Genomic DNA, 52,514 nt, shown 5'->3' on the forward strand with positions numbered 1-52,514 from the left:
ACGGCGAAACGAGGCCTTCGATGCTATGGCGATCTGGGGCGGCTTGGGGGCGAGATTTCGAGCCAGGCAACAAGCCCCCAGGGAGTTACATGAGCAACTTTCCAAGGCGGGCCCAACCCTTAGGCGCTTGTTCTATCTTGCTTTCTACCTTGTAGACTAAATCGGCCAAGTCCCAAGGTTCGGAGAGAATCCGCTGTCCGGAGAGAGAATTCCGGCCCGCTCCGCCCCCGGCACTCCCAAGGTCCCTGCGCCAACCCTGGCGCAACCTGCGGTTCCAGGCACCGGCCACCCAACCGGAGAGCGGGTTTGCAGGACGGAATGGTGTGGCGAGAAGAACCGGGCGCTAACATTCTCTGGACCGGCAGCCGGCGCGCGAATCGTTAGGCACTCCGATGGCGGTTGGTCGGCCAGTGCGGTCCCTGCGCGGGGATGAAGTGGATTGCCGCCTGGAAACCGGCTGGCTCGAAGTGCCGCTCGACGCTGCTGCCGGGTCCGAGGTCCATTGCCAGGCCGCGCTCCAGCAGCCGGGTGCCAAAGCCCCGCCGGTCCGGCGGCCCTACCACCGGCGGGCCCTCCGCCTCTGCCCAATGGATCGCCATAGCTCCGTCCGCTCCCGCCTCGCACCGGATCTCGACCCGCCCCTCGGAAACGGAGAGCGCACCGTACTTGGTGGCGTTGGTGGCCAGCTCGTGAAAGGCGAGTACCAGGGCCTGCGCCTGCCGCGGCGATACCGTCACGCCGAGGCAACTGCTCGAGATGTTGAGCTGAACGGCCCGGCCGGTCCCCAGCCACGGCGCCAGCGCATTCCGCGCGGTGTCCTCGATGCCGGCCGGCTCCCACCCGCGCGCCGCCAACATGTCGTGCGCCCGCGCCAAGGTCCGCAGCCGCGCTCCGAAGTGCTGGGCGAAGCGCCGAGGATCACCACCGACCCCCTTCAGCGTCTGCGCGGCGAGCCCCTGAACGGTGGCAAGGATATTCTTGACGCGGTGGTTCAGTTCGGCCAACAGCAGGTCCCGATGCCGCTCGCTCTCCGCCAGTTCGGCGTTTGCCCGGCGAAGCTCCGCGTTCAGCGCCTCGGAACTGGCAAGATCAGTGCGCGTGTCGGCGAGCTCGTATGTTCGCACCTCGGCATTCTTTGCGGCACGGCTCTCAGCGGCGGCAAGCTCAGCCCGCAGGCGTGCGTTCTCCGCTTCCAGCTCTGCCTCGTGCCGGCTTGATCTCGCGGTCATGCCCGCTCAAGGCCCTGGGGATGCCGCCGGCACGGCACCTCATCGCGGCCCGGTATGAAGGTGCGTTTCCCCGGCGGCCCGCACGGACGGGGTGATCCTCGCTGCCCCCGAGACAGTGCACATGCCACCGCGACTGGCCCTGTCCGGGATGCGCTCAATCCAAAGCGGTCCGATCAACACGTCTTCCCTGGTCATCGATAACAGGCGCGCCATTTTCCTTGCGGAAGGCGCCCTCCTGTGGAGCGGGCAGGATGTTCAGGACCGTCTCCGATGGCCGGCACAGCCGCACGCCAAGCGGGCTGACCACGATCGGGCGATCCATCAAAACGGGGTGCCGCAGCATCAGGTCGATCAGCGCGTCGTCAGCCCACTTGGCGTCATCGAGACCGAACTCCTCGTACGATGGCACTTCCTGGCGCAGCAGGTCACGCACGGGAATGTCCATGCGCCGGAGCAAGCCTACGAGCGTCTCGCGCGAGGGCGGTGCCTTCAGGTACTCGATGGTCTCCGGCTCCTCGCCACTGTTGCGAATGAGCGCCAGAACGTCGCGTGACGTGGCGCAGTTCGGGTCATGGTATATTGTGATCGTCACAGTGTTCCCCCGATCTGGACTGCCTCAGGGCAAGGACCCTGGCCCCACCGTGAGCCATCATCCGCCCGATGTCATGTCGCGCTGTTCCCCTCGGTCGCGCTGGTCTGCCTTAGAGTCGGCGGTACGTCCGGCAGGGCGGCGCGGGCCCCGCTCAGGGCCAGGCGTCGTCGGAACCGGCCAGCGTGAGGGGCCGCCGCCGAGGCTGCGCTTCGGCTGAGCAAGCCTTGCCCGCCGCGAAGACCATCAAGCCCTCTATTGGGCAGCGCCTCCTCGGCCTGTTTGAAGGTCACCATGCGGCCGGCCTCCTCGTCCCACAGCAGGTGGCCGGGCGCCGAGAAAGCCTCACGCAGCGTGACCACCCGCGCAGTGGCGAAGGCGGGGTGCGCGTCGTGGCAGGCCTCCAGCAGGTAATTCGGGATGCGCGGCGCGAAGTGGTGCACGTGATGGAAGCCGAGGCTCGCCGTCAACCACCGCAAAACCGCCGGCAATTGCAGGTAGGAGCTGCCCGCGAGTGACGCGGTCACTCGATCCCAGGCCGCGTGGCGCGCCCAATGCACCCCCTCAAAGCGGTGCTGCACCGAGAAGAGCCAGACGCCGGCGATGCTGGCCGGCACCATCACGGCGAGGACGCCGGCTGTCACCGGCCAGATGCCGAGCAGCGTCGAGAAGCTACCGTAAAAGGCGAGCAACGAAAGGTTCGTCAGGTGCACGCTGCGGTGCTCCCGGCCCCAGCCGACCGGTGCGTCATACGGGACACGGTAGAGCACGAGGAACACCAGGGGCGGGAATACCAGAAGCATGAGCAGCGGATGACGCAGGATGCGGTAGGCACGGCGCCGCCCGCGACCCATGGCCCGGTACTCGGCAGCAGTCTCGCAGGTCGAGTAGATGTCGGTGCCGCGGTCGCGGCGGTCGAGGTCGTTCCAGACCGCGTGGTGCCCGGCGTGCTGCCGTCGCCAGTGCCCGTAGGGCGTGAAAGTGAACAGCGAGCAGAGCCGCCCAACAAGGTCGTTGGCGCGCGGTGCGCGGAACAGCGAGCCGTGCCCGCAATCATGCTGCAGGGCGAAGACGCGCACCGTCAACCCTGCCGCCGGCAGGCCTAGCGCCAGCACCCACCACCAGCCCAAGGCGAGGCCGGCCTGCATCGCCGCGAGCAGCGCCAGCAAGGGCAGGAAGGTCGTGGCGAGTTGCCACGCAGCGGTGCGCGGTACTGCTGTCTGGAAGCGGAGGGCGACCGTTCTCAACTCATGCCGATCGGCACGGGTCTGCTCCGCAGGGGGACGGTTGGCGTCGGTGCCGGCGACCCCCGGCATCAGCCCCTGCCTTCGGGCCAGGTGACGAAGAGGCCGACGTCGCCGAGCACGCCGCCCGGGAAGTTCAGGATCCGGGCACCGAGCCCGAAGCCGCCCGGTCGCAGGGCGTCGTGCCAAAACTCGAGGAACACCCGCGCGCCGGCCGGCAGCGTGTCCTGCCAGCCGGGAAGGCGGTTGTTGATCCGCCGCCCGCCGTCCGTGCAGTAGTCGGAGGGGAACGACACCAGCATCACCTCCCGCTGACCGCCCTCGAACGCCGCCTTGACCTTCGAGATCGTGTCCACGCGGTCGGCGTCGGTCAGGCCGCGGGCCTCGAAGCGGCCGCGGTTGCCGGCCCGATGCTCGTCCTCCCGCCGCGCGGCCTCCACCGCCGCGGCCTCACTGCGCCGCTCCCGCTCATCCCGCGCCGCGTACATCGCGTCGAGGGACAGGGAGAAGAGTGGCCGGGAACCCTCGGCCGCGGGCCGGGCTCGCCGCCCGTTGCCCCGGGCACCGCCGGCATCGCTCGGCTGATCGGCATTCATCGGATGCGTCCTCGTCGGCTTGGGTTCCAGGCGGAGGCGCCCGCCGACATTACGCGCCACCGCCACCAGTTGCTGGGACCGGCCATTCGGTCTTCCGCCGTCCGACAGCGCTGGGTTCGGGGCCAGCCACCGGCAGACTGCTGAGGGAGTACCGCCTACGGCGACGCAGGAACGGCGTGGACGGCCCAGACCGGGGCAAAGCCCACGGTGCCGTAGACAGCCGTCAACATGACGGCGAGCGTCAGCGCGCAGGCCAGCATCATCAGGCGAAAGCGGCGCTCGGACACATGGCCGACAAGTCCGGCGGGGTTCGGTTGCATTCTGACCTCCTTGGCCGCGTGCTGCGGCGTTCACTCTCCACCTGACTGCTCCCCCCGGCGCCCTACCGAGCCGGCTTCACGACCCCACCGTGATGCGGTCCAGCACCTCGGTGACGCCGGGGGCCGCCCAGGCGATGCGCTCGGCCAGGTCGCGCTCGCGCCAGCTGGATACGCGCCCGCTCAGGACGACCTTGCCGCCGACCGCGCTGATCACGACTTCGGTCGCTCCCAGCGCGGCCTCGCGCACGAAGAGCGCCTCGATCCGGCCAGCGACGTCGCCGCTCTCCGCGTCGCCGCCGTAGGCCTCGGCGACACCGCGGGTGGCCTCGGTGGTCCGCCCATGCCGCTCCACCGCGACCAGGTTGGTGACCTCCACCACGCCCTCGATGCCGGCGGCCAGCCGCTCGGCGGCGGAGCGCTCCGCCTCGGTGCCGACCGAGCCACTCAGCGTGATCCGCCCCCGCGCGATCTTCATCAGGATGCACTCGCGTCGCAGCGGGGCGGCCGAGAAGAGGGCCGGAAGCGCCCGTTCGGCGATTGCCTCGTCCGACCCGTCGGCCTCCGGCGGGAGGCGGACCTCGATCCGTGGTGCGACGGCACCGGCCTGGGCCTGCATCCGCCCGCGGCCGGGTTCGGTTTGGGCCGCCGGCGGCTGGGCCGCGACCCCATGTGTGGCAGTGGCGTTGCCCGCCCGCTGCGCTGGCGTGCCCTGCGTTCCGGGCCGTGCGGGCGTCTCGTCCATGTTCGGCCTGATCCTGTCCTCGCCCATAACGGCCTCTCCCGCCGAACTGCGTTCCGCCGCTAGCGCTTCTTCGCAGGCGCGGGCGCGGTGGCCTGCGCCCGCGCGGTCGCGAAGGGGGACGCGGCGGCGATGACCTTCGCCTTCGGCTGCTTGGGCTTCTTCGCCTCCCGGCTGCTCCGCTTCTGACCCTTGGCCATGGCTCTCTCCTGTGATCGGGGCGCACGGCGGCGCCGGCCGTCCCTGGGGCATGGTGGATACGCGGCCAGCGCCAGTGGCCTCGTTCGGGCCGCTCAGCGGGGAAGCCTCAGGGCGCTGCCCTTGTGCCGCATCCAACGGACCGCACCGCGGGCGGACGCGAGCGCGGCCAGCGCGGCACACGACATCAAGGCGATGCCGGATATACCGATGTGGCCAGAGGGGCGTTCCGACCTGAGCTGACTCGCCCTCGCGTGACGATCCGCGGCCCATCGCACCGGGTCGCGGGCCTTGGCGGCATGCTCCGGCATGCCCTCGTTCTCGCTCCGCTCCTCGGCGGTGCGGTCGGCGATCTCGTCGTTGAGCTTCGCGTTCATGACGGCTGTCTTTCCAAACGGCACATTCGGCCGCGTTGATCGCGGCCCGGCGCATGCTCGCGGTACGCAACGGTCCGAGCGGTCGCGGGTAAAGTGCCTGTCCACATGAGATCGTGATTCGGGCCCGGGAATCACAGTATGCGAGGAAGCACCATCGCGTGCTCTCCGGCGGCCTCCGCGCCGGGCGAGGACATTGAGGAGGCATCCGTGCCGCCGTGCTCCCTTCCCGCTGGCCCCTGCCGGGACCGGGCACGAGGTCCCCCGGACTTGCCGCATAGGAGGCCGCACTGCGCCCCGTGATGCTCTCCGCCCTCATGGTCCTGGCGGTTCCGGGCACCAGCACCGCGGCGGCCGTTCCGGCCGGTGTGTGGCTCATCGACGAGAAGGCGGCCGTGCAGATCTTCGACTGCAGCAGTCAGTTGTGCGGCCGGATCCTTTGGATGCTGACGCCGCGTGATCCCCAGGGCCAGATCAATCGAGACCGGCACAATCCCGACCCGGCGCTGCGGCAGCGCCCGCTGTGCGGGCTGACCGTCCTCTGGGGCCTGCGCCCCGCCGGCCCCGACCGCTGGGGAGGCGGCTGGTTCTATAACCCGGACGACGGGAAGACGTACCGGGTCTCGGCAGAACTCCGATCCGCCGACCTGATCGTGGCGCGGATCTATGTGGGGATCCCGCTCTTCGGCGAGACGAAGACCCTGGTCCGGGTCGCGCACGGCACATCGGAGGGATGGTGCTGAGCAGGAGAGGCGGGCCCGCGGCACGACCGGCGCCACCGGACCGGCCCCGCCCCGGTTCAGCCCATGTCCCCGCCGTCGGAGGCCGTCGGCGACGACGGGATCGCCAGGGCTCCGGGCCTGATAGCCGCCGGCGCGCGGCTGCGCCGCTTCGGGGAGGCACCACGCCGCCCGGAGGGCGGCGAAGGACGGAAGGATGATGGTAGGCACCCCGGCCGGACCTGCATCCGTCCGGCGGCCTTTCGCGGCGACGAAGCGGCAGCACCGTTACAGCGCCAGTGCCTCGGCCTCCCAGGGGCCGCGGGCGAAGTGGACCACCTCGAAAGTCTCGTCGTCAGCCCAGAGGACGCTCAGCACCTGCGTCCCGGCGCGCCACACATCGAGGCCGTAGGGCAGGTCCGGTCTCGTGCGCTGCCGCTCAAGGGCATGCCGGTAGCCCGGCGACGACGCCTCGCCCGGCGACAGGTCGTTGAACGGGGTCCAGTGCTCGACGGTCCAGGCTTCCGTCCGCAGCGCGACCAGCCTGACCGCGCCGCTCTGGACCTCCAGGGTGCCGCAGTCGCGGACGAGCGGCAGGAGGTGGTCGCGGATCGCCAACGCCGGGCCGTCGCCGGAAGACACGAGCCTCAGGGTCATGCACCCCTCCACCAGAGTGTTGTCATCGGATCGGCTGACCATGCCGGAGCCAACGCCCGGGCACCCCACCTGCTTCCTTCACCCCTTCGCAAGCGGAATCTGCCCCTGTCCGCGGCCATCCTGCCTGGCCCCGGCCGTCCGATGCCCTCACCGGCCGTCCGCGACGGCGAGACGATCGCCGCCGCCGCGGGCCAGCCAGGCCAGCAGCGCGAGGCCGCCCGCCGCCGAGAGGACGGACGCGCCCAGGATGCCCAGCTTGGCGGCGTCGAGCAGCGCGCCCTGGAACGCCAGGCCGGCGATGAACAGTGCCATGGTGAAGCCGATGCCGGCGAGCATGCCGCCCCCGGCCAGCGCGCCCCAGCCGAGCTCCGCCGGCCGCGCCGCGAGGCCCGAGCGCACCGCCAGCCAGGCGAAGGCTACCACACCGATGGGCTTGCCGAGCACGAAGCCCGCCACCACGGCCAGGACGACGGAGTCCGTGAGCGCGTCGAGGGAGAGCGGCACCCCGGCGTTGGCCAGGGCGAAGAGCGGCATGACGCCGAAGGCGACCCAGGGGTGCAGCGCGGCCTCGAACCGCTCGACCGGGGACAGCGCCTCCCGCGCCGCCTTCCCGGCCGAGCGTAGCGCCCGGCGGTCCTCGGCGTCGCCGCTCCAGGGGCCGCCGCCGCCCGGCGGATGGGCAAGGACCCGCCCCAGAATGGCGCGCAAGCGCCGGTCGCTCACCCAGCCGCGGGTCGGAGTCATCAGCCCGAGCGCCACGCCGGTGACGGTGGGGTGAATCCCCGACGCGTCGATGGCGAGCCAGACCAGGACGCCAGCGAGCACGTAGACCGGGACGCTCCGCACGCCGAGCAGCGCCATGCCGCGGACCACGGCAAGGCCGACACTGCCGACCGCGAGCGCGGCCCAGTCAAGCGCGCCGCTGTAGCCGATCGCGACGACCAGGATGGCGCCGAGGTCATCCACCACCGCGAGCGAGAGCAGGAAGACGCGCAGCCCTTGCGGGGCGCGTCGCCCCAGGAGCGCCAAGCAGCCGATGACGAAGGCGGTGTCCGTCGCCATCACCGTGCCCCAGCCACGCTCGCCAGGCTGGCCCAGCTGCAGCGCAAGGTAGAGCGCCGCGGGCGCCAGCATGCCGCCCAGCGCGGCTGCGACGGACAGCGCGGCGACGCGAGGGTTCCTGAGCTCGCCCAGGACCAGCTCGCGCTTGAGCTCCAGCGAGACGACGAAGAAGAACAGCGTCATCAGGCCGTCGTTGATCCAGTCCCTCGTCGGGTGCACGAGCGCCAGCGGGCCGAGCTGGACGCCGATGGGCGTCTCCCAGGCGGCGAGGAAGCCGGCGGCCAAGGGCGAGTTGGAGAGCGCCAGCGCCGCGGCGACAGCCAGGAGGAGGACCAGGCCGCCGGCGGTCTCGATGCGCAGGAACCGTGCCAGCGGCCCGGTGACCCGGTCGATGGGCTCCCTGGGCAGCCGGCTGAGCCGCGGGTCGCCTTTCTGGTCTCGACCCATCCCTGCCACCCCCGACGACGATCTTCGGGATATGGTGACGCCATCGGACCGCCGCAGCGCGCGGACGGCAGGCGCGGAATTAAGGCGCGCGTGTCGTGGACCGGAGCGCGCATGTCTGCGACCCGATGGGGAGAGGTTGGTCCGTTGCGGCCGCGGGCATGTATGCTCCGACCCGAGATGCTGGCGCGCAGGCCCACTTCCGCCGTGCTGGACGAGCTGCTCGGCGAGGCGCCGACCGCGCAGGTGACGCTGGACTGGCTGATGGCGAGGCTGGGCGACCGTTCCTTCGGCCTTGTCCTGCTCCTCCTGGCGCTCCTCGGCCTGCTCCCCGGGGTGTCCGCGGTCGCCGGCGTGCTGCTCATGGTCCCCGCGGCACAGATGATCCTGGCGCGCCCCGGCCCGGTGTTCCCCCGCCGCATCGCTGCCCGACGCTTCGAGGCACGGCGGCTGGCCCGAACGGTCCGCCGGATCGTGCCGGCGCTGCGCTGGCTGGAGCGATTCATCCGCCCGCGCTGGACCACGCCCTTCGAGGCGACGAAGCGCGTGGTCGGCGCCGTCGTCCTGCTGCTGGGTGGTGCCCTCCTCGCCCCGGTGCCGCTGAGCAATGTCCCGCCCGCCTTGGCCATCACCCTGATCGCCTTCGCCTACCTGGAGGAGGACGGGATCCTGCTCTGCGCCGGGCTGGCGGCAGGCCTTGCCATGCTCGCGGTCGCCGCAGCCGTCGCCTGGGAGACGTTGAGCACAACCGGTTGGGTGCCGAGTATGCTGTAAGGGCTCATCGGAAGCCCACTCGGGGTCGAATTGCCCTTCAGGGCCTTCGACCAGTGTTGCCTGGGACGTGCTGCCGGACAGGAGGAGCTGCACCGTGACCATCATCGTCTCCGTGAAGATCAACGACGGCATCGTCATGGCGGCGGACAGCGCCGGAACCATGGGCAGCGGGCAAATTTACACCCATGCCAACAAGATCACGAATCTCTGCGCGGGCCTGCCCGTCGGCGCGATGTCCACCGGTGCGGGCGGCATCGGCAACGAGTCCGTCGAGACCCTGCTGAAGGATCTGCGGCGGCGCTTCGATGGGCGTGACCCTGCATATCCGGAGTGGCGGCTGGACCCGGCGAGTTACACTATGGAGCGAGTCGCCGGGCGGCTGCGCAGCTTTCTGTTCGAAGAGAAGGCGGCGCCCTGCCCGGAACCGGCCAACCTCCAGCTTCGTCTCTGCGGCTATTCCGCCGGCCGGCCGCTCGCCGAGGTTTGGGAGGTGAGCATGACCGGGCAGGACTGCCCGCCGCCGCGGCGGATCATGGAGGAGACCGGCTTCGGCGTGATGTGGGACGGGCAGTATGAGGCGCTCAACCGGCTGATCCTCGGCCTTGGCTTCGATATCGGCCACGCTCTGGTGAAGCACGGTGTGCAGCCACAGGAGGCCGGCCGGCTGCAGGAGGAGTTGGTCCGCGACCTCTACGCGACGCTGTCGGTTCCCGCCATGCCCATTCAGGACGCGATCGACCTGGCACGCTTCCTGGTCGAGACCACGATCGGCTTCGTCCGCTTCGCCGTCTTCCTGCCGAAGAGCGTGGGCGGCGCGGTCGAGATCGCCGCCATTACCAAGCACGAAGGCTTCCGCTGGGTGCAGAGGAAGGGCTTCTACCCCACAGGAATCCTCCAGGAAGACTGAGTCCGCACCAACGCGGGGACGCGGGCGCCGCACACGGCCTCGCCGCGCGCCCTCCGGCACGGCTCGCCCAGCGCCCCGCAGCGCGTTGCCCACCGAGGCCGACGCACCCCACATGCAGGCCGCCGCCCACCACGGCGGTTCATCCGCGGAGCCCCGATGCTCGATCTCGCCGTCGTCCTGGTCCTGATAGTGCTGAACGGGGTCTTCGCCCTCTCGGAACTCGCAGTCGTCTCCGCCCGACGGAGTCGCCTACACGCCATGGCCGAAGCGGGCCGCCCTGGGGCCAGCGCCGCCCTGGCCTTGGCCGAGGAGCCCGGACGCTTCCTCTCCACCGTCCAGATCGGAATCACGCTGGTCGGCATCCTCGCCGGCGCCTTCTCCGGTTCCGCCCTCGGCGGCCGCCTCGCCACCTGGCTGACGGGCCTCGGCCTGCCTGTGGCGGTGGCGGAGCCGCTGGGCTTCGGTCTCGTCGTCGCCCTCGTCACCTATCTCTCGATCGTGGTGGGGGAGCTGGCGCCCAAGCGCCTGGCGCTCCGCCACGCCGAGGGGCTGGCCTGCGCCGTCGCCCCAGCCATGACGATCATTTCGCGCATCGCCGCGCCGGTCGGCTGGCTGCTCGATGCCTCGACCGACCTGGTCTTCCGCCTGCTCGGCCGCGCCGAGGCGCCGGAGGAGAGAGTCACGGAGGACGACCTGCGCGCGCTTGTCGCCGAGGCCGAGCGGACCGGGGCGATCGAGACTGCCGAGCGGCGCATGATCGCGGGCGTCCTCAGGCTCGGCAACCGGCCGGTGCGCGGCGTGATGACACCCCGCGGCGAGGTGGACTGGCTCGATGCGACCGCCGGCGAGGCGGCGGCGCACGCCGTGCTGACGCGGACCGCGCATTCCCGCCTGCCGGTCGGCGAGGGCTCGACCGAGGCCATGCTGGGTGTCGTGCAGTCGCGCGAGCTGCTCGCGGCGCTGCTGGTCGGGCGGCCGCTCGACCTGCGGGCCGCAGCGCGGCGGGCGCCGGTGGTGCCGGACACGGCGGACGCGCTCGACGTGCTCGCCACCCTCCGCGCGGCCGAGGTGCCGATGGCGCTGGTGCACGACGAGCACGGCCATTTCGAAGGCATCGTGACGCCGACCGACTTGACCGAAGCCATCGTCGGCGCGTTCCGCTCGGACGCAGAGCCAGGCGACGGGCCGGTGGCTGTGCGGCGTGAGGACGGTTCCTGGCTGCTGGCTGGGTGGATGCCGGTGGACGAGATGGCCGAGCTGATCGGGCTCGCCCTGCCGGAAGAGCGCAGCTACCACACCGCCGCCGGCTTCGTGCTGACCGCCGCGGGCCGCCTGCCACCGGTCGGTGAGGCGGTGGAGGTGCAGGGCTGGCGCTTCGAGGTGGTAGATATAGATGGCCGGCGGATCGACAAGCTGCTGGTGGGGCCGATGCGCGCGGCAATCGCACCCGCTGCGAGGCGGCCCGGAAGCGGCCTGCTGGCCGGGTGAAGAGTTGGGCTGCGGGGCAATCCGTGTCCATCCGCGGTAGCCACCTGGGTGATGTCCGGGCCGGGGCGTTCAGCCCCAGGTCCAGCAAGTCACCACGCAGTGGGGAACAATTGACATGATCGGAACCAGGGAACTTTATGCGAGTGCCAACGGCGACCGGTGGCTCCTCGCACGTGATTCCAGCTCCGGGCGGGTGTTCGTGCGGCACGAGCCCAGTGTCGCGTCGGGAGGGCAAAGGGCGGAGTTCGAGATCGGCGATTTCCTGGTCCGAGGCGGCCAGGGACCCGAGCACCAGGCTTTGCTGCGCCTGATCGGGACCCTGGTCGAAGACGGCGCGAGCAACTGAGGCGCGCGCCGCAATACGGCCGCCGGTGACATGGCGCGAGTTGGCCGCGTAGCTGGATTGCGGCAACTAGTACGAGGCGGCGGCACCCTGCGAATGCTCCAGGAAGAAGCGGAGCATCTCGCGTGAGGCATCGGGCCCGCGCGGATCGGTGTAGGAGCCGGCGGGGCTCCCGCCCGACCAGGCATGGCCGCCGCCATGGATGAGCCACTGCTCGAGTACGGTCAGCCCTGCGGCATTGGCGTACACGGTGCGGCTGTAGGCATGCCCGCCCACCACTTGGCCGCGCTGGATCTCGGTCCGGAGCTCGCTGGCCGCCGCGGCGCCCGACTGCGCGATGACCTGGTCGCCATTGCGGGGGTGCACGGTGGTGTCCCGGTCGGCGTGGAAAACGATGGTCGGGATCACCCGCTGCGCCTCAGCGGACTGGAGAGGCGCGGCAGCCGCGCCCTTCCGCATGGCAGCGAAAGCGGAGGGGAGATCGCGTGCCGCCCCGCAGGCCAGGCCGGAATGCACCCCGGCCGCGGCGTAGAGCTCGGGATAGGCCTGCCCCAGGATGGCGGCCGCCGCCCCGCCGGCCGACAGCCCGGCGACGTAGACCCGTTGCGGGTCGACCGCGTGCTCGCGCATGACCTGCCGGGTCATGCCCGCGATCAGCGAGGGCTCCCCCTGGTCGCGCCGCTGGTCGCCCGGGCTGAACCAGTTCCAGCACTTCTGGGCGTTGGCGGAGCTCGGCTGCGCCGGGTAGAGGACGAGGAGGTCATGTTCCTCGGCGAGGGCGTTCATGCGTGTGCCGGCGGCAAAGTCGTCGGGCGACTGGGTGCAGCCGTGCAGCATGACGACCAGCGGCACCGGTCTGCCGCGATGGGTGCTGGGGATGTACAGCTTGTAAGCGCGGCTCCCGGCTTCGGCGGCGAAGGACCCCGCCCCGAATCGGGCCCCCTCGGGCATCGGTTCGGGCGTGGCCGCCGGTGCATGCCGTACCAACCCGTCCAGCCCCTGCCCCAGGGCGTCCTGGCTCACCTGGTCGAGGAAACCGCGCAGGGCCTCCGGCATCTGCGGCAGGGCGGCCTTGCCCATGCCGGCGGCCGACCACGGGCCGGCAGTCGGGGCTGGCTTGGCATCCGACACTTCACCGGTCTCGGGGTGCACGTCGATGATGCGCGGCAACCATGCGGTCGGGGTGCCGACGATGCCATGGGGTGTGGTCGCGGCAGGGCCAGTCGCCGCATTGCCCTGCACGAGACGCTGCAGCAGTGCGGACGCTTCGGCGAGCCGGCCTTCGCGGGTGAGGCGGGTTGCCTCGAGCATGTCCTTCGGGAGAATCGCGTTCATGTCTGATGCTTTCAATGCGCGGAGCCAGGTCAGCCTTCCTCGCAGGGAGGCTCGCTCTGCACTCCGTCGTGGAATGCCGATGGTGGAAACTGTCAGCCGCCGTCCTGCTACTGGGCGGCAGTCAGCGGCGTGCCGTGCGTCCCGGGATGATCAGCGGGTGCGGTCGGCCAGGGCGGCCTTCACCGCGGCGCTGGCCTGGAGTGCGCCCAGGACGGAGACTGAGGCAATCGTGGCCCGGGCCAGTTCAGGCGTGACATCCGCCGCGATGGTGGCAAGGCCCAGCACGCGGATGTGGAGCATCTGCCCGGCCTCTTGCGCCGCCTCGAGGTCCTCGCGGCTGTAGTGCCGCAAGCCGAGGTCCAGGTTTTTCCGTACGACCGACTGCTTGGCCGCATCGGCGTGCCGCTCGATCTGGTTGCGGATGGCGGTGCGGATGAAGTCGGTACGATTGGAGTAGAAGCCGTCCTGCACCAGCAGGTCGATATGGCCGAGGTCGACATAGCCGAGGTTAATGGTGATCTTTTCGGTGTCACCGCCAGCTTTGGGTCGCAGCTCGTGCACGTTGCCTGTCATCCAAGCGCCATCCCTTCACCATCCATGTGGATGGTAAATAGTGAACGGATCTAATGCATTCAAGCCCTCTCACAGAGGGGCGTCCTGCTTCACGGGGGCGGGAAGCGGCAGCGTCGCAGAACGCCCTCACTTTCCACGCCTCCCGTCCATCCCTGCGTGCCGCGACGACGTCGCAATCACGGCCGCACCGCTCACCATCAAGCAGTTCGCCGCTTTGTGGTCCGGACCGAGAGCGTAGCCGGACCGCGGTCGAGATCGCCGGCGGTGGGATGTTTACCGCCCTCACCCGGACTCTGTCGGTGGTCCAGGCCGCGGCGTCGAGCTCGATCCGCCCGTCGAAGCCGACGGTTCCGATACGTGACAGCCGCGGTCGCGAAGGCATTCCGAGGACAGCGCTTGGTCCGCAGCATGCCTGCTGTCATGCTGATTCCTGCACCGATGCGGAGGACGCCGGCGATGGCCCGCAGGACAACGGCTGCTGAACCGAAACGCCTTCCAGGCCGCAAGCCTGGCCCGGACCAGCGCGAAGAGCTGCTGCGCATCTGGGGTCACGTTGATGACGATGGCCGCAAGCTGATCCTGTTCGTCGCCAGGCAGGTGGCGCGCGAGCAGGGTCTGGTGTCGCCGAACACGCCGCTGCTGATGACGGATCGCGTGTTCTGAAGCCCTACGGCACCCGCCGCTTCGTCACCGCCACGGACAGCGTGGCCGGGCCTAGATCGAAGCTGGCCGAGGGCGAGATGTTCCTTGCCATCACCCGGACCGTGTTGTTGGTCCAGGCCGCGGCGTCGAGTTCCATGAAGCGGGTCGAGGAGGCCAGGGACGCATCGGCCAGGTCGCCCTGCCGGCAGCCAGTAATCGTCACATCGAGCAGGCTGGTCGCCCCCGGGGCCAGGTTGGGCAGGTTCAAGGACACCTCCGCGGCGAACTCCCACTGACCCACCGGCAGGGTAGGCGTGCAGCAGAGCAGCGTCGGGGCGTGCTCCGGCAGACCGTAGAGGCGCAGCGCCTCGAGCTCGACTTGGTCGTCGAAGCCGACGATGCCGATCTGCTAGAGTGGTGGTCTCGATGGCATTCCGCGGAGGGCGCTGGCGATGGCTCGCAGGACGACGGTCGCTGAACCGAAGCGCCTTCCAGGCCGCAAGCCTGGCCCGGACCAGCGCGAAGAGCTACTGCGCATCTGGGGCCACGTCGACGATGATGGCCGTAAGCTGATGCTGTTCATCGCACGTGCGGTGGCGCGTGAGCAGGGGCTGGTGCCACCAAATACGCCGCTGCTGATGACGGATCGCGTGTTCTGAAGCGCTACGGCACCCGCCGCTTCGTCACCGCCACCGATAACGTAGCCGGGCTGAGGTCGAAGGTGGCGCTGGGTGAGATGTTCCTTGCCATCACCCGGACCGTGTTGTTGGTCCAGGCTGCGGCATCGAGTTCGATGAAGCGGGTGGAGGAGGCCAGGGCCGCGTCGGCCAGGTCGCCCTGCCGGCAGCCGGTCACTGTCACATCGAGCAGGCTGGTCGCGCCCGGGGCCAGGTTCGGCAGATCCCAGGAGACCTCCGCGACGAATTCCCGCTGGCCCACCGGCAGGGCCGGCGTGCCGCATAGCAACGAAGGCGCCGCCTCTGGCAGGCCGTAGAGCCGCAACGCCTCAAGCTCGATCTGCCCGTCGAAGCCGACGATGCCGATCTGCGCGAAGGCCACCGCCTCCGCCAGCCGCACCGTCATCCGGCGGTTCAGCGAGGCGTCCGCCATCACCGCGCCGCCGGTCCAGGCCTTGGACGGGATGTTCCACTGCATGGTGGTCAGCGAAGCGAGCACGTCGCCAGCGATGTTCTCCCGGATGACCATGCCAGCGTCGAAGCAGCGGACGAACAGCCGCCCGCCATCGGCACCGCCGACCAGCCAGTGGGCGAGCGCGAACTCCTTGGCCGCGCGGGTATCCACCACAAAGGCGAAGCCCTTCTGCGCATCGAGCAGCAGCCCGCGGGAGGTGGCCGCGATGCCGTCCAGGCCGTTGAAGGACAGGGCCGCCAGGCTGGTGGCGGCGGTGGTCGAGGTGGCGACCGCGGCCAGGCCCTCCACCCCGACCTCAGTGGCGCTGTGCCGGAAGGCGGCCGTGCGCAGGTTCGGCACCGCCCCGAGCAGCCGCAGATGGCGCGAGGCCGGGGCACGGTGGCGGTTGAGGACGGCGTTGCCGCAGCGGGTGGCGGTCGCGGTGTAGTCGATCCCAACCTGATAGGTGTTCGCCCAGGCCACCTCATACTCGCAGTCCTGCGCCGCCCCGGTGTGCCGGGCCACAATCGGCGAGCAGGCCTCCATCCGCAGCGCCCGGCCGATGATGGCCGAGCCGTTGGTCTCATTCAGGAAGGGGATCGCCACGTTCGGGTCGAGCTGGCGCAGTTCGAAGTTTGGCGCGTCGAAGACGTGCCGGTTGTGGTTGGTGTAGGCCCCCGGCTCGGCCGAGAGGCGGATGCCGAAGCGGTCGAGCGTGGGGTTGATGCCGGTCGCCACGGCGAAGTGGCCGCCGTAGTAGCGGACCGAGGTGTTCCAGGCGGTCGCGGTGGCACAGCGGATGTCGAGGCCGATGCGGTTGTTGAGGAAGCGGTGCAGGTAGAGCGTGCTGTCCTCGAAGCCGCGGCCGTCCCCGAGGGTCCGCAGGCCGATGGTGAAGCCCTGCACCAGGCGGACATCGAGCACGCTGGCATCGAGGTTGCGGGCCAGGATGCCGATATCGGCCTCGCTGCTCCAGTCGGACTGGGTCTGCCGCACCACCTGCAGGTTGGCATACAGCTTCTCGCCGTTGCGGACCGTCCCGCCATCGCCGAGGGTCAGCACCGTCGCGGGTGCCGTGCCGGTGTAGCGGAGCACTCCGCGCATGATCAGGCCGCGGGCGCCACCCCCGAGCACCACGCCGGCGGAGACGTTCCAGGTGCCGGGCGGGATCATCGCCATCTTGCCGTCGGCGGCGGCGCGGTCGAAGGCGGCCTGAATGGCGTCACGGTCGTCGGCCACGCCGTCCCCGAGCCCGCCGAAGTCGCTCGGCAGCACCGCCTCGCGGTCGCGGAGATACTTGGCGAAGTCGGTCTTGCTGAGGTTGGCGTTGAGGACCAGCAGGTCGTCGATGCGGGCGGGCATGCCGTCTGTCCTCGTGGGGAGAGCTGGTCTGGCGCTTGCCAGGGGACGGCTCGCCGCGGGTATGCTGCGCGCCGGAGGAGCGGGACATGGATCAGCCCGAGGACGCCCTCGCCCAGTCCGAGCGCCATGTCCGCGAGGCCGAGGGGCACGTTGCCCACCAGCTCAGGGTCATCGCGGAGTTGGACCGGGACAATCATCCGCGGGCTGCCGCCCTGGCCCGGGAGGTGCTGGGCACCCTCCAGAGGAGCCTCGAACTGGCGCGCGAGCATCTGCGGTTGGAGCAGGAGGCGCGCGACCTCAGGCCGTGAGCTACCGAACGCCCCCCTTCTTCCTGCTCAGGGGAGGCGTGGCGGTGTCGGCCAGCTCACTACAGGGCGGTGGCAGAGACGGGCCCGGCCAGGGCCGACACGTTCCCCTCGGCCGAGACGGCGCGCAGCCAGTACCAGCGGGTCTGGCCGGCGGTGAGGCCGGTGCGGTCGAAGAATAGGCTGGTCGGCTCGGCCGCAAGCTTACTGGCCGCGGCCAGGCTGTTCGAGGTGGCCTCGAACAGCTGGAGCCGGACCGCATCGGGTGGAAAGCCACCGCTAATGCGGATCCCGCCGGCAATGCCGGTCGCGGTGGGCGCGGAGACGGCAGCCGGCACCAGGGCCTCGCGCCAGCCCGAGACGGCGCCGCTGCGGGCCACAGCGCGGGCCCGGAAGGCGGTCGGCTCGGCGGTGGGGATGGCGGCCGCGGTGGCGCCCAGCCCCGCCCCGTAGCCCTGCCAGGCAGCGACCGTGGCCGGCAGGAACTCGACCTCGTAGCCGGCCAGATGCGCGCTCGGGACCGCCGACCAGGACACCGCCAGGGCGGCAAAGGAGGTCATGGTCGGGGTAGCGACGGCGATGCTGGCCGGCGCGGCGATGACGCCGGGGTTGGGCAGCACCACGGAGGGGCTCTCGCCGGTGGCGCGCTCGTCGGTGGCCGGATCCCAGTCCCAGACGGCGGCGTCCTCCTCGGCCAGGGTCAGGTTCACCCCACCGTCCGGCGACAGCGACCAGCCAGTGACGCGCGCCGGGAAGGGCACCAGGCGATCAAGCGCGACCATCGCCCCCTCCCAGGGGCGCAGCCGCAGGGCAGAGAGGTTGGCCGGGAAGGCCACCTCGCGCTGGCGGCGATTGCGCTCGAGCTCGGCCTTCATGATCCGCTGCACCGTGCTGACCGAGGTGGTGAGCGGGAACTCCATGTCGCGGTAGATCGCCTCGCCGCCGTCCTCGGCGACGTAGTTGCTCGCCAAGAGCGGCGGCGCGTCCGTTGGCTGCCAGTTGGCGGCCGGCTCGACATAGACCGCGCGCACGCCGTTGAAGAGGTCGCGCCGCGGCCGGCTGCCCTGGATGGTCACGTCGCCGCGCAGGTCATCGCTGGTCAGCGTCGCCGCGGGCAGCGCGGGGGCGCCGGCGTGGATGAAGAAGCGCCCGCCCGAGACCACCAGGGCGCCGGCCATGGCCGAGACCAGCTTGCGGGTGATGGCGAGCTTGCCCTCGCCGAGCGAGACGCGGCCGTTGCAGGTGTAGCGGCGCTCGTAGACGCCGCGCCGGGTGCCGACCAGCTCGTCGCAGACATTGGCCGCGGCGATCAGGGCGGGGATGTCGATGTCGGCCCAGGACGCTCGCCAGCCGAAGGGCGCGGTCAGGTACCAGGCGAGGCAGAGCGCCGGGTTGTCCGACCACCCAACCTGGCCGGTGCGCGGGTCGAGGATGGTGTCGGCCCCTTCCACCAGGGCCGCGATGTTGGGCGGGCCGGAGGGGAAGGCCTCGGCGGTGAGCTTCAGCCGGATCGCGATGTAAGCCCGACCGCGGCCGCGGTGCTCGGTCGTCCACTTGCCGCCGGTCTCGGCGATCAGGTTCGCATTGGCCGCCTGGTCGGGGGCGCCGAGATGGCGGTCGATGCGCACCAGCCCGGCATAGGAGGCATCGGTCTCCGACTTGTCGCCGAGGAACACCTCGCCGATCGCGCGCACGCTGTGCCCGGCCAGCACCACCACGGCGTAGAAGTGGCCGTCCTCCCGCCCCTGGTCGTCGGGCGCCGAGTGCAGGAAGACGATCGGCCCCGAGACCTTGCAGCGGCCGAAGACGATCTGGTGCTCGGTGATGGGCTGGCGGAAGGACTGCGTCCGGCCGGCGCCGGGGGCGCTGGCGTCGAAGCCGGGTGCGGCCGGGATGGACGGGGCGCTCGGCCTCTTGGCGGGGAAGATCGCCTGGCCCGCCGCGGTGACGACCAGGGCGGCGCCGGCGCCGACGAGCGCGCCGATGACGCCGCCGCCCACCGCGGCGGAGGCGACGCCGGAGGCCACGACGGCGATCAGCGGGACGGCGGCGGGCATCAGCCGATCCTCCAGGCGGTGGTGCAGTCGGTGAGCGGCGCGCGCAGCAGGCCGCGGGGGCCGACGAAGGCGGCGCGGCCACCGTCCACCGCCACGCCGAGGCGCGGCGGATCGGCGGCCAGCACCACGTCGCCGGGTCGGGCGAAGGCGGGCGGGACCCGCGGAAAGCCGGCGCTGTCGGCCGTGGCTTCGAGCGAGGGCCGCACCCGCATGACGGGTCGGATCCCGGTGACCGCCTCCACCGCGGCCAGGGCGAAGCGGCCGCAGTTCCAGCGGTGAGCGTCGAACGGGCGCGCCTCGGCAGCCGACAGCAGGGCCGCCAGCCGGGCCGGCCAGTCCGGGCGGCGACTCATCGTGCCGGCAGCTTGATCTCGGCCTCCTGCAGCGCCGGGACGAACTCGAAAAAGCGGTCGCCCGGGTACTCGGCCTGCTGGTCGGCGTCGGTGTAGCGGCGCACCTCGGCGCGCTCGAGGTCGACCAGGCGGCTCTCGCAGGTGAGCGAGACCCGCGGTTCGGCCCCGTCCACCACCTCCATGGTGTCCATCAGCCCCGCCCAGAGCGGGAACGGGTCGGCGACAAAAGCGCCCCCCTCGTCCAGCAGCGCGCCCCAGAGCCGGGCCGGGCGGAGGCGGAAGCTGCGCTCGGCGAGCGCGATGTCGACCACCTCCTGCGGCACCGGCGAGAGCACCAGGGTCAGGCGCACGGCGCGCAGCTCGACCGTCTCCTCCACCTCGGAGATGGCGCCGATCGAACCCACGCCCTCGAAGACCATGCCGGCCCAGTGCAGCGGGCCGAGCCCGGTCCAGGCGCGGAAGGGGCCGGAGGCGAAGTCGAGCTCGACCAGCACCACCGGCGCGGCGGTCTTGGCGGTGGCGGCCGCGGCTGCCTGCGGGTGTAGCCGCGGCGTGGCAGTGATGCCGTCCATCTACAGGGCTTCCTCGAGGCGGAGGGAGATGCTGGTGAAGCGGCCGGGCCGGGTGGGATTGGCGGCCTCGTCGTCGGAGACCAGCCGCATGGCGACGGTCGGCCGGCTCAGCACCAGCGGCTCGGCCAGGGCGGCCGCGGTGCGCAGCGGCGGGGCGATCGGGATGGTGGCGGTGCCGGCGCCGGAGGCGGTCACCGCCTCGGTCGCCATGTAGAGCCGGCCACCGAGGCCGAGGTAGTCGCCCGCCCCGACCGCCACCGCACCGGGCCACCAGCCCGCGGTCTGGATCGACAGCGCCCCGCGCGGCGCCCCGGCCGCCAGCGCCGGCGTGCCGGATCCGACCACCAGCCCGGTGCCGTCGGTGAACAGCGTGGCGTCCGAGAATGAATAGGGTCCCGAGGGGACCTGGCCCTGGCTGCGCGGATCGCCGGTGCGGTACTCGCGCCGCCAGTCCCAGATCCGCACCGTGTTCAGCGAGCCGGCCAGCGCCGCCAGCAGGCCCTCCAGCAGCCCGGCGCGGGTCGGGCTCAGCGGGTCGAAGCTCGCCTCCGCCACCCAGCGTGCCCCTTCCCTGCGCATCACCTGCGTCGCACGGGTGACCGGCGAGACGAAGCGGGTGGTGTTGTGCTGCAGGTAGAAGGTCAGGCGCGTCGGGCGCAGCGCCTCCGGCCAGGCGTACTCGACCATCGCCGCTACCCCCGCACCGTCTCGTAGGCCGACCCGCCGCGGCGGATCGCGTCCAGCGTCATGGCCGAGGCCTGCCGGGCGATCTGCCCGGCCAGCAGCCGCAGCCGGGCCTCGACGCCGGCGTCCGCCCCGCGCGCGTCGATGTTGATGGTCTGGTGCACCACCGGGCCACCCGGCGCCGTGCCGTTCGGCAGCACCGTCCCGCTCTGGCGTGGCACGAACCACTCGGGCCCGCGCTCGCCGACGACGTAGGGCTGCCCCGCCGTGACCGGCCCGCCCTCGGCGCGGAACAGCCCGCCGAGCCAGGAGCCGATGCCGCTGAACATGCTGTCGAATGAGAAACCCGACAGCGCCGAGGACACCGCGTTGCCGAGCGGCTCGGTGATGGTGCGGCGGGCGATCACGCGGGCGATGTCCTGCAGCAGGCCCTGCATGACCTTTGACAGCTTCTCGCCGCGCACGATCGCGTCCTCGAAGGCGCTGCTGAAGGTCAGGCCGAGCTCGCGCACCGTGTCGCTGGTGCGCTCCGCGGCCGCCTCGACCCGGTTCTCCGCGCGCTCCAGCTCCTCCAGCGCGCGCTCCGCCTCGCGCTGCACCGTCGCGTCCGGGACCGGTCGGCCGGCGCGTTCGGCGCGCTGCACCAGATCGGACAGCCGCTCCATCCGCCTCTGGTAACGCTCGTAGGCGGTCTCGTTGGCCTGGATCAGCCGCTCGCGCTCGCGCAGCAGGTCGTTCAGCTGGCGCTCGGCCTCGCGCGCCTCCCGCGCGCCCTCGTTGCTGGCGCGGCGGACCGCGGCCACGCGGGGCTCAAGCCGGCGCAGCGCCTCGTCGCGCTCCTGCAGGGCCAGGGTCTCGAGGCGGGTGCGCTCGGCGGCGGTGACCGCCCCGGCTGCCTCCGCCTCGCGCAGCCGGCGGACCCGCTCCTCGTACTCGCGGTTGATCCGGAAGCGGTCGTCGAGGTCGCGGGTGAGCTCCTGGACCTCCTGCGTCGCGCGGCGGCGGCGGGCATCGGCCGCGGCCTGGCCGGCGCGCTCCTGCTCCTCCAGGCGACGGGCCAGCGACTCCCGCTCGGCGGTGTCGATCTCGGCGAGGGTGGCGAAGTAGTCGCGGCGCAGCTCCTCCAGCCGCGCCCGGCTGTCGACGCCGGCCTGTCGCTCGGCGGCGCCGACCAGGCCGGGGCGGATGCTGCCGCGGCGGACCGGGGTGCGCAGGCTGTCGCGGCCGTCCTGCTCGCTCTCCAGCCGGCCGATCTGCGCCGAGAGCGCCTCGGCCTGGCGGCGCAGGCCGGCCAGCCGCTCGCCCTCGCTGAGCAGACCGGCACCCTGGCGGACGCTGTCCATCGCGCGCGCCGCGGCCGAGAGCGCCCGAGCGAGCGCGTTGGACAGGCCGATGGCGCGATCGAGCTGGCCGAGGAAGTTCTCGGTCGCCGCCGTCAGCTGGCCGAAGGCGCGGCCGAGCGACAGCGGCGCCCTGTCGAGCTCGGCCCCGAGCCGCTCGGTCGCCCGCAGCAGGGCGGGGAAGACCCGTTCGGCGGTGAGCCGGCCCTCCGAGCCCATCTGCCGGAGCTGGCCGATGGAGACGCCGAGCTCGCGCGCGAGACCCTCGGCCAGCAGCGGCATGGCCTCGAGGATGGAGCGGAGCTCGTCGCCCTGCAGCACGCCGGAGGCCAGCGCCTGGGCGAGCTGCAGGGTGGCGGAGGAGATCTCCCCCGTCGAGGCGCCGGAGACGATGGCGACGCGCTGCAGGCCGCCGACGAGGCGCACCACCTGGTCGGAGGTGGCGCCGATCTCGCGCGCGGCGATCGCGAAGCGCTGAAAGGCATCGACGCTCTCCGACACCGCGACGCCGGTCGAGAGCGCGTTGCGGTACAGCGCCTCGTAGACCTGGCTCGCCCGCTCGACCGAGCCGGTGGCGTTCTGCAGGCGCGAGAGGCTCTGGGTGAGCGCGTCGCCGGCCTGGACCAGGGCGCGGGCCGCGGCGGCGACGCCGGCCACCTGGATGCCGCGCACGGCGAGGTCCAGCAGTTCGAGCGAGCGGGAGGCGCGCTCGGCGCCGCCCTTGATCCGGTCGAGCGAGCGCTGGCCGGTCTCGCCGACCTCGCGCAGCCCGGCCTTGACCCGGGCGGCGTCGTCCAGCGAGAGCCGGACGGAGACGCGGCGCGTGGCGTCGGCCATGCAGCCCCCTCTGGCTAGCGGTTTCGTTAGTTGCGTTTAATGCGTCTGCTGCGTATAAGGGCGGGCAACCAGGAGGCACTGGAGGGGCCCATGCTCGCTCTGCTCGACCAGGCCGAGCCCATCGTCGCCGACGAGGCCGAGGCCGCCATCGCCAAGACCGCCGCCGCCAGCCTGGCCCCCGCCGCCCGGGCCGGCCAGGGCGTCCAGCTCGTGCTGCGCGAGCAGCCGAACGTGGTCGTCCCGCTGCCGGCCCGCGCGGTCGAGGTCGTGCTCACCGTGCTCGGCGCGATGGCCGAGCGGCGGCCCATCTCGGTCATCCCGCACGAGGCCGAGCTCACCACGCAGCAGGCCGCCGACTACCTCAACGTGTCGCGGCCCTTCCTCATCGGCCTGATCGACCGCGGCGAGATCCCGCACCGGATGGTGGGGCGGCACCGGCGCGTGCGCTTCGCCGACCTGCTGGCCTACGAGCGCGCCTCCGCCGAGAAGCGGAAGCAGGCGCTGGCGGAGATGGCTGCGGAGGCTCGCCGGCTGGGGCTCGACTGAGGCGTGATCTCGACCTTCACGGCGTTCTTCGACGCGAACGTCTTCTACGGGGCGCGCCTGCGCAGCCTGATCCTCTTCCTCGCCCAGACGAAGCTGTTCCGGGCGAGGTGGAGCGACAGGGTGCACGAGGAGTGGATCCGCAACCTGCTGGAGAAGCGGCCGGACCTGAAACCGGCCGACCTCGAGCGGACGCGCCGGCTGATGGACGCGTCGGTGCTCGACGCGCTCGTGACGGGCTACGAGCCGCTCATCGACGCCATGGCCTTGCCGGATCCGGACGATCGGCACGTGCTCGCCGCGGCGGTGGTCTGCAAGGCGAGCTGCATCGTGACGTTCAACGTCGCCGACTTCCCGCCGGACCGCCTGGCGCCCTACGGCCTGCACGCCGTGCACCCGGACGACTTCCTGCTCGACGTCGAGAGCATCGATCCGCCGGCCTTCGCCGACGCAGTGCGGGAGGACCTCGACCACTACCGCGCACCACCCCTCGACCTGCCGGAGTACGTCGTCGCGCTCCGCAAGGCAGGGGTGCCGCGCATCGCCGAGCAGATCGGCAAGCTCGCCCCGATCCTGGAGCTGCGGCCGAGCGACCGGCCCGAGGATTAGGCCGCGGGCGCCGACGCGCTCCGCTCAGCACCGCCCTCGGCCATGCCGATGCGGATGGCGAGCAGCAGGTCGGCGGCCATCCATCCGGTCGCGCCGAGCTCGCGCGCGGCGGACAGCGCGCCGGCGGTGTCGAGCGTCAGGCCGGCCATGCGTCCGACGCAGTGCGTCGGACCGGCGCAGGCCGTACCGGCGGCCCAGCAGGCGTGGCCCTCGACGCTGGTCGGGGCGTGTGCCGTGTAGGGGCAGGCCTCGGCGCAGTCGCGGCCGAGGGCGGCGCAGCCGCGGCAGTATTCGGGCCCGCGGCCGAAGTGCCAGGCGGCGCGGGCCCTCAGCCGTTTCCCTCGGCGGCCACCGCGGCGACCGGCGCGGTAGCGCGGTCCCAGAAGGCGGCGGCGATGTCGTCGAGGTCCATCAGGCGCTCGACCGCCTCGGGCGAGAGCGGCAGCGGCTCGCCCGCGGCGTCGCCGACGCCCTCCCAGGCGGTGACCGCGTGCCGGGCCAGCGCCTTGACCAGGAAGGCGAAGGACAGGCCGCGGGACATGTCGGGGTCGAGGTCCGGATCAGCGAGGCGGATCGCGGCGAGGCGGCGCGCCGCGGCGGCCTGCGCCGCGGCCATGACGGCGGTCGTCACGGGCCGGATCTCCACGCGGACGCCGCGTGGCAGATCGAGCCAATACGGCTCGGCCGGAAGGTCGAGGGTGAGCATCGCTTTCTCCAGAGGGAATCGTGACGGATCGGACGGGTCCCGATTGATCGGGCCTCATTCTCGACGCAAACTTGCAACCACGATGGGAAGCTACTGTGAGATCCAGTTCGACGAACTCAGCGTCTGCAGCGTCAAGTGGTATGTCCCTGACGAGTGGGCTGCGCTATTCCAGGAGAGCGATCGGCGCTGTCGATTTTGTTCAGACGAGGACACCGACTTAGAAGGTTCGGCTCGCCCCGTAGTCGACTATTGCACAGATCGGCCAACCTTTCTTTGGCGCCTGGCGCTGCTCGGAGCGACCGACACTACGGTGCGAAGCGCGTTCGAGAAGTGGCTGGAGAGCGCGCGCGCGACTTGGCGCGAATATCGGGATTCGTGGACGGGCGAGGAGCAAATGGGCGCTGCTCGCATATGCACGGCGCTCGACACGCTGGACTTCAATGAATGGAAGCATCAAGCTAACAAAGCGATCCATGCTCGGTATGGCTCTGATGCCGCGAAGCCCACAGACCCTTTCGAGCAGCGCTTTCATGACTATGACGATAGCTTCCTGCACTTTGCGGGCTATGGATCGCTAGTCGGACTGCGTGCCCTGCTTGAGGCGTGCCCAGAGGCCAAAGAAGTCAGCCTCGATGTTGGCGACCTCGTGGATGCCGGCCACTACGAGGAAGACGAGCGGATTTGCGACCAGGCGCGGAGCAGGCTTCCCTTCATCGCGAATCCGCTCGAACCGACAATCATCCTTGGCGAAGGCAGCACCGACCTCCTGGTGCTGCAGCATGCACTTGCCGCGATGTACCCTGAACTCGTCGACTATTTCTCCTTCTTTGACCATGCCGAGTTCAGTGTCGATGGCGGAACCACATATCTAGTTAAATTTCTTCGTGCATTCGCTGGCGCCAGAATGACAGCTCGTATGGTAGCGGTGTTCGACAACGACACCGCAGGTGTTCAGGCTTATACGCAAGCCCTGGCGCTGAACCTACCGACAAACTTCATCATCACTCGCCTGCCTGACATCGAACTTGCGCGCCGCTATCCGACGATCGGCCCATCCGGCCCAGCAGAGGTTGATGTCAACGGCAGCGCAGCGGGAATTGAGCTCTACTTGGGAGAAAATGCGCTCCGTCGGCACGGTGTTCTCAGGCCGGTGCGATGGACCGGCTACGTGCCTAGCGCAGCAAAGTATCAGGGTGAAGTCGAAGGAAAAAGCGAGGTTCTGCGCGCCTTCCTCGACGGCATTACCAGAATGGCGAGCAAAGAGGCGGCGCGAGCACAATTTCCAGAACTCGCCGCGGTCTGGCAACGGATCTTCGGTCTCGTCGAGCAGAATGCTGGCGATCAGTGCCAGCGTTCGTATCTGCGCGTGATCAACCGTTCTCACGATTAGCTTGAGATCAGGTATAGTCGCTTGCCTGCTGCTGGTTCTTCAACACCGCCGTCATCATACGTGTTGCTGTCGCGTTGAAGGCTGCGCGAAACTCGAAGCTCGCCTCGACCCCTGCCGGGCCTTCGACCGGCGTCTTCGCGAGGGCCAGGTAGACCTCGTGCAGCGTGAAGGTCAGGCTGCGGTTGGCGTCGATCATGTATGCGAAGGCGAACTCCGCCGGCTCGTTGTTCTGCGCCTGGGTCAGCAGCGTGGTGTCCGCGAAGCGCGCGGTGATCTGCCCGGTGGCGCGCGCGATGCCGGGATCGACGCCCTCCACCTTCCGGTCGGCGCGGATGGTGCGCACCATCTCCATGCCGTTCGCGTAGGTAAGCCGCGCGCCGGTCACCTGTGCGAGCGCGGCGCCGTTCCGGCTGATCGCCCCCTGCGCCTTGTGGAAGGCGGTGTAGGCGGCGCTGGTCGGCGTGCCGCCGGCGCTCGTGCCACCGCGCGTCGAGCCCTGGCCCATCAGCCCGAAGGTCGCGGTGGCAGGCCCCGAGGGCGAGAAGTCGATCTCCAGCGTGTCGGCCCGCACGCCGGTGCAGAGGTCGTAGTTCGGCACATCCGGATAGCCGATCTCGATGCTGTTGGACGGCAGCGCCGCGGCGCCCGAGCCGAAGCTGTGGATGAAGTTCGGACTGGTGCCGGTGCTGGTCGGCGGTCCGAGCAGCAGGCGCAGCCAATGGCCGATGTTGATGAGGTCCACCGGCACCACCGCCTGGCCCTGCACGGTGACGGTGTCGAGGAAGGGTGCCGCCGGGTCGCGACTGCTGCCGACGCCGATGACGTCGGCATCGAGCAGCGGCTGCTCGGCGCCGAGATCGCAGGACAGGAACGGCATTCGCATCCAGTCGCCCGAGGGCGCGGTGCCATAGGTCGCCTCGGGGATCATGAGCAGACGGCAATTGGCGCCGATGGCACGGGGCATCGGAGATCTCCGGGATCAGCGGGAGGGAGAAGCGTCAGGCCAGCGGTGAGCCGGCAACGGTGAAGAACAGCGTAACGGGGACGGCAGCAGCGCGGGCTGCGGCGGCTCCCTCGAAGTCGACATCCTCGAAGTCGGGCGCACCGGGCTGCGCCCATTCCACCGCGCCACCGAGGGTGCGGTCGGCAGTGATGGCGGCAGCGATGTCCACCAGCAGAGCATCGAGGAGGGCGGTGCGGACCGCCGGCGTCGCGCCACCAGCGGTGACCTCGACCACGGCGCGGTGCTCGACGGCCCAGGCGAGCGGCGAGAGGATCGCGGTCTCCTCGACCGTCTCGCCATCGCGGATGACGACCAGCCCGCCCGGCGGCAGGCGCTGCGGCACGGTCTCGCCGCGCAGCACCAGCGGCGCCGGGTTCCTGCCGGCCAAGGCTGTGCCGAGCCGACTTTGCAGTGCCGCGATGGCGGCCTCCCGCACGCTCATGGCGCCGCCCTCCCGCTCTCCCGCTCCCAGGCGGCGACGAAGCGTCCGGGCAGCCGGCGCAGCCCGCGTTCGGCGGCACCCTTCACGTCCAGCCGCTTGGCCAGCTTCACCTGCGGCAGCAGCAGGAACATCGGTACCATCCCGCGGGCGAGCATCCCGCGCGCCCAGGCCTCGCGGCCCTTGCGGTTGCCGGTGCCGATCTCGGCGAGGCCGCCAGCAATGAGCCGGGTGCGCCGCCGCCGGCCGGTCTGCTCGCCCTGACTCAGCGGCAGGCACCACACGAAGCCGCGCCCCGACTGGAACGGCCGCAGAAAGCCCCGGCCGGAGGCGACCATCTGCGCCGGCGTGACCCGCATGCCTTTCTCGCCCCGGCCCCTGCGCCCCCTTGCTGCATTGAACCCGGTCGGGATCGCCAGGAACTTTCGGCCACCCTTGGCGCGGATCAGTGCCCCCCGCTCGAAGGCGTCGATGACATTCGGCACCTTGGTCCAGACCAGCCCGGCAGGACGCAGCGACTGCCCTGAGCGCGGGAAGACCTGCGAGCGCCAGGCATTGGCGATCCCCCGCGCGTTGCCGCCCAAGCTGCTGGTCACCTGCCGCCGTAACTCGGCCTTGACCTGCTCGGTCTCGGCGCGGATCGCCGTCATCGCTGCGCGCTCGCCGGCACGCACCTCGGCCGCCAGCACCTGGCGCAGGTCGCCGACGATGTGGGCGGCCAGCCTCACGCCGTGCCGCCGCCCGGCGGCAAGCCGGTGCGGTGGCGGATGATCGCCACCGCCAGGTCATGCAGTGCCGCCTGGCCGAGGTAGCCGAACACGAAGGCGAAGAGGAATCGGCCGTACTCGTTGAACTCGAGGAAGCCGCCGAGCGCATAGCCGGCGCTGCCGACCAGCGCGGCCGAGGGCACCTCCCAGGCGAGGCACCAGCCGAAGCGGCGGCGCTCGGGGTTGTTCCAGCGGACGAAGCCCCCGGCGAGCCCGGCCGCGGCGCCGAGCAGCAGGTCGCGCAGCATCTCCAGCAGGGTGAGGGTGGTCTGCGGCATGGCGGGCGGGCTCCTATCGCTGGCAGAGGACGCGCCAGGCGGTGCCGGAGGCGTCGCGCTCGGCGTGGGTGACGGTGAGCAGGTCGGGGCCGAGGGCGAAGCTGTCGCCGGCGGCGAGACCGGGCAGCGCCGCGACGGCGACCGAGAGGATGTCGGTCGCCTGCAGGATCCCGGTGCCGAAGGCGTCGGCCACGCGGTCGGGGGAGGCGCGCAGGACCCGCAGCGCGACCGGCGCGCCGGTGCCGCCCGCCCGATAGACCGCGTCGGTGCCGAGGTTCGGATCGGCGGCGAGCGCCGCCATCGCGGCGTCGAAGGCGTTCACCGTTCGCCTCCATCGGCCGGGTTGAGCCGCCGCACCGCGGCCAGCCGCCCGGCGCAGTCGGAGTGCGCGGCGTCATAGGCCAGCAGCAGCTCCGCCGCTTGCCCCTGGGTCAGGCGGTCCGAGGCCGGCAGCGCCGGCGCGGCGGCGCAGACCAGCAGCGCGTCAGGGAGGCGCAGCGGCAGCAGCCGGATCTCCGGCGCCGCGGTTGGCGCGCAGGCGCTCGACAGCGTCGCGCAGCACAGGGGCAGCGCCCGTCGCGTGGCTCGGGTCACGGCGGAGGGCCTCCAGATCGGCGCCGAGGCGCGCGGCCCGGGCGCGGGCGCGCTCGGCCTCGCCGGTGAGGGCGGCGATGTGGCGCGCGTGCTCGGCGGTGGCGCGGGCGAGCGCCGCCGCATTGGCCTCCGCCGCGCGGCTGGCCGTCGCCGCGTCGAGGCGGGCCGCGTCGCGCTGGGAGCGGAAGTGCCAGGCCGCGGTGGCGGAGAGCACCACCGCCGCGACGAGCGCCAGCGGCAGAACGTGGCGGGACAGCAGCCCGAGGAGCGCCGCGCCGGTCACGGATAGGCCTCGCGGTCGAGCTCGAAATGCGGCCCGTCGCGGAAGGAGGGCCAGTCGCCGCCCCAGGCGATCGGCACGCCGACCTCCTTGGCCGCGGCCTTCATCGCGGCGCCGAGCTGCTCATACAGCGGCCAGTCCCAGCGAATCTCGCCCTGCTCGACGGAGCCGTCGCCGTCGTCCAGCCAGTAGGCCAAATCGACGGCATGGCCGGTGAGGTGCCGGCTGTGCAGCGTGCGCGAGGCACCGATCGCGATGAGGCGGGCCTGGCGCTCGCGCGAGCGCAGCCCCTCCGTGACGATGAAGGGCACCGCCTGGCGAGCCCGTTCGACGACGCGCACCAGGTCGCGGTGCACGCCCGCGAGGCGCGCGCGGTCGCGCGGCAGCAGCGCGGCCATCACGCCCCCGAGGCCGGCACGCGGGCCAGCATCACCCGGACCGTGGCATCGGCAGCGAGTGCTGCGACGGTGCAGAGCCCGACCTGGTAGTTGCCGGTCGCGGTGGTGGTGATGCGGCGGTTGGTATTGTCCCAGAACACCCGCGCGCCCTGGGTGATGGCGAGCGCGGGCTCCTTGGTGAGCTCGAACTCACCGCGGGTCTCGCACTCGACGCTGGCGTTCTGCGCGGCGTCGGACGCCGCCACCCCGAAGAAGGCGCCCACCAGCATGCCCTGGCCGGAGAGGATCCCGCCGGCATAGGGCACCAGCATCGGGATCGAGCGCGCGTCGGGGCGGATGCAGTTGCGCATGGAAGGGTCTCCTGAAAGCGCGCAGGGCGCCGACCGGCTCTCCGGCGGCGCCCTGGCGCGATACGGATGGGAAAGACGGGAGCGGGGGGATCAGGTGCCCGGGTTGAACCAGGCGCCGCGCCAGTCGATGGCGCCGACGCCGAAGTCGAAGATCACGCTGACCTCGACTCCGTCTGCGCCCTGCACCGGACCGGTGGTGACCTGCGGCCCCTCCGCCCCGTTCAGGTAGCCGTAGACATAGACGGGCGCGGCGACCGGGTCGGAGAACAGGTACCAGCGGTTCGCCTGGATCAGCGGCTCGATCACCGGCTGCACGAAGCCGGCGAACACGTTCGCCTTGCCGATCTCGCTCGCCTGCACGACCACCGTCGCCTGCCGCGCGGCGAGCTCAAGGTTCGGCCCGACCAAAAGGCGCATGGTCTGGCCCATGGAGATCGGCAGGCCGTCCAGCGTGCGCTGCTTCATGATGGCGGTGCGGCCGGCGCCGATAGTCGAGGTGTCGAGCACGGTGCCGGTGCTGGCTTTGTTGGCGCGCGCCGCACCGGTGGCAAACACGGGGGCGCTGCCGGTGGTCAGCGTCGGGCCATCGCCATTGGCGCTGTTCAGCAGGTTGTAGGCGGTGGCGTTCTCGAACTCGGCGACGCGGCGACCGATGGCGGCGGCGAAGTCGGTGAAGGCGCCGAGATCGTCATTGACCAGCATCGGCCGCGTGACGCGGATGCGCCGCGCGAAGGTCTGGAGCAGGACGGTCTCCTGGCTCTCGGACATGGTGCCGACCTGGATCTCGCCGTTCTCGGCGAGCGGCAGCAGGGTCGGGAAGTCGCCGATGCGCAGGTGCCGGTGCGGCTTGAAGTCGCGGAAGTCGCGGCGGAGGAAGACCTGCCGGTAGGTCGGCTGCGCCGGCGCGTAGGCCGCGAGCAGCATCTTGTTGGCCGCCGCCGCGAGCAGCAGCGGAAAGTCGGAGCTGGTGTGGAAGGCGCGCTCGGCGAGCAGGGTCGGGTTGCGCGGCACGCTGCGTTCGCCGCGGGCGCGCAACAGCTCTCCGATCATGTCGGACGGGCGCCAGCCCATGAACTCGGCATGCCGTCCCGCCCCCTGCGGCTGGTAGCCCGGCATGGCGCGGGCGGCGAGCGCCTCGGCCATGGCGTCGAGCGTCTGCGCCGGGTCGTCGTGGCCGGGGCCGGTCTCGGGGCGGGCGGGAATGGACGGGCGCGGCCCCTGCGCCACCAGGGCGTCGAACAGGGCGCGCCGGGCCTGGTCGCCGGTCCAGCCCTGGGCGATGGCCTCGGCACGGATCGGGGTGATGCGTTCCGCCGGCAGCAAGGCGCGGGCGGCCTCGACGGCGGTGTCGATGCCGGCGATGCGCTCGCGCTCGGCGCGCTGCGCCTCGGCGCGGACCGCGTCGAGGTCCGGTGCGGCGCGGATCGGCTCGGGCGGCGTGGCGGGCGCGATCGGGGCGGCCGGTGCGGGGCTGGTGGTCACGGTGGTCTCCTGGGGCGGATGGGTCGGCGGCGCCGGCGGGGCGGCCGGCTCGGCCTGCGGGGCCGGCGTCGTCTCGGGCATGGGTGGGTCCTCGTCGGGCAGGGCAGGCTCGATCGCGATGGCGGGCGCGCCCTGCGCCGCCTCACCGCGCACCGCCGCATCGCGGTCCACCGGGACCGGCACGACGGAGATCTCGAAGGGCTCCCAGTCCACCGCGCGGTGGACGGTCTCGCCGGTGGCGGCATCGGGCCGAGGCTCGTAGCGGTGCACGCGGTAGCCGACGCTGACCGCCCGCAGCGTGCCGTCGGCGACCCGCTGCCAGACCGGCTCGACGTCCGCCGCGGAGGAGAATTGCAGCGTGGCGTAGCCCCGGCCGGCGTCGAGGCGGGCGGCGGTCACCCGACCGAGCACGTCGCGCGCGCCGCCGCGGCGGTGGGTGTCGAGCACCGGGGCGCGGCCGGAGCGCAGCGCCTCCATGCGCACCGCGCTCGGCGACATCTCCAGCTCCTCGGTGATGAGGCCGAGGGCGGGGACGAAGTTGCGGGCGCGGGCGCCGGTGGACCACACCACCTCGACGGTGCGGGCGGCGCGGTCGACGGTGGCAGGCGCGGTGATGGCGCGCTGCGCGACCAGGGGAAGGTCCCCGGCCGTCGGCCCAGCAGCAAGCTCGGGCGCGAGGTCTCCCCCGCCCGGTTCGATCGGTTCGGTCATGCTCAGCCTTGGGGTGCCGTGTCTCGGGGCGGCGCCGCGGCACCGGTGGCAGCGATCTCCACCGCGGCCATCTGCGCGGCGTCCTGTGCCGCGCCGGACTTCGCGACCCGGCGCGGGTCGGTGTCGAGCGCGAGGCCGGCCTCGTCGAGCAGCGCGTTGGCCTCGCGGATCAGCTCGACCGCCTGGCGGAAGTCGTAGCCGAAGGCGCCGGCCGCCTCGGGCTGCGGCACGAAGCCGGCCCGCACCTGGGCGATCAGCGCCGTGGTGTCCTTCAGCGGGTCGATCATCTCGTGCGCCGGCGGGACGTGGCTGACGCCGTCCGGCATCTCGGCCGGCCAGAGGCCGAGCAGCGCGCCCTGGGCGTGGAAGCGCTCGGCGATGGGCCGGACCAGCATCGGGATCAGCATGCCGTACTGGACCTGCTCGCAGAGCCGGCGGAACTCGATCTTGCCGGCGCGCAGCGAGGAGTAATTCGCCTGGGTCAGGTCGCCCGAAACCTGGTCGTAGGTCAGCCCGGTGCCGACCGCTACGGCCTCCAGCGCCCGGCGGGCGAAGGCGGCGTGGCTGCCGCCCCCGGAGGGGTTCACCACCTCCACGCTGCCCATGCCGCGGCGGTACAGGATCATCCCCGGCTCGAAGCTCTCGACCGCCCGGCCCTGGGCGTCGCGCAGCAGGCCGGAAGCGGCGCCGGTGAGCGCCTCCTCGCCCTCCTCCGAGACCACCGCGGCGAGGCAGGCCTCGATCTTGGCCTTCATCAGCAGCGCGGCCTCGTAATCGCCGAGATCGCGCAGCCGGAGCAGCACCGGCGCCAGCCAGGAGACGTCGCGCAGCTGGCCGGGGCGGCGCTTGCGGTAGACGTGCAGCACGTCGCTGGCCGGGATGCGCTGGCTGTTCTGCCAAGTCGCGCCCGGCAGGATCCAGGCGGCGCCCGGATGCACGCTGTGCAGCCAGTAGCCGATCGGCGCGCAGGTCTCGCCGAGGGCGATGCCCTGGATGGTCGGCACGCCGTCCACCAAACCGTTGCGCGCGGTGTCGAGGTGGTCCGCCTCCAGCACCTGCAGGCGTAGGCCGATCGGGTTGGCAGGCGACGGCGGCGCCAGCAGGAAGCGGACGAAGCACTCGCCGCTCTCGACCACCGCCCGCATCACCAGCGCCTGCAGCCCGTAGAGATCGAGGCGCCCCTCGGCGTCGCAGGCGGTGCCCTCCGCCCAGCGCCGCCAGGTGTCGGCATGGCGCTGGTCCGGCCAGCGGGTGGTGATGCCGGCGCCGACGGCATTGCCGGTCCAGAGATCGACGATGCGGCTGGCGTAGGGGTCGTTGCGCACGGCGTCGCGGGCACGGCGGGCGACCGTCGCGGCAGCCAGACCGATCTCGGCATTGGCGCTGCCGCCGGAGGGCGCCCAGGCGGAAGCGCGGTGGTCCTGCGCCGCGGCGTAGCCGCGCAAGACCTGCCATGCGTCGCGAAGGCGTCGGATCACCCGGTTCTCTCCCGCGAGAATCTGGCCAGCGTCACCGAGGGCCGACGGGCGGCGCTGTTCTCCGCGCCGCGCAACATGGCCAGCGCCCGGCCGAGTTCGTCGAGGCTCCGATACTCGACGGTGCGGCCTTCGAAGCTCACGCGCGTGGTGCCGCCGGTGTAGGCCGCGGCCAGCGCCGCCGCACGGCTGCCCGCCGGCTGCGCCAGCGCCCAGGCCAGGACGGAGGGATCCATCACGCCGCCCGCAGCGTCGGCAGCGGCGCCGCCGCGTTGACGAGATAGGACAGCCCGCTCGGCGGACTCGGCATGATCGGCGCGCCGGCCTGGTGCGTCAGCGGCGCGAAGAACCCGTTCTCGCTGCCGGCGGCGCCCCCGCCGGCGCCGCCATCCGCCGCGGCCGAGCCGAGCAGCAGCGTGTTGCCGCCGCTGAAGGCCTGGGTGCTGGTGCCGCGCACCGAGGGCGTGCCCGAGAAGCACAGCAGCAGCCACCAGATCCCGGCCGGGATCCAGCGCGGCCGCGCGAAGGGGCAGACCGCGCCGCCGGCGGCGGCGGTGTCGGCGTCCGCCAGCGGCTCCTCGATCAGCGCGCCGGGCCGGCCGGCGCTGTTGTCGGCGGCCAATGCCATGCGCAGGACGCCCGCCGCGCCGGTGGTCACGCTGACCGCCATGGCCGCGAACAGCCCGGGCCGGGCGAGGACATAGGGCACGGCATACAGCCGGTTCGCCGTCATCGCGACGGCGCCGCCGACCGCGCGCGCATGCTGCGAGGCGTAAAAGCGCCCCGAGACGTAGGGCAGCATCGCCGGCGCGGGCGGTAGGTGGTGCTGGAACAGAGCGGTCATGCGAGGGGCCGGATGCCGAGGGTGAGGAGGCGCTCCGCCGCCTGGTCCACCGGCGCGGCGGCGAGGCCGGAGCGCAGCCGGAGCCAGCGCCAGCCGAGCAGCTGGGTCGGCGGCAGGGTGAGCGCGCGGCCGGCGGCGACCGTCAGCACCACCTCGTTGCCGAGGTGGTCGTGGAGGTCGGCCCAGCCGGCGGGCTCCCCCTCGTCGAGCGAGCCCTGCAGGGTGAGCGGGGCGTCGGTCCAGGCGGCGGGCAGCAGCAGCAGGCAGACGCCGTAGCCGACGCTGGCGACGGGTCCGCTCAGCGCCTGGCCGGCGGCGATGCTGGTGCGCACCGGGACGATGGCGGCCATGTCTTTCTCCAGGTCAGCGCAGCCAGCCGCTGCGCGGCGCGAGCCAGCCACGCGGGCGATGAGTGTCGGTCGCGACCGGTGGCGGTGATGGGGGAGCGACATTCCCGCCGGTGGGAAGCTCGCTCGGTTGGAGTGGGGCGTTGGCGACCTGCTCGCGCAGCTGCGCCCAAAAACGCTCGCCGTAGCGGTCGGCGCCGAGCAGCCAGAGCGCGGCACGCGCCAGTACGGCGCAGTCCAGCGCTTCATTCCTCTCGCGCAGCTTCGCCCATTCCTGCCGGGCGAAGCCGCGGCGGTCCTTCACCGTGCGCAGCTGCTCGGCGACCAGCTGCTTCACCCACTCGGCCTCGATGCCCTGCGGCAGATGCACCCAGCCGGGCGGGAACTCCTCTGCGTCGCCGCGGCCGAGCCAGAGCCGGCGGTAGAGGTCGGCCTTCCAGGTCGAGACCGACACCGTCCACAGCTTGAGGCCGCGGCGGAGCTTGCGGCCATCGACCAGCGCATCGACCGGTGTCGGACCCTGCACCGGCTGCGCCCGGTTCCAGCCCTCGACGCCCTTGGTCGGCGCGATGCGCGGGTCCCGCAGCCGGCGGAGATGGCCGTAGACGGCGGCGGTGTCGCGCCCGCCGGTGTCGACGCAGGCCTTGGCTATGCGGATGGTGCCGCCGCCTTCGCGCGGCCAGTCCCTGGCGAGCAGCTTCGCCAGCGCATCCCACGGCTCCCGCTCGCGCGGGCTGCCGGGGATGACCAGGTGGTCCACCAGCCAGGAGGAGAACCCCTCCGCCCAGCCCCAGACGTCGCACTCGAGCCGGTCGTCCTGCACGTCCACGCCCGCCGTCAGCACCAGCGCGCCTGGCGGGACGATGCCCATCCGGAAGTCCTCGCGCCGCTCGACCAAGCGCTCCCAGTCCGGCGCCTCGCCCTGCTCCTGCCAGGTCTCGCCGAGCACCGTGTTCTTGAAGGTCTTCAGGTCCTCGGGCTTCCCTTGCGCCGCATCCCAGTCGCGGGCGATCTGCTCCCAGGAGAGCCAGCCCACCGGCGAGTAGAGTGCGGAGATGTGGAAGCCGACCGTGTGCGGGTCCTGCGCTTCCGCCGTGGGGCGCCACTCGCCGCCGGCCAGCATCGCGGTCTTGTGGTGCTCCTCGATCCCTTCGTCGCAGGCTTCGCAGTGGTAGCGGACCGAGCGCGGGTCGCCCTTCTCCCAGCGCAGGCGCTCGAACTTGAGCCACTGCATCTCCTGGCAGTGGGGACAGGGCACGAAATAGCGCCGCTGGTCGGAGGCAGCGTATTCGCGCTCGATCCGGCTGCGGCCGGCGATGGTCGGGGTCGAGACCAGGAAGGCCTTGCGCCGCCAGCCGAAGGTCCGCGCCCGCGCCTCGGCCAGCGCGATCGGGTCGCCTTCGCCCTCGACGTCGCCGGGATAGGCGTCCACCTCGTCGAGGAAGAGGAACCGCGCGGTCATCGAGCGCAGCCCGACCGCACTGTTCGCGCCGGTCAGCACCAGGATGCCGCCCGGGAATTCCTTCGACAGCAGCGTATTGCCGCTGTCCCGGGCGCGGGCGGGCGCGACGCGCTCCTTGAGCGCCGGCGTCTCCTCCAGCAAGGGGTCGATGCGCTGGCGCGAGAAGCGCTTGGCCAGCTCGACGGTGGGCTGCACCGCGAGCACCGGGGCCGGCACATGGTGGAGGATGTAGCCGAGCCAGCAGTTGCCGCTCTCGGTGGCGCCGACCTGGGCGCCCTTCATGAACACCACGCGCCGGGCGGGGTGCACCGCCGAGAGCGCGTCCATCACCTCGCGCAGGTACGGGGTCCGGCTGGTGCGCCAAGGGCCGGGTTCCGAGGAGGCACGGCTGCCGAGGATGCGGTGCCGTTCCGCCCATTCCGAGACCCTGAGCTGCGGCGGCGGACGGAGCATGGAGCCCGCCCGGCGCCGGACATGGTCACGGGTCCTGGGCCCGATCTCCGAGGCCTGGGGGATCGAAGCGATCGGCCGCCTCCGAAAGCAGGTCGGTGATGTGCCCCTGCAGGACCGTCTGCAGCAGGTGCGGGTCGACGCCGAGCTCGGCGGCAATCAGCCCGGAGACGCGGGCCGGCCAGTTCAGCAGCGCGTCGCGCATGGCGCCCGCGATCTCGTCGATCGTGGCGTTGACCTCCGCCACATCGAGCAGCCGGCGCTTGTTCTCATCGAGGGCAAGCCGCTGCGCCTCGACCTTGAGGGCGAGCTGCGCGACCTTCAGTCGGGCATAGGGCGTGCCCTCGGCACCCGAACCGCCAGCGAGCGGGGAGCGGTGCGGATCCGCGGTCTCCACCAGGCGGCGGCGGGTCTTGTCGATATCCCACTGGCCATCCGGCTCGCGGACGATGCGGCCGCTGCCCTCGGCCTTGCGCAGCGCCGTCTCGCTGATGCCGATGCGGCGGGCCGCCTCGCGGTTCGATGGGGTCATCTCGGGCATGGCGGCGACCTCCCGCCGCGCGCGACGATGATGCAGGCCTCGTCAGGTTGGATTGACGGCGCGCCGGGAGGATCGCCGGCGCATGTGATCGCGCGGCACCGCGCATTCTGCGTGCGCCTCACGGGGCACGCAGCGCATCATCGCCGCGACATCAGCGGAGAAGCGGGATGTCGCCGAAGGATCCCGAGAAGATGGTGATGGCGACCGCTTACGCGATGGCCATGGCGGACGGTGGCGTTGGCACGCCGCGGGTGGTTCGACTCTACGTGGATGACGCGCGGAAGGTGCTGGTCGATGTACTGAAAGCGGCGAAGCGCCAGCAATGGGAGCTGTCGGAGATGCTGCTGGCGCTCGATCCGCCGAAGCCCAAACCGAAGCCCTGGGAGAAGTATCAGGGCCCGCTGCCGTCGCGCCGCGAGCCCTGAGCCGTTCTGCGGGGCGTCACCCGGCGATGCGGTACACCGTGTAGGAGCCGCGGGCGCCCTCCTTGTTCGGCCCGACCTGGCGCACCCGCTCCAGCACCTCGACCGCGATCCCCTGGCGCTTCTTCAGCCCGGCGAAGAAGCCGCGGACCGTGTGCGGCGCCCAGCCGGTCGCCTCGGCGATCTGCGCCACCGTCGCGCCCTCGGGCCGACGCAGCATGGCCAGCACCTGCTCCTGCTTCGTGCCCTCGCGCGGCTTGCGCGGCGCTCCGGGCTCGCGCGGCATGCGTGCCGGCTTGCCGGCCAGGGCGGCGCGGAGACGCGCCATCGGGCCTTCGAGGGCGCCGATCATGTCGGTGTCGCGGTTGGTCGCGTCCTCCCAGGCGGTGAGCACCGCCGCGGCGGCATCGCGCAGGCTGCCCCGCGGCGCGGGGCCTGGCGCCGCGAGGGCCTGGTCGAGCAGGGCAAGGTCCTCCGCGCGGGTGGCGTCGTCCGGCGCCGCAGGCGCGGCCTGGGTGGGTTCGGTGGCGCCGGCGGGGTTGGCCTGCGGTGGCGCCTCCGGTGCGCCCTTGGGCGCCGCGTCCGGGGCCGGTGCGGCGCCCTGCGGGTCGATGCCGATGGCGCGCAGTCCCTCGTCCGTGATCTTCAGCAAGACGCTGTCGCCATCCACCATCCAGAGGGCCTGCGCATCGTAGGCGGGGCGGTGCACCGCGATCACCAGGTCGTTCTTCAGCAGCGCCTTCGCCACCGCCTGCCGCGCCGCGGCCGGCAGGCGCTCGGGCGGGTAGGCCAGGTGCTCGGGGTGCCGCCCGGCGGCGGCCAGGATCGCCATCTGCGTCTCGGTGAGCTTCATCCTCGGGGTCCTCGGTCCGGCACCCGACCAGCCGGGTGCTACCGCCCCGAGCCCCGCCGGGCGCCACCCGGTCGGGGCCATGCGGGTGGCGACCGCATCAGCCGGCGTATTCGCCGCGCTTGAAGTGCTGGTCCGCGATGTCCTTCAGCTTCGCGGCGGCGTCCGCGAGCCAGGCGGTCTCGCCCCAGAGCACCGCCTCGGGATCGGCGCCGAAGTGATCCGCGCTGGCCTGCTGCAACTCCGCGAGCAGCGCATCGAACTCGGCCTTCTTGGCCAGGAAGGCCTCGAGGCTCCGCTGCTGGTTGGCTTCGCGCTTGGTCATCGGGCTCTCCGTCCTGCTCATCGCGTGACGGACCATTCGCGCTGCGGCGCGCCCGAGCCAAGCAACATGCAGCGTCAGATGATTGCTCTTATTGGGCTTTCTCGGTCATCCCAGCTTCGCCGACGCCGCGGACCGCGGCGATGTCGCCGAAGGTGCGGTCCTCGCCGTCCAGGACGGCGGCCTCCCCGGTGGCCTCCTGCCAGCGCCGGACGATGACGTCGGCGTAGGCGGGATCGAGCTCGAGCAGCACGGCGCGCCGCCCGGTGCGCTCCGCCGCGATCATGGTCGTCCCGGAGCCGCCGAAGGGATCGAGCACGGTGTCGCGCTGCTTGCTGCTGTTGCGGATCGCGCGCTCCACCAGCGCCACCGGCTTCATGGTGGGGTGCAGGTCGTTCCGCGCCGGCTTGTCGAAGTGCCAGACGTTGCCCTGGTCGCGGGCGCCGCACCAGTAGTGCTGGGCGCCTGCCTTCCAGCCGTAGAGCATCGCCTCGAACTGCTGGTGGTAGTCGGCGCGGCCGAGCGCGAAGGTGTTCTTCGCCCAGATGATGGTGCTCGACCACTTGCCGCCGGCCTCCTGCCAGGCGCGATGCAGCGTCGGCCACTCGGACGAGGACATGCAGACGTAGCAGGCGCCCTTCGTCACCGAGAGCAGGTTCGCCAGGGCCGGGCGCAGGAAGTTGAGGAAGCCGGTGCCCAGCGCGTCGTTGGCGATGGTCATCTTCGCCGCGGTGCCGCCTTGGTAGGCGACGTTGTAGGGCGGGTCCGTGAAGGCCATGTCGGCGAGGCGATCGGCACCGAGCGCCCGCTGCACGTCATCTAACCTGGTCGCGTCGCCGCAGAGCAGGCGGTGCTCGCCGCAGCGCCAGAGGTCGCCCGCGCGGGTGACCGGGACGGCGGGCGGCGGCGGGGCGTCGTCGGCGCCGTCTTCGCCGAGCCCGGCGTCGGCCGCGGCCAGCAGCCGGTCGAGCTCCATCCCTGAGAAGCCGAGGACGTCGAGGTCCACCGCCGCCTCGTCGCGGATGCGGGCGATCTCGGCCGCCAGGAGCGCCTCGTCCCAGCCGGAGTTGAGCGCGATCTGGTTGTCCGCCAGCCGCAGGGCCCGGGCTTGCGCCTCGGTCAGGTGGGCAAGGCGGATCGCCGGCACCGCCGCCATGCCGAGGCGCTTGGCCGCCATGACCCGGCCGTGGCCGGCGACCAGCACGCCGGCGGCGTCGACCAGCACCGGGTTCACGAAGCCGAATTCGGCGATGGAGGCGGCGATCTGCGCCACCTGCGCCTCGGAATGGGTGCGGGCGTTCTCGGCGTAGGGGACCAGCGCACCCACCGCCACGGTGGTGACCTGGAGCTCAGGCTGCATCGGCCAGGGCCTCCGCCCGCGCCGCGGCGACTGCGTCGTAGTCCCGCCCGTCCTCCGCCAGGGTCACCGGCAGGTCGGGGTGGAGCATCCGCCAGCGGGCGATCGCCAGGTCCACGTAGGCCGGGGCGAGCTCGATGGCCCGCACCCGCCGCCCGGTGCGCTGGCCGGCGAGGAGCGTGGTGCCGGAGCCGGCGAAGGGCTCGAACACCGCCTCGCCCTCGTCCGTGTAGGCCCGCATCAGGAACTCCGGCAGCGCGACCGGGAACACCGCCGGGTGCTCGGTCTCGATGCCGCGGCCCTTGTGGCGGGTGATCCGCAGCACGCTGTCCGGGATCCGGCTCTCCTGCACCGGCAGGCCGATATGGGTGTAGGCCTTCACCTCGCCGTCGGCGGCGCGCAGCCCGCTGCCCTTGTTCGGGGTGCCGGCCCACTTGCAGGGCACGATCTTGTTCGGCTGGCGCGCCTCGCGGTTGAGGTGGAACACCAGCTCGAAGGCCGGCGCGAGGCGGCCATTCCAATCCCCCGGCAGGCCCGGGCCCTGATCCCAGGCATAGAGGCCGAACCGCCGCCAGCCCTGGGCACGCATCCAGTCGAGCCAGCCGGACCAGTACGGCAGCCACTCCCCGTCGCGGTGGATCAGGCCGAGGTTCACCAGCGCCTGGCCGTCGTCCCGCAGGATCAGCGGCAGATGCTGGAACACGCCCCGCATCAGGGCATCCCAGTCGGAGACGCCACCGGTGGTGTAGTCGCGCTGGTTGCCGTAGGGCGGGCTGGTGAACAGCAGCGCCGCGCGGTCCTCGCCCATGACGCGGGCGACGGTGGCGGCGTCGGTGCTGTCGCCGCAGAGCAGGCGATGCTCGCCGAGCAGCCAGAGATCGCCGGGGCGGGTGACGGCCTGGCGCGGGGCGTCGGGTTCGGCGTCGGCGGGATCATCCGCCGGCGCCTCGTCCATCTCCGCCGCGCCGGGCGCGCCACCGCCGCCGGCCTCCGGCTGATCCGCCTCCTCGGGCGCTTCGCCATCAACGACGGCCGCATCCGCCGCCGCGAGGATTGCGGTCAGCTCGTCCGCCGAGAAGCCGAGCATGGCCACGTCGATCTCCGCGGCGGCCTGCACACCGGCCAGGGCCTCTCGCAGCAGCGCCTGGTCCCAGGTGGCGTTCTCCGCAATGCGGTTGTCTGCGAGCCGGAGCGCGTCCTTCTGCGCCGGCGAGAGGTGGCGCAGTACGATCACCGGCACCCGTTCGATGCCGAGCGCCATGGCCGCCTCGAGCCGGCCATGGCCGGCGATCAGCACGCCGGCCTCATCCACCAGCAGCGGGTTGGTGAAGCCGAAGGCCAGCATGCTGGCCTTGATCTGCTCGAGCTGCGCCGCACCATGCACCCGGGCATTGCCGCGGTGGGCGCGCAGATCCGCCACCGGGCGCAGCAGGATCTTCGCCGCCATCCAGGGGAGCGTCATCGGGCCATCCGGGATCAGGGTGGGTGCGAACCGTGCGCGCGGCCGGTGCGAGCCTCACGCCGCCACAGTTCGCAGCTAAACGATTGAGATCAGGGCCGTGTGGTGCGAACCGCGCACCATGTTTTCGGCCTGGCGCTAGCGAAGTCGCGCGCTTCCGCCCCCCGCATACGCCGGGCCCAGGAAGGACCCTGCGGCTCGCGAGCCACTGTCTCGATCGAGCGACGCTGTGGCTCGTTCGCCACCGCCGCGTCGAGCTACACGATCTCGACGTAGCCTCAACCTAGCCCCATCGATTTGCGCGCCGCCACGGGGCGAATTGTAACAGAGCGATCGGGCACGGCCCGCCCTGCCGCTCCGCCACGGCCCCTGCGCCCCCTTCAGCCAACAGCCCGACGAGGTGGCTCGCATTGACCGCTTCTCGCCCTCTTGCTCATTCTGATGCCAAATAAGAAAGCTCCGCTCCGCATCCGATGGCTCCTACCACCCACTTGGGCCGCTTCTCGCCCATCCTCCGAGACTGCGGTGCCGCCGCGGTTCGCCGCCCCGACACGCTGCTCGCGACCCAGCTGCCCTACGAGATCTTCTACATCCCCTTCGAGCACGTGAATCCGCAGGCTCGCCTGGTGATCGTCGGCATTACACCCGGCATGAACCAGCTGGAGCTGGCCTACGCCGAGGCCCAGCGCCTGCTGCGCCTCGGGGCGAGCGAGGCGGCGATCCTGGAGGCGGTGAAGTCCGTCGCCGCGTTCGGCGGCGACGCGATGCGGCCGAACCTCTTGCGCATGCTCCGGCACTTCGGCTTCGCCGCCATCCTGGGAGTCGACGACGAGGCGGACCTCTGGGGCACGGCGGCGGGTCTGCTGCACTCGACGTCCGTCGTCCCGCATGCGGCCTTCAAGGACGGCAAGATGTTCAGCGGCAGCTTCGAGGAAGTCCTCAGGGTGGGCGCCCTCCGGGAGAGGTTCGAGGCGGACTTCGTCGGGTCGCTGCGGGGCTTGAGCCCGGAGGCGCTGTACGTCGCGCTGGGCAAGACGCCCTTCGACGCGCTCCTGCACTGCGTCAAACTTGGCGTCATCGAGGAGCACCAGCTGCTCGGCGCGCTCGCCCACCCGTCGCGGAGTGGCGGGAGCCAGGTGGCGGTCTACCTCGGCGAGAAGTCGCCAGACGATCTCGATCCCGCGGATCCCGTGCGAGGGCGCGTGGCCTGGCTCCGCGACGCCTACTTCCGGATGCGATCGGCCACGGACCGCTTGCGTGGAACGAGGGGGGCAATCGCACCGCCGCCGCCGAGGCCGGCGCCGAGTCGGCCTGCCACCGTGGTCAGGGCGCCGAGGCCGAGGGGCGCCACCTCGGCTACGCCGGCGGCACCGGCCCCGTCGAACGCCGACCTGCACTACGTCGTCAGCCGCGGCAAGGCGGCCGGCACGGTGCTTCGGCCGCACGTGCAGGACGGCCACTACATCGTCAGCCCGACGAGGTTCGAGGCCGACTACGTGCGCGTGCCGATCGGCGAGGCCCTCGAGCCCTATCTCAGGCAGGGGCTGAGCCTGCGCATGAGTGCGCCGGGCGTCGCCCCCAGCCTGATCTCGCCCGGCTCGATCCTCGGGAGGGATCGGTCGTCACGCTAGGCGAGGTCACGCCGCCCGCGACCGCGGCGTCAGCCCGAAGTGCATCGCCAGCGTGCCGAGGGCCGCGACCAGGATGCCCTGCCCGACGGGGCCGTGCACCGTCCGTCCCGCCCAGCCCTGGCGCATTGCCCACTCGCGGACCGAGAACTCCAGGCCGATGACGAACCACGCGCAGGAGCCGCCGGGGCTGTCGTGCCCGCCGAGCGCGTCGAGCGCTGCCGCGACCCGCCGGCGTGATTCGACCTGCTGCATCGAGATCGTGTCGACGCGCGTGCCCGGGATGCGCAGGAGCTGCGACGTCGCCATCCCGTCGAAGGCGGCGCTGCGGAACAGGCCGCGGAAGATCTCGCCCGCCTCGTGCATCTCCGGCGTGATCGTGCCGTTGGCGAGCATCAGCCCGAGCGTGTCCACCGCCCGCCGGTGCTGCACCGGGGTGCCCGTCTCCGGGTCCGCCTCCCGCACCGGCGCGCCGAAGCCGCCGTGCTGCAGCCGCCACGGTGAGGGCTTCGACAGGTCCTCGCGCTCCGGCGCGGTCCGCTTCGCCCTGCGCCTACCGGCCATGCCGCGTGCCTCCGTCGCGCCGGCCCCAGCGCCGGTTGGCCTCGTTGGCGATGGCCTGGCGCAGCCAGGGATCGGCGATGTCCTCCACCGACAGGGCGACGACGCCGTGCCGGTGCCATGCGGCGGCGCGCATGGCATCGAGGTCCAGCGCGGAGGTCGGGCTGCGTGCCAAGTCCAGACACGACCGTGGCGGACGCGGTGCATCGGGGAGCCTCATCGGACGTGCCTCCAGCGCCGGCCATTGACGATGTCGTCGACCGCTTGCCGACACAGGCCGAAGCCTTCGGCAGCCACAGCGCGTGGCACGTGCATGGCGATCATCCTCCTGATCGCCACAGCGCAGACCTCGTCGATTTTGGCTTGACGATTACGGCTTCCACGGTTGTGCGTGCCGTGCGTCACGGTGTCGGCCATGTTGTCCCGCTGAGTTGCCCAGCGCAGGTTCGTCCAGTGGTTGTTGTCCCGACTGCCATCTCGGTGGGCTACCACGTGCTGCGCCGAGGGCGGCTCGCCCAGGAACGCGAGGGCCACCAGGCGATGCACGGTGGTCCGGCAGTCCTGGTTCCCGCGCCAAAGGGAAACCTGCAGGTAGCCGGTCTGCTTGTTCCGCCACGGCTTGAGGATCCGGCCCGCTGTCGCGCCGCGTCCGGCAACGATGCGTCGAACGGCGCCGGATTCCGAGACCTCGTACTCAGGCCAGCCAGGGACGGCTCGCCACGCTTCATCAACCGAGGCCTCTAACCTGGTCCGGGTCACGGCGAATGGCGTCATGCCCGGCCTCCCCGGGCGTCGGTCACCCAGAGCAGCAGGGCCAGGGCGTCCGCCTCGTTGTCATCGGCCGGCGCGAAGCCGCGGGCCCGCACCGCGGCGACCATCGCCGCCTTGTCGGCATTGCCCTTGCCGGTCGCGAAGCGCTTGATCGTGCCAACGGGCACTCCCTCGTAGGCGATACCCGCCTGCTCGCACCAGGCCGTCAGCGTCGCCAGGAAGCCGGCATAGACGTGCGAGCTGTCCGTGCTCACGTGCCGCCGCACCTCCTCGAAGGCGATGCGCGCGAGGCCGCCGGACAGATCGGCGACCTCGGTCAGCCAGGCGCGGAAGCGCAGGAAGCGCATGCCGCCGCCCTCGAACCGGCTGGGGCGGAAGGTCATGGTGCCGGAGGTGATGCCGCCGTCGCGGCCGCGCAGCGCCCAGCCGGTGGTGGTGCCGAGGTCGAGGGCGAGGACGGCGTGGCGGTCAAGCGCGAGGGCCGGCGGCGTGGCGACGGGCGGGCCGCTTGCACCGGCGGCGGGCATGGGGAGAGTCGAGGGAGCCATGGGGTCTCCGAGAGGGGATGATCCTGGTGAGGGCGGCGACGGCGCGGTTCTTGGCGGAGCTCGCCGTCGCTGCCCGGCTATAGGGTGCCGGCCGCTCGGGCCGGCGGTCCGGTGCCGGGCGGGCCGTGCCTGCCGCCGCACCACCCTGGTCGCCCGATGGGCCGACCCATCCCCTGTCCCAACCCGACCCAACCTGTTGAATGGGTGGGAGCAAGATTGCACAGCAAAATCAGTGGCTTGCGCGAGCGTGTCCCAACGTCCCAACGTCCAACCGCTTCCCATACCCCTATAGGGAAAATGTGTGTCCTCCCCATCCCACCCCTTTCGCATTGGGGTTTCAGACCCGTTGGGACGGTTGGGACGTTGGGACAAAAGCTCGGAAACGACTGAATTTGCTGCCTATTCTTCTGTCCCAACCTCACGGTGCAGGTTGGGACAGAGCCGGGGCGTTGGGACAGGATCACGGCGGGACGCGTCATGACCCGTTCCCCGACTGCGGAGCCCGGTAGCGCCATTCCCGCGCGGCGCCGTCCCTGGCCGAGCCGCTGGCCTTGTACCGCTCCCACTTCCGGCTCTTCAGGAAGGACGAGACGCGCATCTGCTCGGCGCGATTCCACTTCGCCGGCTCGATGCCGAGGGCCTGCTCCAGCACCTCGCCAATGGAGACGTCGGTGAGCGGTGTCCGCCGGGGGACGTACTGATCCTGCCAGTCCTCGTAGCTGCCGGAGCCCATGTTCACGCTGCGCTTCTCGCAGGCGAGCCAGCGCTCGATCCGCGCGTCCCAGGCATCGGCTTCGTAGCGCGCCTCCTGCTCGGCAGTGGCGGCCGCGACCAGCTCCCGATCCTCGATCCACCACGCCGCCCCGGTCCGGAAACGCGCGACTGCCTCGGCCCAGAGCTGGTTACGGTCCCGGCGCAGTGCCTCGAGGTCGATCTCGCCGCAGCGCAGCGGCCAGAAGCGCCGGTTGCCGGTCTCGTCGCGCAGGTAGGTGTCGGGGTTCACACTGCCGGCGAAGACGCACTGGCGGGGCACGGTGACCACATAGCGCTCGTAGGGCGGGCGGTAGCGGTCCGTCGTGCGGGTGAGAAAGGCCTTGATGCGCGACACCTCGGCCCGGCCGATGGCGTCGAGCTCCGCCATCTCGATGATCCACACGCCGCGCATCTGCTGCGCCGCGTCCTTCGAGCCGATCTCGGCGAGCTCGTCGGTGAACCAGGGCTCGGAGGCGAGGATCTTGAGGGCGGTCGACTTCCGGATGCCCTGCGGCCCCTCCAGGATCAGCATGTGGTCGGCCTTGCAGCCGGGCTGCATGATCCGGGCCACGGCCGAGATCATCCACAGCGACGCCATGGCCCGGTTCAGCCGGGTGTCGGCGGCGCCGAGATAGGTCACGGCCCAGGCATCGAGCCGTGGCGTCCCGTCCCAGGCCAGGGCCGCCAGGTAGTCGCGCACCGGGTGGATCCGGGTGTTCCGCGCCGCGGCGACCACGCTGCGCCCCACCACGGCAGGCGGGACATTGACCTCGCGCCGCTGCAGCCATTCGGCGCAGCGGACGTCGTCGGCCTCGCCCCAGGGTCGTGGGAGGGTAGTTTCGGCGGCATCCCAGGGCAGCGCGCGGGTGACCACGATTTCCTGGGCGAACTCGTCGAAGACCAGCGTCCCGACAAAGGCCACGTCATTCGTCAGTGCCGTCAGGACATTCGCCTCGTTGCGCTCGGGCGCCCCGCCGGCGTCGAGCCGCAGCAGCCCCGCCCAAGGCGGCCGGATCGGCGGCTGCCGGAGGTCGCCGGTGGCGTTCAATCGGCGCCGCAGCTCGACCAGCTGTTTCTCCAGGATGGAGACGGCGATGCCGGTGGCCGTCTTGATGGCGGCCAGCACCTGCCGCTCCGGGAGCGGTTCCAGCCGGGCGGTGACGAGGCGCCCGAGCAGCTCCGACAACGGTGCCAGGTCTGGCGGGTTGGTCAGCGCCGCGGCGGCGGCGACCAGCTCCTGCGCCGTCGCGGGAGGCGGGGCTGCCGCGGCCTGGCCCGCCGGCTCGGCCGGGGGATAGTCGGCGGCGGTGACCCCCTGCCGCAGGTCGTCGTTGAAGTCGTCGCCGTGCAGCGGCCCGACGATCCGGGAAGGGATGTCGGCCAGGTTCAGCTGGTCGGCGAGTGTGGCGGCGGCCTGCATGCCGGCCTCGCCGGCGTCGGCGAAGATGGTGACGTGGGTGGTGCCGGCCGGCCATTGCCAACGACGCAGGCCATCGGCCGACAGCGCCGCCAGGGTCGGCACCCCGAAGATCGCCTGCGCCGAGAGCGCCGTCTCGATCCCCTCGGCAACACCGATACGCCCGTCCTCGGGGAATGGGGCCAGCCGGACGCTGCCGCCAGCGACCGGGCCGAGCATCTTCTTGCCGGGCGGTGCCTTCCCCGAGCCATCGTCCAGCAGGAAGGTGCGGTGGATGCCGCCGGTGGGGGCGCCGGCGCCGTCGCGCACCACGGCCACCATCCCCACCCAGCCGCGCCGCGTCTCGAAATCGGTGAGGTCGGGGTGGAACAGCAGGTCGAGGCTGTCCGGCGGCGCCAGCCCGCGGCTCCGCAGGTAGGCCTCCGCTGGCGTGCCGGTCAGCGGCTGGCAGCCCTCCAGGATGCGCGCGATCTCGCGGCCATGGTCCGGCCTCAGCTCGGGCGCGCGCACGGGCGGCGCCGGCCGATCCATGCCGGCCCAGCGGGCGGCTTCCTCGAACAGCCGCGCCTCCGTCAGGCCGGTTGCGTGGTAGATCATGTCGATGGGCCCGGCGCTCTCGCCGGTAGCATGGTCAAAGCCCCAACCTGCGAAGCGCCCCTCCAGGTGGAGGACGCAGGATCCCTCGCCGCGCGGCGGGCGGCCCGAGAGATCGGCGCAGCGCAGGGTCTTCCGGTCGCGCGAGCGGACCGCCTGCGGGAACAGGGTGGGCAGCCAGTCGCGGGCGGTGTCCGCGAGGCGGCGGCGCACCTCGGCGAGGTCGTGGCGCACTGGCGCCAAGGGGACCTCATTGAGGTCGATCACTACCTCCGGGGAGAAGGCTGTGGCAGTCGCCGGCAGGCCAGCGCCGGCCGGCGGGTGGGGATGCGGTGCGGCGTTCATGCCAGGATCACCAGCCCCTGCTCGGCGCGGGTGATGACCGTGTAGAGCCAGCGGCGCCGGTCCAGCTCCGTCCGGCCAAGGCCGTCATCCCAGACCACCACATTCTCCCACTGCGAGCCCTGGCTCTTGTGGCCGGTGATGGCCCAGCCGAAACTCGCCTCGGTCAGCCCCTTCTTCAGCTTCCAGTCGCGGTCGTGCCGCTGCTTGTCGAAGGCCAGATGATCCTCGAAGTGGCCCTTGTAGATCCGCAGCCGGCCACGACTGCCGTCCGCCTGCGGCGGGCCGATGCGGTTGCCGTCCTCGTCGGTGACCACTGCCGAGAAGTAGTGGCTGGCCTCGTCGACGATGTCCGAGAGGGTCAGGAACATGCCGTTGATCAGGCCAAGGTCGTTCTGGTTCTTCAGGCAGATGATCTTCTCGTCCGGCCCGGTCGGCAGCCAGCCGCCCTCGAAGCCGGCGGCCCGGCGCATGGCGTTGTTCAGCTGCAGCCGGGTGGCGTTCATGCCGCAGATCACCTGGCCGCCGCGCAGCGCCTGCTCCGGCGTGACGTCCAGCTTGCGCATCTTCCAGACATGATCGTCGTACCGCCCGAAGCCGATCGGCTCGCCCTGCCGCGCCATGGTGGCGAGGCGGATGATGGCGCTCTCCGCTTCCTGGCGGTGGATCTCGGTCAGCATGATGTCGGGCGGATCCTTGGTGAAGGCGCCCTCGCCCTGGATCGGCGGCAGCTGACCGGGATCACCGAGCACCAGGATTGGCTTACCGAAGCTCATCAGGTCGCGCGCCATCTCCGCGCCGACCATCGAGACCTCATCCAGCACGATCAGCCTGGCGTGCGCCGCATCGCTCTTGGGGTTGAGCGCGAAGCGCGGTCGCTTCATGTCGGCCACAGCCTGTCGCATGGCCTCGATGGTCGCCTCGGCGGTGGTGCGCTCGAAGCCGGAGAGCCGGCGTGCCTCGGCGATGGCGGCCTCGATCTTCTTCTCGGCGGCTTCGACCTCTTCCTCGGTGGCCTCGATGACGCTGTAGATCAGGCTGTGGATGGTCCGCGCCGGCGTGCCCTTGCGCCGCAGCACCAGGGCTGCCTTGCCGGTGAAGGTGGCAGTGACGACGCCAGGCACGCAGGCCTCTCCATCCTCGCTGCCGCGCTGATGCTCGAGGCCAAGCTCTTCGAGTGCGAAGCGCAGCACCGTGGACTTGCCCGTCCCGGCATAGCCGAACAGGCGGAACACCTGCTGCTGCTCGGTATCGTTCTGGTACCAGCGCTTGATCGCCGCGATGGCGCGGTGTTGGGTGTCGGAGGGCGTGATGTCGCTCATGCAGCCTCTCCGAACTGGACCTGGTAGTCCTTCACCACGCCACCGCACGACGCGTCGCCGACCTGGCATTCGCGGACGAACACGCGCCGGCCGTCACCGAGTTGGCGCCAGTGGCCACGCCGGATGTGCCAGCGCGGAGAGGCGTGCGTGCCACCGCGACGAACAAGCGCGGCAGCGATCATCGCAGGCTGGATATCCGCGACCCGGTAGGTCCACCCCCGCACCCCCAGTTTGGCGAGCGGCGTCCGGCGGAGCCGGGAGACGGTGTGCTCGCCGAATGGAGTGTCGGCCGACAGCAGGCCAAGCGCGCGCCAGACGATGGAGGTGGCCGCCTCGAAGTAGGGAAGGTGATGGTCCGGCTCGCGGAACTCGGGATGGCCTGTGGCCTCGGCGACCCCATCTGGACGAAAGGAGGTGTGGACGAGCACGTCGGTCCACGCCTTGCGTGTGGCGTCGAACCGAAACAGGAAGCTCTGCACGCCGGCCTCGGTTGCGCGTGTGTAGGCCGCAAGGCAGCCACCGCGATGCAGCTGCTCGGCCACTTCGAAGATGACGTGGTCGTGGGGGAGCTTCAGTTGGCCTGCCAGATTTCTGACCGAGAGCCTTTCGACGTCATCGCCATCGAAGCGGACCTGGTCGGGGAAGACGTAGATCGGCGCTGCAAGTGCGCCAGCGACATCGATCGGACACCAGAATCGGTGCGCATGCCGCGCGATGTGACGCTTGAGCGTGTAGGCGTGAGGAATGGCGCCGGGCGCCTTCGCAGAGGTCACGGCGAATTCTCCCAGCAGCGGATGGCGTAGGAACAGAAGCGGCAGAGGTGAAAGTCGGGGTGGACGGCGATACGCGGCGGCAGTTCGCCGGCCTCGGCCGCGCGCAGGATGTCGACGGCCCGATCCGAGAGGCGCTGCGCCTCGTCCGATTCGAAGGGCACCGCCTCGTGGTGCAGCGCCAGGGTGTCGCGGTTCAGCGCGGTGAAGAGCGCCACCTCGAGTTCGAGGTAGGCCATGTAGAGCTGCACCTGGGCGAAGTAGACCGGCTTCGAGAGGCGCACGCCTCGCTTGACCAGGTCGGCCCATGACTTCTGGCCAAGGGCCTTGTGCTCCCAGAGGGCCGGCCAGCGGAGGCCGACCTCCGGACCAGCGACGATCACCCCGTCGACATGGCCGCGCAGCCGGCCGCCCGCGGCGGTGAAGCCGAATTGCTCGCCATCGGCGCCGCGGTCGCGCAGGTCGAAGCCGGCCTGGCGCAGCCAGCGGATGGTCAGCGCCTCGAACTGGTGGCCGGCATCGAACACGCGCAGGAAGCCGGCATCGAAGTCACGATCCGGGTCCTTCGGTGCGTGGGTGACCTCGTAGACCAGCTTCCGCGCGCAGGCCTCGCCGACGCGGCTGCCGCCGAGGTAGTCGCGCGGCCGCTGCCGGCGGTTGCGCGCCACCAGGGCGGCATCCACGAAGGCGTTCACCCGCGCCGTGGTGTCCGCGGTGGGCTGCGACTCCCGGCCGTAGACGAGGCCGGAGCCGTGGTTGAGGTCGAGCGGCACGGGCGTCCTCAAAAGGGAATTGGGTCGTCGAAGGGGTCGCGGGCAGCCGCCTGCCGGCGCATCGAGGCCTGGAAGCCGTCGACGCAGGCCTCGATGACGCGGTCGATCTCGGCCGCGCTGCGGTCGTGGAAGGGCGCCATCAGCCCGAGCTCAACCAGCACCTCGGCGAGCGGACGGCGGGCGTCCTTGATCGCCTGGGCCTCCATCGGCGTCTTGTCGATCATACCGGCGCTCCGCTGCGCCAGCGCGCCGCCCGCCTCGCAGCAGGGCATCGAGCAGAAGCGGTGGCTCGGGAACTCACCCCAGCGGAGCTGATGCGTGTAGCCGAAGCCCTTCGCCGCGCGGCCGCACAGAGCGCAGACCAGGCGGCGGACCTGGTCCTCGGGCGAGCAGCCAGGGGGCGGCGGAGGCCGGGCCGCATCGGGGCGGGGCCGCGCCGTGCGCCCCGCCCAGCGTCGGCGTGCCATGTCCGCCGCATCAGCCGTTCAGCCAGGCCGGGCCGGTGGCCGCCGGCGCGGGGCCGGGCTGCGGGGCAGGCTGGGTGGGGGTGGCCGCCGCCGGGCGCTCCCAGGAGCGGGATGCCATAGGGGCGGACGCGGCAGGCGCCCAGGCCGGGGCCGCGGCCGCAGGCGGCGTGGCGGGACGAGCCGCCCGGGTGCTGGGCTGCGCCGGCACGGCCTCGCCCGCCATGATCTGGCGGTACTCCGGCTCGCCCGGCAGCACGACCCGGTCGAGCCGGTTGCTGTCGCCGTAACGGGAGTCGCTGGCCGGCTCGACCCGGACCTTGGCGGCGAAGGTGATGCCGGAGAGGTCGGCGAGGCCGCGCAGCACCCGCTTGCCCCGGGCCGCCTCCGACATGTCCTGCGGGTCGAGGCCGAGGGCGCTGTCGATCATCGCCCGGAAGGTCCCCTTCGAGATCTTCCAGCCGATCGAGACCCCGTGCTCGTCCACCTTGCCGCCGGCGACGGTGAACATCTGCCAGAACTTGCGGCGGATGTGCGGCCCGGCGGCGACGGTGAACTCGCAATCCAGCATGCGGACATCGCTGCCGGGGGTCTTCGCCGCCTTCAGCAGGCCACGGT

Annotated in this window: 63 protein-coding genes (1 of these 63 running past the window's edge); 13 read left to right on the forward strand and 50 right to left on the reverse strand. The window is 71.7% G+C overall.

Features of this window, described 5'->3' with window-relative positions; translation table 11 throughout:
- Positions 1-380: 380 nt before the first annotated feature.
- The 8 genes from CR162_RS16180 to CR162_RS22090 all read right to left on the reverse strand — a co-directional run bounded on the left by CR162_RS16180 (position 381) and on the right by CR162_RS22090 (position 5,292).
- Complete coding sequence (locus CR162_RS16180) at positions 381-1,229, reverse strand: sensor histidine kinase (protein ID WP_099096576.1); 849 nt, start codon at positions 1,227-1,229, stop codon at positions 381-383.
- Between the two features lie 154 nt (positions 1,230-1,383).
- Positions 1,384-1,821 (reverse strand): arsenate reductase (glutaredoxin), encoded by a 438-nt coding sequence (gene arsC / locus CR162_RS16185; protein WP_099096577.1) that lies wholly within the window; start codon positions 1,819-1,821, stop codon positions 1,384-1,386.
- A 71-nt stretch (positions 1,822-1,892) separates the two neighbouring features.
- On the reverse strand, positions 1,893-3,134 hold the full coding sequence (locus tag CR162_RS16190) for a fatty acid desaturase family protein (protein WP_099096578.1): 1,242 nt from the start codon (positions 3,132-3,134) through the stop codon (positions 1,893-1,895).
- Positions 3,134-3,658: a hypothetical protein gene (locus tag CR162_RS16195; RefSeq protein ID WP_141563180.1), complete on the reverse strand. Its 525-nt coding sequence runs from the start codon at positions 3,656-3,658 to the stop codon at positions 3,134-3,136. The genes CR162_RS16190 and CR162_RS16195 overlap by 1 nt, the downstream gene beginning before the upstream one ends.
- 155 nt (positions 3,659-3,813) lie before the next feature.
- Positions 3,814-3,978 carry a hypothetical protein gene (locus CR162_RS22445; RefSeq protein WP_176559883.1) on the reverse strand — a complete coding sequence of 55 codons (165 nt, stop codon included), beginning with the start codon at positions 3,976-3,978 and terminating at the stop codon, positions 3,814-3,816.
- A 76-nt stretch (positions 3,979-4,054) separates the two neighbouring features.
- Positions 4,055-4,720 carry a BON domain-containing protein gene (locus CR162_RS22085; RefSeq protein WP_141563181.1) on the reverse strand — a complete coding sequence of 222 codons (666 nt, stop codon included), beginning with the start codon at positions 4,718-4,720 and terminating at the stop codon, positions 4,055-4,057.
- Between the two features lie 59 nt (positions 4,721-4,779).
- Positions 4,780-4,917 carry a hypothetical protein gene (locus CR162_RS22450; protein ID WP_176559884.1) on the reverse strand — a complete coding sequence of 46 codons (138 nt, stop codon included), beginning with the start codon at positions 4,915-4,917 and terminating at the stop codon, positions 4,780-4,782.
- A 93-nt stretch (positions 4,918-5,010) separates the two neighbouring features.
- On the reverse strand, positions 5,011-5,292 hold the full coding sequence (locus CR162_RS22090; RefSeq protein WP_141563182.1) for a hypothetical protein: 282 nt from the start codon (positions 5,290-5,292) through the stop codon (positions 5,011-5,013).
- 299 nt (positions 5,293-5,591) lie between these two features.
- Between CR162_RS22090 and CR162_RS16205 the strand changes: the two genes are divergently transcribed.
- Entirely contained in the window at positions 5,592-6,032 is a 441-nt protein-coding gene (locus CR162_RS16205; protein WP_099096581.1) for a DUF2147 domain-containing protein, read from the forward strand.
- A 264-nt stretch (positions 6,033-6,296) separates the two neighbouring features.
- On the opposite strand, the gene CR162_RS16210 is transcribed toward CR162_RS16205, so the two are convergent.
- Together CR162_RS16210 and nhaA are read right to left on the reverse strand one after the other, a co-directional pair.
- On the reverse strand, positions 6,297-6,665 hold the full coding sequence (locus CR162_RS16210; RefSeq protein WP_141563184.1) for a hypothetical protein: 369 nt from the start codon (positions 6,663-6,665) through the stop codon (positions 6,297-6,299).
- A gap of 147 nt (positions 6,666-6,812) precedes the next feature.
- Positions 6,813-8,174 (reverse strand): Na+/H+ antiporter NhaA, encoded by a 1,362-nt coding sequence (nhaA, locus tag CR162_RS16215; RefSeq protein ID WP_099096583.1) that lies wholly within the window; start codon positions 8,172-8,174, stop codon positions 6,813-6,815.
- Between the two features lie 162 nt (positions 8,175-8,336).
- On the opposite strand from nhaA, the gene CR162_RS16220 reads away from it, so the two are divergent.
- From CR162_RS16220 to CR162_RS16235, 4 genes are all read left to right on the forward strand, one after another.
- A complete protein-coding gene (locus CR162_RS16220) occupies positions 8,337-8,945 on the forward strand; it encodes an exopolysaccharide biosynthesis protein (RefSeq protein ID WP_099096584.1) in 609 nt (202 codons plus the stop codon).
- Between the two features lie 94 nt (positions 8,946-9,039).
- Entirely contained in the window at positions 9,040-9,852 is an 813-nt protein-coding gene (locus CR162_RS16225; RefSeq protein ID WP_099096585.1) for a hypothetical protein, read from the forward strand.
- Positions 9,853-10,008: 156 nt separating this feature from the next.
- Positions 10,009-11,340 carry a hemolysin family protein gene (locus CR162_RS16230; protein WP_099096586.1) on the forward strand — a complete coding sequence of 444 codons (1,332 nt, stop codon included), beginning with the start codon at positions 10,009-10,011 and terminating at the stop codon, positions 11,338-11,340.
- 115 nt (positions 11,341-11,455) lie between these two features.
- Entirely contained in the window at positions 11,456-11,686 is a 231-nt protein-coding gene (locus tag CR162_RS16235) for a hypothetical protein (protein WP_099096587.1), read from the forward strand.
- Positions 11,687-11,752: 66 nt separating this feature from the next.
- On the opposite strand, the gene CR162_RS16240 is transcribed toward CR162_RS16235, so the two are convergent.
- A complete protein-coding gene (locus CR162_RS16240; RefSeq protein WP_099096588.1) occupies positions 11,753-13,018 on the reverse strand; it encodes an extracellular catalytic domain type 1 short-chain-length polyhydroxyalkanoate depolymerase in 1,266 nt (421 codons plus the stop codon).
- Positions 13,019-13,168: 150 nt separating this feature from the next.
- Positions 13,169-13,591, reverse strand: coding sequence for a CopG family transcriptional regulator (locus CR162_RS16245; RefSeq protein ID WP_099096589.1), 423 nt, complete (start codon positions 13,589-13,591; stop codon positions 13,169-13,171).
- Positions 13,592-13,987: 396 nt separating this feature from the next.
- Between CR162_RS16245 and CR162_RS16250 the strand changes: the two genes are divergently transcribed.
- Complete coding sequence (locus CR162_RS16250; RefSeq protein ID WP_141563185.1) at positions 13,988-14,254, forward strand: hypothetical protein; 267 nt, start codon at positions 13,988-13,990, stop codon at positions 14,252-14,254.
- Between the two features lie 4 nt (positions 14,255-14,258).
- Here the strand turns inward: CR162_RS16250 and CR162_RS16255 are convergent, their stop codons facing one another.
- A complete protein-coding gene (locus CR162_RS16255; protein ID WP_099096591.1) occupies positions 14,259-14,501 on the reverse strand; it encodes a hypothetical protein in 243 nt (80 codons plus the stop codon).
- A 184-nt stretch (positions 14,502-14,685) separates the two neighbouring features.
- Between CR162_RS16255 and CR162_RS22095 the strand changes: the two genes are divergently transcribed.
- Positions 14,686-14,892, forward strand: coding sequence for a hypothetical protein (locus tag CR162_RS22095; protein WP_141563186.1), 207 nt, complete (start codon positions 14,686-14,688; stop codon positions 14,890-14,892).
- Positions 14,893-14,896: 4 nt separating this feature from the next.
- Here the strand turns inward: CR162_RS22095 and CR162_RS16260 are convergent, their stop codons facing one another.
- Complete coding sequence (locus CR162_RS16260; RefSeq protein ID WP_099096592.1) at positions 14,897-16,726, reverse strand: hypothetical protein; 1,830 nt, start codon at positions 16,724-16,726, stop codon at positions 14,897-14,899.
- Positions 16,727-16,812: 86 nt separating this feature from the next.
- On the opposite strand from CR162_RS16260, the gene CR162_RS16265 reads away from it, so the two are divergent.
- Positions 16,813-17,034 carry a hypothetical protein gene (locus CR162_RS16265; RefSeq protein WP_099096593.1) on the forward strand — a complete coding sequence of 74 codons (222 nt, stop codon included), beginning with the start codon at positions 16,813-16,815 and terminating at the stop codon, positions 17,032-17,034.
- Between the two features lie 59 nt (positions 17,035-17,093).
- Here the strand turns inward: CR162_RS16265 and CR162_RS16270 are convergent, their stop codons facing one another.
- The 5 genes from CR162_RS16270 to CR162_RS16290 are packed head-to-tail and all read right to left on the reverse strand — an operon-like array spanning position 17,094 to position 22,874.
- Complete coding sequence (locus tag CR162_RS16270) at positions 17,094-19,088, reverse strand: phage tail protein (RefSeq protein ID WP_099096594.1); 1,995 nt, start codon at positions 19,086-19,088, stop codon at positions 17,094-17,096.
- A complete protein-coding gene (locus CR162_RS16275; RefSeq protein ID WP_099096595.1) occupies positions 19,088-19,441 on the reverse strand; it encodes a DUF6950 family protein in 354 nt (117 codons plus the stop codon). Before CR162_RS16275 ends, CR162_RS16270 begins: the two co-directional genes overlap by 1 nt.
- Positions 19,438-20,013: a hypothetical protein gene (locus tag CR162_RS16280; protein WP_099096596.1), complete on the reverse strand. Its 576-nt coding sequence runs from the start codon at positions 20,011-20,013 to the stop codon at positions 19,438-19,440. Before CR162_RS16280 ends, CR162_RS16275 begins: the two co-directional genes overlap by 4 nt.
- Complete coding sequence (locus CR162_RS16285) at positions 20,014-20,700, reverse strand: hypothetical protein (protein WP_099096597.1); 687 nt, start codon at positions 20,698-20,700, stop codon at positions 20,014-20,016.
- 5 nt (positions 20,701-20,705) lie between these two features.
- Positions 20,706-22,874 (reverse strand): tape measure protein, encoded by a 2,169-nt coding sequence (locus CR162_RS16290; RefSeq protein WP_099096598.1) that lies wholly within the window; start codon positions 22,872-22,874, stop codon positions 20,706-20,708.
- Between the two features lie 90 nt (positions 22,875-22,964).
- Between CR162_RS16290 and CR162_RS16295 the strand changes: the two genes are divergently transcribed.
- Both CR162_RS16295 and CR162_RS16300 read left to right on the forward strand, forming a co-directional pair.
- Positions 22,965-23,420: a helix-turn-helix domain-containing protein gene (locus tag CR162_RS16295; RefSeq protein ID WP_141563187.1), complete on the forward strand. Its 456-nt coding sequence runs from the start codon at positions 22,965-22,967 to the stop codon at positions 23,418-23,420.
- A gap of 3 nt (positions 23,421-23,423) precedes the next feature.
- Positions 23,424-24,026, forward strand: a complete 603-nt coding sequence (locus tag CR162_RS16300) for a PIN domain-containing protein (protein WP_245870429.1) — start codon at positions 23,424-23,426, stop codon at positions 24,024-24,026.
- Here the strand turns inward: CR162_RS16300 and CR162_RS22455 are convergent.
- Both CR162_RS22455 and CR162_RS16305 read right to left on the reverse strand, forming a co-directional pair.
- Entirely contained in the window at positions 24,023-24,175 is a 153-nt protein-coding gene (locus tag CR162_RS22455) for a hypothetical protein (RefSeq protein ID WP_176559885.1), read from the reverse strand. The genes CR162_RS16300 and CR162_RS22455 overlap by 4 nt on opposite strands.
- A gap of 179 nt (positions 24,176-24,354) precedes the next feature.
- Positions 24,355-24,732, reverse strand: a complete 378-nt coding sequence (locus tag CR162_RS16305) for a hypothetical protein (protein ID WP_099096600.1) — start codon at positions 24,730-24,732, stop codon at positions 24,355-24,357.
- Here CR162_RS16305 and CR162_RS16310 point away from each other — a divergent pair.
- Positions 24,725-26,122 carry a HEPN/Toprim-associated domain-containing protein gene (locus CR162_RS16310; RefSeq protein WP_245870431.1) on the forward strand — a complete coding sequence of 466 codons (1,398 nt, stop codon included), beginning with the start codon at positions 24,725-24,727 and terminating at the stop codon, positions 26,120-26,122. The genes CR162_RS16305 and CR162_RS16310 overlap by 8 nt on opposite strands.
- 7 nt (positions 26,123-26,129) lie before the next feature.
- On the opposite strand, the gene CR162_RS16315 is transcribed toward CR162_RS16310, so the two are convergent.
- The 15 genes from CR162_RS16315 to CR162_RS16385 form a co-directional block, all read right to left on the reverse strand.
- Positions 26,130-27,086, reverse strand: coding sequence for a phage tail tube protein (locus tag CR162_RS16315; RefSeq protein ID WP_099096602.1), 957 nt, complete (start codon positions 27,084-27,086; stop codon positions 26,130-26,132).
- A 34-nt stretch (positions 27,087-27,120) separates the two neighbouring features.
- Positions 27,121-27,567 carry a hypothetical protein gene (locus CR162_RS16320; protein ID WP_099096603.1) on the reverse strand — a complete coding sequence of 149 codons (447 nt, stop codon included), beginning with the start codon at positions 27,565-27,567 and terminating at the stop codon, positions 27,121-27,123.
- On the reverse strand, positions 27,564-28,292 hold the full coding sequence (locus CR162_RS16325) for a DUF6441 family protein (protein ID WP_099096604.1): 729 nt from the start codon (positions 28,290-28,292) through the stop codon (positions 27,564-27,566). Before CR162_RS16325 ends, CR162_RS16320 begins: the two co-directional genes overlap by 4 nt.
- Complete coding sequence (locus CR162_RS16330; RefSeq protein WP_099096605.1) at positions 28,289-28,609, reverse strand: phage holin family protein; 321 nt, start codon at positions 28,607-28,609, stop codon at positions 28,289-28,291. The genes CR162_RS16325 and CR162_RS16330 overlap by 4 nt, the downstream gene beginning before the upstream one ends.
- 13 nt (positions 28,610-28,622) lie before the next feature.
- Complete coding sequence (locus tag CR162_RS16335; protein ID WP_099096606.1) at positions 28,623-28,931, reverse strand: head-tail joining protein; 309 nt, start codon at positions 28,929-28,931, stop codon at positions 28,623-28,625.
- A gap of 162 nt (positions 28,932-29,093) precedes the next feature.
- On the reverse strand, positions 29,094-29,486 hold the full coding sequence (locus CR162_RS23130; protein ID WP_099096607.1) for a hypothetical protein: 393 nt from the start codon (positions 29,484-29,486) through the stop codon (positions 29,094-29,096).
- Positions 29,483-29,881: a M15 family metallopeptidase gene (locus CR162_RS16345; RefSeq protein ID WP_099096608.1), complete on the reverse strand. Its 399-nt coding sequence runs from the start codon at positions 29,879-29,881 to the stop codon at positions 29,483-29,485. Before CR162_RS16345 ends, CR162_RS23130 begins: the two co-directional genes overlap by 4 nt.
- Positions 29,881-30,231 carry a DUF2190 family protein gene (locus tag CR162_RS16350; protein ID WP_099096609.1) on the reverse strand — a complete coding sequence of 117 codons (351 nt, stop codon included), beginning with the start codon at positions 30,229-30,231 and terminating at the stop codon, positions 29,881-29,883. Before CR162_RS16350 ends, CR162_RS16345 begins: the two co-directional genes overlap by 1 nt.
- Before the next feature lie 90 nt (positions 30,232-30,321).
- Positions 30,322-32,424, reverse strand: coding sequence for a prohead protease/major capsid protein fusion protein (locus CR162_RS23135; protein WP_099096610.1), 2,103 nt, complete (start codon positions 32,422-32,424; stop codon positions 30,322-30,324).
- A gap of 2 nt (positions 32,425-32,426) precedes the next feature.
- Complete coding sequence (locus CR162_RS16360; RefSeq protein ID WP_245870432.1) at positions 32,427-33,902, reverse strand: phage portal protein; 1,476 nt, start codon at positions 33,900-33,902, stop codon at positions 32,427-32,429.
- Positions 33,899-34,135, reverse strand: a complete 237-nt coding sequence (locus CR162_RS16365; protein ID WP_099096611.1) for a phage head-tail joining protein — start codon at positions 34,133-34,135, stop codon at positions 33,899-33,901. Before CR162_RS16365 ends, CR162_RS16360 begins: the two co-directional genes overlap by 4 nt.
- Positions 34,135-34,743, reverse strand: a complete 609-nt coding sequence (locus CR162_RS16370) for a hypothetical protein (RefSeq protein ID WP_099096612.1) — start codon at positions 34,741-34,743, stop codon at positions 34,135-34,137. Before CR162_RS16370 ends, CR162_RS16365 begins: the two co-directional genes overlap by 1 nt.
- Positions 34,740-35,093, reverse strand: coding sequence for a hypothetical protein (locus CR162_RS16375; protein ID WP_099096613.1), 354 nt, complete (start codon positions 35,091-35,093; stop codon positions 34,740-34,742). Before CR162_RS16375 ends, CR162_RS16370 begins: the two co-directional genes overlap by 4 nt.
- Positions 35,094-35,106: 13 nt before the next feature.
- A complete protein-coding gene (locus CR162_RS16380; RefSeq protein ID WP_099096614.1) occupies positions 35,107-37,005 on the reverse strand; it encodes a phage terminase large subunit family protein in 1,899 nt (632 codons plus the stop codon).
- Positions 37,006-37,030: 25 nt separating this feature from the next.
- A complete protein-coding gene (locus tag CR162_RS16385) occupies positions 37,031-37,543 on the reverse strand; it encodes a hypothetical protein (protein ID WP_099096615.1) in 513 nt (170 codons plus the stop codon).
- Positions 37,544-37,710: 167 nt separating this feature from the next.
- On the opposite strand from CR162_RS16385, the gene CR162_RS16390 reads away from it, so the two are divergent.
- A complete protein-coding gene (locus CR162_RS16390) occupies positions 37,711-37,968 on the forward strand; it encodes a hypothetical protein (RefSeq protein ID WP_099096616.1) in 258 nt (85 codons plus the stop codon).
- 16 nt (positions 37,969-37,984) lie between these two features.
- Here CR162_RS16390 and CR162_RS22905 read toward each other — a convergent pair whose 3' ends face one another.
- From CR162_RS22905 to CR162_RS16410, 4 genes are all read right to left on the reverse strand, one after another.
- Positions 37,985-38,818 (reverse strand): DUF3489 domain-containing protein, encoded by an 834-nt coding sequence (locus CR162_RS22905; RefSeq protein WP_245870434.1) that lies wholly within the window; start codon positions 38,816-38,818, stop codon positions 37,985-37,987.
- Positions 38,819-38,915: 97 nt separating this feature from the next.
- Complete coding sequence (locus CR162_RS16400) at positions 38,916-39,140, reverse strand: hypothetical protein (RefSeq protein WP_176559886.1); 225 nt, start codon at positions 39,138-39,140, stop codon at positions 38,916-38,918.
- Between the two features lie 88 nt (positions 39,141-39,228).
- Positions 39,229-40,497, reverse strand: coding sequence for a site-specific DNA-methyltransferase (locus tag CR162_RS16405; RefSeq protein ID WP_099096618.1), 1,269 nt, complete (start codon positions 40,495-40,497; stop codon positions 39,229-39,231).
- Positions 40,487-41,956 carry a site-specific DNA-methyltransferase gene (locus tag CR162_RS16410; RefSeq protein ID WP_099096619.1) on the reverse strand — a complete coding sequence of 490 codons (1,470 nt, stop codon included), beginning with the start codon at positions 41,954-41,956 and terminating at the stop codon, positions 40,487-40,489. The genes CR162_RS16405 and CR162_RS16410 overlap by 11 nt, the downstream gene beginning before the upstream one ends.
- A gap of 488 nt (positions 41,957-42,444) precedes the next feature.
- On the opposite strand from CR162_RS16410, the gene CR162_RS16415 reads away from it, so the two are divergent.
- Positions 42,445-43,584: a hypothetical protein gene (locus CR162_RS16415; RefSeq protein WP_141563189.1), complete on the forward strand. Its 1,140-nt coding sequence runs from the start codon at positions 42,445-42,447 to the stop codon at positions 43,582-43,584.
- Positions 43,585-43,590: 6 nt separating this feature from the next.
- Here CR162_RS16415 and CR162_RS16420 read toward each other — a convergent pair whose 3' ends face one another.
- From CR162_RS16420 to CR162_RS16465, 10 genes are all read right to left on the reverse strand, one after another.
- A complete protein-coding gene (locus tag CR162_RS16420) occupies positions 43,591-44,145 on the reverse strand; it encodes a hypothetical protein (protein WP_099096621.1) in 555 nt (184 codons plus the stop codon).
- On the reverse strand, positions 44,135-44,362 hold the full coding sequence (locus tag CR162_RS16425) for a hypothetical protein (RefSeq protein ID WP_099096622.1): 228 nt from the start codon (positions 44,360-44,362) through the stop codon (positions 44,135-44,137). The genes CR162_RS16420 and CR162_RS16425 overlap by 11 nt, the downstream gene beginning before the upstream one ends.
- Positions 44,359-44,916: an NUMOD4 motif-containing HNH endonuclease gene (locus CR162_RS16430; RefSeq protein WP_099096623.1), complete on the reverse strand. Its 558-nt coding sequence runs from the start codon at positions 44,914-44,916 to the stop codon at positions 44,359-44,361. Before CR162_RS16430 ends, CR162_RS16425 begins: the two co-directional genes overlap by 4 nt.
- Positions 44,913-45,461, reverse strand: a complete 549-nt coding sequence (locus CR162_RS16435; protein ID WP_099096624.1) for a hypothetical protein — start codon at positions 45,459-45,461, stop codon at positions 44,913-44,915. The genes CR162_RS16430 and CR162_RS16435 overlap by 4 nt, the downstream gene beginning before the upstream one ends.
- Before the next feature lie 475 nt (positions 45,462-45,936).
- Positions 45,937-48,459, reverse strand: a complete 2,523-nt coding sequence (locus tag CR162_RS16440; RefSeq protein ID WP_245870440.1) for a VapE domain-containing protein — start codon at positions 48,457-48,459, stop codon at positions 45,937-45,939.
- 107 nt (positions 48,460-48,566) lie between these two features.
- Positions 48,567-49,889, reverse strand: coding sequence for an ATP-dependent DNA helicase (locus CR162_RS16445; RefSeq protein WP_099096626.1), 1,323 nt, complete (start codon positions 49,887-49,889; stop codon positions 48,567-48,569).
- Positions 49,886-50,662 carry a hypothetical protein gene (locus CR162_RS16450; RefSeq protein WP_099096627.1) on the reverse strand — a complete coding sequence of 259 codons (777 nt, stop codon included), beginning with the start codon at positions 50,660-50,662 and terminating at the stop codon, positions 49,886-49,888. The genes CR162_RS16445 and CR162_RS16450 overlap by 4 nt, the downstream gene beginning before the upstream one ends.
- Positions 50,659-51,432 carry a hypothetical protein gene (locus CR162_RS16455; protein WP_099096628.1) on the reverse strand — a complete coding sequence of 258 codons (774 nt, stop codon included), beginning with the start codon at positions 51,430-51,432 and terminating at the stop codon, positions 50,659-50,661. The genes CR162_RS16450 and CR162_RS16455 overlap by 4 nt, the downstream gene beginning before the upstream one ends.
- Positions 51,433-51,440: 8 nt before the next feature.
- Complete coding sequence (locus CR162_RS22910) at positions 51,441-51,899, reverse strand: DUF6511 domain-containing protein (protein ID WP_245870436.1); 459 nt, start codon at positions 51,897-51,899, stop codon at positions 51,441-51,443.
- A 10-nt stretch (positions 51,900-51,909) separates the two neighbouring features.
- Positions 51,910-52,514, reverse strand: the 3' portion of a protein-coding gene (locus tag CR162_RS16465; RefSeq protein WP_099096629.1) for a hypothetical protein. The gene runs 118 nt beyond the window's last position; only the last 605 of its 723 coding nucleotides appear in the window; the start codon falls outside the window, past its right edge; it ends in the stop codon at positions 51,910-51,912.

Source organism: Teichococcus rhizosphaerae, assembly GCF_002631185.1.
GTDB classification, from domain to species: domain Bacteria; phylum Pseudomonadota; class Alphaproteobacteria; order Acetobacterales; family Acetobacteraceae; genus Pseudoroseomonas; species Pseudoroseomonas rhizosphaerae.

Excerpts from the sequence above, each read along its gene's own strand:
- CR162_RS23135 (WP_099096610.1), bottom strand. The coding sequence starts at position 32,424 with ATGACCGAACCGATCGAACCGGGCGGGGGAGACCTCGCGCCCGAGCTT.
- CR162_RS16430 (WP_099096623.1), bottom strand. The coding sequence starts at position 44,916 with ATGACGCCATTCGCCGTGACCCGGACCAGGTTAGAGGCCTCGGTTGAT.
- CR162_RS22085 (WP_141563181.1), bottom strand. The coding sequence starts at position 4,720 with ATGGACGAGACGCCCGCACGGCCCGGAACGCAGGGCACGCCAGCGCAG.
- CR162_RS16400 (WP_176559886.1), bottom strand. The coding sequence starts at position 39,140 with ATGACCAAGCGCGAAGCCAACCAGCAGCGGAGCCTCGAGGCCTTCCTG.
- CR162_RS16405 (WP_099096618.1), bottom strand. The coding sequence starts at position 40,497 with ATGCAGCCTGAGCTCCAGGTCACCACCGTGGCGGTGGGTGCGCTGGTC.
- CR162_RS16320 (WP_099096603.1), bottom strand. The coding sequence starts at position 27,567 with ATGAGCGTGCGGGAGGCCGCCATCGCGGCACTGCAAAGTCGGCTCGGC.
- CR162_RS16245 (WP_099096589.1), bottom strand. The coding sequence starts at position 13,591 with ATGACAGGCAACGTGCACGAGCTGCGACCCAAAGCTGGCGGTGACACC.
- CR162_RS16190 (WP_099096578.1), bottom strand. The coding sequence starts at position 3,134 with ATGCCGGGGGTCGCCGGCACCGACGCCAACCGTCCCCCTGCGGAGCAG.
- CR162_RS16385 (WP_099096615.1), bottom strand. The coding sequence starts at position 37,543 with ATGCCCGAGATGACCCCATCGAACCGCGAGGCGGCCCGCCGCATCGGC.
- CR162_RS16315 (WP_099096602.1), bottom strand. The coding sequence starts at position 27,086 with ATGCCCCGTGCCATCGGCGCCAATTGCCGTCTGCTCATGATCCCCGAG.
- CR162_RS22095 (WP_141563186.1), top strand. The coding sequence starts at position 14,686 with ATGGCTCGCAGGACGACGGTCGCTGAACCGAAGCGCCTTCCAGGCCGC.
- CR162_RS16370 (WP_099096612.1), bottom strand. The coding sequence starts at position 34,743 with ATGACCGCTCTGTTCCAGCACCACCTACCGCCCGCGCCGGCGATGCTG.
- CR162_RS16195 (WP_141563180.1), bottom strand. The coding sequence starts at position 3,658 with ATGAATGCCGATCAGCCGAGCGATGCCGGCGGTGCCCGGGGCAACGGG.
- CR162_RS16275 (WP_099096595.1), bottom strand. The coding sequence starts at position 19,441 with ATGAGTCGCCGCCCGGACTGGCCGGCCCGGCTGGCGGCCCTGCTGTCG.
- CR162_RS22910 (WP_245870436.1), bottom strand. The coding sequence starts at position 51,899 with ATGGCACGCCGACGCTGGGCGGGGCGCACGGCGCGGCCCCGCCCCGAT.
- CR162_RS16220 (WP_099096584.1), top strand. The coding sequence starts at position 8,337 with ATGCTCCGACCCGAGATGCTGGCGCGCAGGCCCACTTCCGCCGTGCTG.
- CR162_RS22445 (WP_176559883.1), bottom strand. The coding sequence starts at position 3,978 with ATGCAACCGAACCCCGCCGGACTTGTCGGCCATGTGTCCGAGCGCCGC.
- CR162_RS16375 (WP_099096613.1), bottom strand. The coding sequence starts at position 35,093 with ATGGCCGCCATCGTCCCGGTGCGCACCAGCATCGCCGCCGGCCAGGCG.
- CR162_RS16390 (WP_099096616.1), top strand. The coding sequence starts at position 37,711 with ATGTCGCCGAAGGATCCCGAGAAGATGGTGATGGCGACCGCTTACGCG.
- CR162_RS16420 (WP_099096621.1), bottom strand. The coding sequence starts at position 44,145 with ATGGCCGGTAGGCGCAGGGCGAAGCGGACCGCGCCGGAGCGCGAGGAC.
- CR162_RS16445 (WP_099096626.1), bottom strand. The coding sequence starts at position 49,889 with ATGAGCGACATCACGCCCTCCGACACCCAACACCGCGCCATCGCGGCG.
- CR162_RS16365 (WP_099096611.1), bottom strand. The coding sequence starts at position 34,135 with ATGGATCCCTCCGTCCTGGCCTGGGCGCTGGCGCAGCCGGCGGGCAGC.
- CR162_RS22455 (WP_176559885.1), bottom strand. The coding sequence starts at position 24,175 with ATGGCCGGCCTGACGCTCGACACCGCCGGCGCGCTGTCCGCCGCGCGC.
- CR162_RS16290 (WP_099096598.1), bottom strand. The coding sequence starts at position 22,874 with ATGGCCGACGCCACGCGCCGCGTCTCCGTCCGGCTCTCGCTGGACGAC.
- CR162_RS16425 (WP_099096622.1), bottom strand. The coding sequence starts at position 44,362 with ATGAGGCTCCCCGATGCACCGCGTCCGCCACGGTCGTGTCTGGACTTG.
- CR162_RS16350 (WP_099096609.1), bottom strand. The coding sequence starts at position 30,231 with ATGCGCAACTGCATCCGCCCCGACGCGCGCTCGATCCCGATGCTGGTG.
- CR162_RS16380 (WP_099096614.1), bottom strand. The coding sequence starts at position 37,005 with ATGCTCCGTCCGCCGCCGCAGCTCAGGGTCTCGGAATGGGCGGAACGG.
- CR162_RS16180 (WP_099096576.1), bottom strand. The coding sequence starts at position 1,229 with ATGACCGCGAGATCAAGCCGGCACGAGGCAGAGCTGGAAGCGGAGAAC.
- CR162_RS16260 (WP_099096592.1), bottom strand. The coding sequence starts at position 16,726 with ATGCCCGCCCGCATCGACGACCTGCTGGTCCTCAACGCCAACCTCAGC.
- CR162_RS16240 (WP_099096588.1), bottom strand. The coding sequence starts at position 13,018 with ATGAACGCGATTCTCCCGAAGGACATGCTCGAGGCAACCCGCCTCACC.
- CR162_RS22450 (WP_176559884.1), bottom strand. The coding sequence starts at position 4,917 with ATGGCCAAGGGTCAGAAGCGGAGCAGCCGGGAGGCGAAGAAGCCCAAG.
- nhaA (WP_099096583.1), bottom strand. The coding sequence starts at position 8,174 with ATGGGTCGAGACCAGAAAGGCGACCCGCGGCTCAGCCGGCTGCCCAGG.
- CR162_RS16270 (WP_099096594.1), bottom strand. The coding sequence starts at position 19,088 with ATGCCCGCCGCCGTCCCGCTGATCGCCGTCGTGGCCTCCGGCGTCGCC.
- CR162_RS16235 (WP_099096587.1), top strand. The coding sequence starts at position 11,456 with ATGATCGGAACCAGGGAACTTTATGCGAGTGCCAACGGCGACCGGTGG.
- CR162_RS16280 (WP_099096596.1), bottom strand. The coding sequence starts at position 20,013 with ATGGACGGCATCACTGCCACGCCGCGGCTACACCCGCAGGCAGCCGCG.
- CR162_RS16330 (WP_099096605.1), bottom strand. The coding sequence starts at position 28,609 with ATGCCGCAGACCACCCTCACCCTGCTGGAGATGCTGCGCGACCTGCTG.
- CR162_RS16295 (WP_141563187.1), top strand. The coding sequence starts at position 22,965 with ATGCTCGCTCTGCTCGACCAGGCCGAGCCCATCGTCGCCGACGAGGCC.
- CR162_RS16435 (WP_099096624.1), bottom strand. The coding sequence starts at position 45,461 with ATGGCTCCCTCGACTCTCCCCATGCCCGCCGCCGGTGCAAGCGGCCCG.
- CR162_RS22090 (WP_141563182.1), bottom strand. The coding sequence starts at position 5,292 with ATGAACGCGAAGCTCAACGACGAGATCGCCGACCGCACCGCCGAGGAG.
- CR162_RS16210 (WP_141563184.1), bottom strand. The coding sequence starts at position 6,665 with ATGACCCTGAGGCTCGTGTCTTCCGGCGACGGCCCGGCGTTGGCGATC.
- CR162_RS22905 (WP_245870434.1), bottom strand. The coding sequence starts at position 38,818 with ATGAAGCTCACCGAGACGCAGATGGCGATCCTGGCCGCCGCCGGGCGG.
- CR162_RS16305 (WP_099096600.1), bottom strand. The coding sequence starts at position 24,732 with ATGCTCACCCTCGACCTTCCGGCCGAGCCGTATTGGCTCGATCTGCCA.
- CR162_RS16265 (WP_099096593.1), top strand. The coding sequence starts at position 16,813 with ATGGATCAGCCCGAGGACGCCCTCGCCCAGTCCGAGCGCCATGTCCGC.
- CR162_RS16205 (WP_099096581.1), top strand. The coding sequence starts at position 5,592 with ATGCTCTCCGCCCTCATGGTCCTGGCGGTTCCGGGCACCAGCACCGCG.
- CR162_RS16345 (WP_099096608.1), bottom strand. The coding sequence starts at position 29,881 with ATGGCCGCGCTGCTGCCGCGCGACCGCGCGCGCCTCGCGGGCGTGCAC.
- CR162_RS16230 (WP_099096586.1), top strand. The coding sequence starts at position 10,009 with ATGCTCGATCTCGCCGTCGTCCTGGTCCTGATAGTGCTGAACGGGGTC.
- CR162_RS16410 (WP_099096619.1), bottom strand. The coding sequence starts at position 41,956 with ATGACGCTCCCCTGGATGGCGGCGAAGATCCTGCTGCGCCCGGTGGCG.
- CR162_RS16285 (WP_099096597.1), bottom strand. The coding sequence starts at position 20,700 with ATGGTCGAGTACGCCTGGCCGGAGGCGCTGCGCCCGACGCGCCTGACC.